Here is a 44,123-nt window from a genome sequence, read left to right on the forward strand (position 1 = left end):
TTTGATGAATTGATAGGTGCTTCCGTCGGTGAGTTTAATAAAATAAGTACCTGCAGACAGTGATTGTACGTCTACTGATTGTGTGCCTGATACGATGGTGAACTGCACTCTTGTGCGGCCATCAATGTCTATGATCATGGCAGTTGTATTGTTCAGCGCATCTCCGTTTACCTGCAGATTTACCAGATTGTGTGCCGGTGATGGATATACGTTTACGTAGTTATTTCCGTTAGCGCCCATCTTTACCGTTCTGATGGCAGAATAGCTTGAAGTACCGTCAATATCCACTTGTTTGATACGGTAGAAATTGTTGCCTGCGACTGGTGCAGCGTCAATCGTGTTATAAGTTGAGGTAACGTCTGAATTTACTTCGCCTTTTACAGTTGCGATTTCAGTGAAATCTGCACCGTCGTTACTGCGTTCTACTACGAAATGGTCGTTGTTTACTTCTTTCGCGGTTACCCATTGCAGCTGTACCTGTCCGTTTTTCGGTGTAGCATTAAAGCTCATCCATGTTACAGGAAGCGGATTGGTAGTCGTTACAAACTGTGCAGGAGGGAATGTTCCTGTTCCTGTTACAGAAGTTTTATCTGCACGAACACGGAAGTAATAACCGGTATTTTTTGTGAGACCTGTTACGTTAAATGAATTTCCCGTGCCAGCGCTCTTGCCATTATAGCCAGTTACATAAGTGCTGAAGTCGCTTGCTGTAGAGACATCCAGCAGGTAGTTGGTTACGGTGCCTGAAACCGGCGTGTTCCAGTTGGCCATGAAATTCCAGCCGCCGATGTTTGTAGCTGTAGTTGCAATCGGCGCAACCAGCGCATAGCTTTCTACCCAGTTTGAAACGTTGTTGGCCAGTGCAAAATTGGTCAAAGTACCGTTTAAGCTGTTGCCGGAATAATCGTAAGCAGTTGGGAACAATGAGTTGTTTGCGCCAGCTGTACCCTGATCTAATTTATAATAAGCGAACAAACCTGTTTGTGGTACTGTAAGATCAGTGTACATATTGCTTTGCAGATCTGTTTGCGAACGAGTGACGTTCCAGAGGCGAACTTCATCAATCGTACCGTTAAAGTATCTGTCAGTACCGACTGTCGACCAGTTACCAATTTTGAAAGGATAAGCAGGTGTGGTAATCACCGGATTGGCCGTGTTAATGTTCAGCAGATCTACGCGGTTAGCAGCGCCATAAGCTTTGCCATTTACGTAAAGCGTCATCGACTCTTTAGTGGCACCGTCCCATGTAGCGGCAATATGATACCAGACACCTGTTTTCAGCAAAGAGGTAGAAATACTTACGTTACTGCCGGCACCTGTACTTCCGTTCATACAGAAGAACGCAAGTTTGTTGGAATAAACCAGGAGTTCAATACCGTTGCCCGTTATAGAGTGGCTCAGGATTTCCTGATCGGTAGCGAATGAGTTAAACTTAACCCATGCTTCCATTGTTTTGATATTAGTAGCATTGAAAGATGCATTAGATCCGAGGTCTACGTAATCATTCGTGCCGTCAAAACTCAGTGCGTTGCCCGGCTGCGCCAGTGGCGGATTTGCAGTGATCGTGAATGCCGCAGAAGTATCCACACAAGTGTTGGTTACAGCCACGCGATAATCGCCGGAAGCAGTTGCAATATAGTTGCGGTTGGTAGCACCAGAGATTTGTGAACCATCTTTCAGCCACTGATAAGCGGTGCCGGTTACTGACGCAGTAAGCGTTGCAGCGCCTGGCTGGTTAAATGTAGTAGGTCCTGTTGCCGTGATACTTACTGTAGAGAAAGTAACACCATACTTTGTACTGAGGTAGCGGTTTACTGTTTGAATTTCGCAGGCAGTCAACTTGCGGTTGTAAACAATCATCTCGGCAATATCACCGTTAAATGCGTTGTCATCACCGTCCCAACCGATGCGAAGATCTGTCTGAGCGGCAGTTGCATCAGTATTGTCCGTAAATGATGAGCCTACTTGCGTACCGTTAAAATAAATGCTGGAGCCGTTTGCAGTGCCGTGATCATAGACAGCGGTCATGAGGCGGAGTACACCAACAATACCTGCATTCGGCATAATCGCTGCACTGTTCGTTGGGCCGAGCGAAGCGCCACCGTTGTTTGCGTTATTTGCATTTCCCGAAGGCCATGAAGAAAAATAGAAGCGATCCCAGTTACCGTTATCATCGCCCCATACACCCTGGTCGCCAGATTGTGCGCCTTGTTTGTAAACGGTGAAGATGGTGACAGCAGGCATGGTGACAGAACGGATGTCGACATTCGGTACTTCGTAAACGGAGCCTGATGTCTGGGAAACGCGTGTGAAGCGTATTACAGATTTGCCATTGATTTGATTGGCATAAACTTTACCGCCAACTTGTCCTCCAAAGACAGTTGCGTTGTTGTTCCCGCCAGATTTGTCTTTCCATGTTGCAATGGTTGTCCCATCTGCAGGATTGCCCGTGCCAGGATTCACATCCGATGCGTCGAGCCAAAGTTTAAGGTTTGAAATGGTGGAAGGATCATTTTGGGCAATAGCTCTCCCCGCAGTGAGCAGCATCACTGCATGGAAAGCGAATAATAGCTTTCTCATGTTTGGTTGTATATGCGTTTTAAATCTTTAGATAAACACCCATACGGACAGGCACACAGCAATACTTACGAGCATACAAACAAACTCCCCCGAGTTTGGTTTGCGCTGTTAAAGTTTATTTGAATACTGGTAAAATGTTGTGTAAAGTAAATGCAGCTCCCCAGCCAGACATTTACACTACCCATAATTGGTGGTTGCAAAGTTGAGAAGAATAATGGAAACACAGTATTATCTAAATCATATATGTCCACAAACGACATTAATTTGTCCTTAAACAGCATTGAAGCGCTGCATTACCTCGGCCTGGTAGGCTCTGCCGATGGGTAATTTACTTTCCTGCACCGTTATTTCTTTACCGGTGATTGATGTTACATACGAGGCGTTTACAAAAAAAGATTTGTGAATACGCACCCAATTTATTTGCGGATAAGCTGCGGCAAACGACGTCAGCGGCATGCGCATCAGATATTTTGCGTAAGGCAGGTGTATTTCCGTATACTTTCCTTTGGCTTGCAGATACAGGATATGCTTTATTTCTACTTTTTCATAGCGCCCGCCAATTTTTATAAACAACGGCTCTTCACGGGTTTCTGGCTGTATTGTTGGTTTCGGAGCCGGTGCAGGCTCTTCTGTATGTTCCGGTAATGCAAGTTCAATGGCTGCAAATAAGGTTTCTTTGACAAAAGGTTTAGTGAGATATGCTGCAGGGCGAAACCGTTTTACTTCCTGGATAGTGGCTTTATCGCTGTGTGCGGTGAGTACAATGAAGGGTAATTTGGAATAGTGCGTATTAATGTAGTCCGCAACCTCAAGTCCGGAGCGACCTTTACCAAGTCTTATATCCATAATAACCAGGCCGGGATGCTCTTCATTGAGCAGGGCTATCGCTTCATCTGGTGTAGCCACGGCATCCATTGGTTGGTAATTCATGGATTCCAGTAACTGAAACAGGCTCTCTGCTATTATGGCTTCGTCTTCGAGAATGAGGATTTTCATGTAATCGCCTATAAAAATAAAAAATAGTCTTCCACTGAGTCGATTCCCAATACATTTTTGTTTCTTTGCTGTCTCTCTCCAGCCCACCTGATACAGGAAAATTTCATCACAAGTAAAAAGTAAAAAAAATGTGCCGTCAGGTACTGTTTCTGTTTTTGACCATTCCGGTCTTCATCTTTTTATTTTCGGGCACTGCAAAAGCCGAAACGCTCAGCCGTTTGCCTGACTCTGTTCAAGTGGCGTTAAAAGCTGTTCCAAAGCAAGATTGGGACAGCGCATTATATGATATCGGCGAGGCGTATTATGCGATGCAGTCAGATGAGGGATACAGGCTGGCAATGGAATGTTACACCGTTTCGTTGAGCATGGCTGTAGAGCGCAAGCATGATCTCTGGATTCATCGCAGTCATCTGGGGCTTGGTACCGTTTATGATGTTTCCAATAATATTGAAAAGGCAATTAAGTACTACAAAATCTATTATGATGAATGCCTGCAAATGAAAGACGAGCCAATGGCTCAGTTTCGCGCTGCCTATAATCTGGCGGTTGTATACCGGAAAATTCACAATGCCGATAGTACTTATAAATACGCCATGCAGATGGATGAGCTGAGTCAGAAAAGTCTGCCGTTGGACAGGCATCCAGGTGCTAATTTGCTGATTGCTGATCTGATGTGGTACACGGAAAATACAAAAGAGTTCATCCGTTTTTTTGAAAAGATACCGGCCAATCCGGGATTTAAAAATGGGAGATTGCCGATGGCACGGATGTACGCTGCTGCTTTCAGCAATTATCTGATGATTACCGGGCATAAAAAAGATGTAGTGAAACCATTGCTTGAAGAATTGAAAACAACGAACGATTCTTCTGCGATTCTTCATATTATTTACACGAACCTCTGCGCCACTGGTCAATATAAAGAAGCATGTTTTTATCAGGATATTATTAATGATTTTGGAGAGCGTTCTTCCAGAAAGGTGTTCAGCGAAATGCAGTATCGCTTGCTGAATGCGGAGAATGAACTGAAGGATAAAAAGGAAAAATTATTGCTCGGTGACCTGACGCATCTGCAGCAGAAGAATAAAGAAATGTATCTCGCTATTTCTCTCCTTGTTGTTGGCGTGGGCATCAGCTTTCTGGTGGCTCGTAAATTCAGAACGAAGAATAAATTGCTGGGTGCGCAAAACGAAAAGATTCTGCAGCAAAAAGATGAAATGGGTTTAATGATGAAGGAAATTCATCATCGGGTAAAAAATAACTTACAGATAATCTGTAGCCTCATCGATCTGCAGCAGATGAAGCAAAGCGATTTGAAGGGGTTGGATGAAATTCAGTCGAAGATGAAGACAATTGCACTCGCGCATGAACTGGCTTATGAGGAAACGCAGATGCAGGGAGTCCGGGTAAGTGATTATTTGCGAAGGATGGTGGAGAGCAGTCTGCAGACTTTTACCACAGTAGATAACAGGCCAGACTTTACGGTTAACGATTGCGACGTAACGATGGATATTTCTAAACTGATTCCATTTGCACTGATTGTAAACGAACTTTTGTTTAATACCATCAAATATGTATTGCCGGTGCGCAATAATTGTTTTATCAGTATGCACTGTATCAGTGAAAATGGGAAAATACGTTTCTGTTATGAAGATAATGGTCCGGGTTTGCCGGAAGACTTTGATGTTGCAAAGGCAAAAACATTGGGTATGCGTCTGATCAAAGGTTTTGCACGCCAGATGGATGCATCGATGGAAGTCACGAATCGCCCGGGTCAGGCACTTAAATTCTGCTTTATATGGGCTAACCAATAAATAGGAAGAATACCAGTTTCGATATTATATGTGAAATAAACCTCGCGTTGGGAGCATAGCAGGTTTACAAAGCGTCTCACATTGTGGGACGCTTTTATTTTTTTCCTGTATTTACCTTTTACCCATTTAACTCTTTAACAGAAAACTAAGCCTTGTGCGCAGCCGCCAGCGGATCAAACAACATTGCGGTACAGAGACAGTTTGTTTTTCCTTTGCTCATCAATGTCGGGTAATTGATACAGCTTTTACAACCCTCCCAAAAATGTTCATCGCGGGTAAGTTCTGAATAGGTAACCGGTTCGAAGCCCAGACGTGTATTCATTTTCATTACTGCCAGACCGCTCGTCAGACTGAATATTTTGGAGTAAGGATATTTTTCGCGGCTCAGTTCAAAGATCCGTTGTTTGATGCGCGCTGCAACACCACTTTTCCTGTAAGCATGAGCCACAATTAATCCCGAGTTAGAGACATAGCGATCATTGTCCCAGGCAGAGATATACGAGAAGCCTGCCCATTCGCCACTTGCCGTAAACGCAATCACGGCTTGACCGCTTTTCATTTTTGCTTGTATTGATTCCGGCGTTCTCCGTGCAATGCCTGATCCGCGTTCAATAGCGGAGACATACATTTCTTCACAGATCATTTCTGCCAGACGAAAATGTTCCTCGCCGGCAATTTGTATTATAAACCGGATTTCTGCTGCTGCGCCGATGGCGACGGCTCCGGGAGGTTCTGCTTTTGGTTCAATTCTGGTAAATAACATTTGGCAGAAGTTGAATGGTTGTTTGAAATAAGTTTTTTATTCAACTGTGTTTTGCGCGCGCATAATGGATTTCACGATTGCTGATTTAATGTCAAAGTCCATTGCGTTGACTGCTTTGAAAGAGACTTTGTGGTCTTTATAACAAACGATAAAATAGCGCGGCGTATAATTATTCAAGTAGTTGTCAAATAATTCAATCAGGAAGATGCCGTTTTGCTTGTCAGCTTCTGTGAAGTATTTAAACTCGTAGTGTTTGTCGTTAAAGTCAAATCCTTGTTTCATTTCAGTTCGTTTTTGGTTGTTTGTATAAATGGTCTTAATCATAATGTGATTCGTCCTAAATGCTGTCTACCAGATTCTTTTGGAGAAATCTGATTTATAACAAGTAGTCCAAATTTGATGCCATTTAATGTGATCAAACCGTTAAACGAGCCGGTATCAAGTAGTCAATCTGTTAAAAAAATTTTTCGCTTTAATCTGAAAAACACCTTCTCATAACGATAGATATTGTTTCTCAATTTGATAAAACGTATTTAGATCAACATTGTTCCCTAATTTAGAGGAAGCAGATTAGCGGATTGTTACCGCAATAAGAGCTTATTTTTAACAAAACAACCATGAACAGCAAAGAACGTTTCAGCAACCGGGTAGCAGATTATATCAAGTACCGGCCGCATTATCCCGAAGCGATTATTGATTTTTTGCAGGCGCAATATGAACTGTCCGCCGGAAAGCTGATCGCCGATATCGGCGCAGGAACGGGTATCTCATCTGAGTTGTTTTTGGAGGCTGGTTATCCGGTGATTGGGGTGGAACCCAATAAAGAAATGCGGGAAGCGTCCGAAGAGCTGTTACAGCAATACAAAACGTTTCGAGCCGTAGATGGTTCCGCAGAACATACAGGTCTTGACTCCGGAAGCGTACATGCTATTGTTTGCGGGCAGGCCTTTCATTGGTTTGATATTGCGAAAGCAAAAGAGGAATTTAAAAGAATTCTGAAAAAGAACGGGCTGGTCATATTAATATGGAACGAACGCAGGGTAGCCTCCGATTTTGAAAAGGAATATGATCTTCTGATTGAAAAACACGCCAGAGATTATATAAAAGTAGGACATCGCAACATTGACCTTGAAAATATACAGGCGTTTTTTGCACCGAATTCCTGTCAACTTGAAACCTTCGCCAACAGCCAGATTTTTGATTTCAACGGACTTGAAGGCAGATTAGTTTCTTCTTCCTACATGCCGCCGCGCAATGACGCCGGATACGTGCCAATGATTACAGATCTCAAACAACTTTTCGACCGCTATCAGAGCAATAATTCAATCACCATTCAATACGATACAAAAGTGTACGTAGGGCGGTTATAAAATCAAAATTTAAAAGTCAAAAGTCAGCCCGCTTAATTAGGTCAATACTCCCTGATCACTTTTATGAAATAAATTTTAGCCTGGCAGCACAGTAGCAATTCAGCTTCGTCGAGCGACCATCTGAACCCTGGCGAGATCGGATGAAGACTACTTTTTGTTCACTTTTTTAGCAGGCAAAAAAGTGGAAGAGTGATGATTTGAAGTTAAGTTAAAATACTATTGTCAAATCAGGTACCCGTAACTTACGACAGGGTATATTTTACAACGGAAAGTTTCTTTTTTTGAAAATCATTTTTACCATTTTTATAAACCTTCTGCCTTAAAATAATATTGTTTTGCACCGCAATAGAAAAGGCTGTGGTATGAAAATAACCGCAGCAGTCGCTCCCACCTTTTCTTGACACAGCAGTATTAATTTTCCTCCATATGAATTTATCATTACGACGCTTTATTGCAGCGACTGCAATGTTGTGCCCGGCCGTAACCCATGCCCAATGGACGGCAGTAGGCAGCAGCACAGGTATTTCTGCAGCAGCCAGCAGCTACCAAAACATTACACAAGACTCAACAGGTAATCTGTATCTCTCTTATTTCGACACTACCAACAATAAAGGTTCTGTGATGAAATACGATGGCAGTACCTGGTCTTATCTGGGCGGATCGGCAGGCATTACCTTGGGTACCGCATTTTACAACAGCACAGCGATCGCGCCTAACGGAGATCTGTATTATTCATTTCAGGATGGTTCCAATAGCGTGAAGCTTTCGGTAAAGAAATACAGTAATAATGCCTGGAACAGCCAGTGGCAGAATCTTTCAACAGGGGGTGCTTATTTCAGCTCCGTTAAAATTGCACCATCATCAGGACTCCCTTATGTGCTGATGCGTGATCTCGGCAATACCGGCAATCTTTCTGCAATACGCTACGACGGCACCGGCTGGACTGGTGTGGGGACGGCGGGGATTACGTCTCTGCTGCCTTACTACGGCGCATTTGTGATTGGGAAAAATGACAGCATGTACGTTGCTGCAATGACCGCTTTAGGTCAGGTAGAAGTGTATAAAAATCACGTTACCGCAAGTACAACAACTCCATGGCAGAGTGTTGGGAACACGTCTTCATTTACAGCACAACAGTCATTCAGTATTTTTCAGCAGGGATCTTCAATTGCGATTGATACTTCCGACAGATTATATCTCGTATACACTTCGTCAACAGCTGAAGGCAATAAGCTGAAAGTGAAAAAATATGAAAACGGTATCTGGTCTGCAGTCGGTGCAGATAATTTTACCGCGGGTGCCGCAAAATATGTGAGCATCGCTGTAACGCCAGATGGTACCCCTTATGTTGCTTATTCTGATGCAAGCATTGGTAATAAAACAACTGTTATGAAATACGACGGTACGCAGTGGATTATTGTTGGTAACGCCGGTATTTCTGCCGGCACCGCAATTTTCAATTCGTTGACGCTTGATGCTTCGGGTAATCCAATTGTTGCTTTTGCAGATCAGGGGAATTCAGGAAAGACAATAGTCATGCACTACACACCACCTTGTAATAATGTAGATCCGGCGGCAACAACGGGCAGCCTGGGTTGTGTTACGTTCAACTATGCCGGTAGTCCGGTGACTTATACAACGGTGCGTGCAGCGGATGGTAATGTCTGGTTGCAACAAAATCTGGGTAGCGCGAATATCGCAATTTCTTCCACCGACAGTAATGCTTATGGCGACGTGTATCAGTGGGGCAGATGGCAGGATGGCCATGAGAAAAGATTGGCTCCAACGAGTGCTGCGCCTGCGACAAATGATCCATCGGGTGTGCCTCCCGGAACAAATGCATTCTTTACCGGTACGCCTGCTTGGTGGACAGGTGGTGCTTTGACCGATACCTGGACCGCGCCAAATGCAACATCAGTGTCTGCAACTAATGGTTGTGATCCGTGTAAAGCAATAGGCGCGGGCTGGCGTTTACCAACGCAGACTGAATGGCAGACCATTATTACGAATGAATCGATCATTTCTCCGGCAACGGCATATAGTAGTAACCTGAAACTCACTACCGGCGGTAATCGTAACAGCTCCGGCAATTATGATTTTGTGGGAACACGTGGTTATTACTGGAGTAGTACTACATCCAGTACTGGTGCCAAATCCCTGTATTACAGCAGTGCTATCACCAATGCAAGCGCAGGCGGTCTACGTGCGCAGGGTATGTCTATTCGTTGTTTGAAAATGATAGTGCCTGTAATTGATAGCGTACGCGTTGGTGTGCAAAACAGTGCTACACCATCCATCAGTACGAATGCCGGTACGTTGCAAATGACGGCAACTGTCTATCCGGCAAACATGAGCCAGAGTGTAATCTGGAGTATTGTTCCGGGAAGCGGGACGGCGTCTGTCAGTTCAACCGGGCTTGTTACCGCTCAGTCAAATGGTACGGTCTGGGCAAAAGCTGTTTCCGTGCAGGACACAACAAAATCGGATTCTATGCAAGTGTTCATCTCCAATCAGATCATTCCGGTTGATAGCGTGGTGGTAACTACGCAAAACAATGTGCAGCCGGTTATTACCACAAACGCTGGGTTGCAACTGCTGGCAACTGTTTATCCCGCAGCTGCGAATCAGAACGTGATGTGGAGTACGGTACCAATTACCGGCGGTGCAACGGTTTCTGCTTCTGGATTGGTTTCTGGAACCGCGAATGGAACGGTTATGGTGAAAGCTGCTTCTGCTCAAGATATGACCAAACAAGATTCATTGATCGTTACCATTAATATTCAAGCGACCAGCATCAATGCCGTGAATGCGGAACAGGGCGTGTATGTTTTTCCAAATCCGGTGAAAAACGTGCTGAACATTTCGTTGATGAATGCACTTCCGTCGGAAACATTTACTGCAACGGTTTTCAATACAAATTGTGTAGCGGTAGTCTCGAATATTTACAACGGCAACAGTGCTGCCATTAATGTGGCCAATCTTCCGGCCGGTGCGTATTTGCTGCGCATTACCACAAACACGCAAACGCTGAATAAAACATTTATTAAAGAATAGGGAGTAGGACGCATATAAAAGGTAAAGGGAAATGATTCTTCATTTCCCTTTTTTATCGCTTTTCCGTAAAGGAGATGTCATTTAAAACTGATCGGCAACTTAAAATCATCAGATCAGCGTCGAGGTTTTGACTTTTATTTCGCCAGAGCAATCTGTCCCAGATGATAAGCCATATGACTGGTACGGTTCATGAGTACAGAAAGTTTATTGCGGCCCGGATCTTTTGCGAGGTCTTCATCTGTCATAGATGTATGTTTGGCAAACCATTCGTCCGGAGTTAATTTGGCAAAACCTTCATTCAATGCGGTTACAGATTTATCCCAGTCTTGCTTTAGTTGTTCTGCTGGTGGCATTTCCTGTCCTGCTTTGTCGGCAGTTCTAAGAAATGGTTCGTCAAAATGGGCATACATACGATCGCTCAGGCCAAACAGAGAAAGCATGCTGTCATTCGCGGCAATCAAATGTCCGAGTAGATAAATAACGCGGTTGCGGCCAGGTGCTATTTCTTTTTGCAAGTCTTCATTGCTAAAACTTCCGAAGAGTTTGTTGGCACGGTTGATCTCCACATTCCAGGATTTCAGCGCCATATCGGAAAATACTTTTTTGTCCATGGTTTTGTTTTTTTGAGATAAAAGCTGTTGATCAGCCGCTGCAAGTAACATCAATTAGTTGGACACGAGTATAAAGTTTGCTGATTGCAGGATCGCAGATTTGATGGTTATGCCATTGATAGGGACAAAGCTCAATAGTAGCTTTGACGATGAACGTATTGCGACGCAACGAAGCTTAATAGTAGCTAAGGCTCTTGTATCAAAGGATTTTTTAGAATTTTCCTTCCAGAAACTGCTGCAGGACCAGCGCATGCGTATGTTCCGTATCCTTGGCGCCATACACTAAAGTGATCTTTTTTCGATCCTTGTTGGCCTCCACAAATTCAGCAACGGCATCGTTCTTTTTCAATTCAGCAAGATATTTTTTTTGAAATTCAGTCCATACAGCAGGGTCATGACCAAACCATTTTCTCAGCTCTGTAGAAGGCGCCAGTTCTTTCTGCCAGTCGACGATAGCTGCCTCTTCTTTTTTGATACCGCGCGGCCAGAGTCTGTCTACCAGTATGCGATAGCCATCTTTCTTTTCTGGTTTTTCATAAGCCCGTTTGATTAATATTTCCGGTTTCATAAGGAATGAATTTCGGTCGATATAAAATTACGGGTTTTAATAGGGACAAATCACGCGCGACTTTTCACTGCAAAAAGCGTGCGCAGCAAAATTTTCATATCCAGCAGGAACGAGACTTTCCGTACATAAAAAAGGTCAAGGCGGGTCCGGTCAGAGATGCTTTGGAAATCTGGTGTTGCGCCGTGTCGGCCCGTAGCTTGTGCCAGGCCAGTGATGCCTGGTTTCAGAAGGTGGCGGTGGCGGTAGTCCGGAAGCATCGACGAAAAAAGCTCATCGTGGTATAACATATGGGGTCTTGGTCCTACAATGCTCATGTCATTCATCAGCACATTAAACAACTGCGGCAGCTCGTCGATATGCGTAATTCTAAGCCAGAGACCAAGGCGTGTAATCCGTTTGTCATCCGCCGAAGCCTGCCGTATGTCGCTGTGTTCATTGATCCGCATTGTTCTGAATTTTAGACAGGAAAACGTACGGCCGTTCAGTCCGATCCGTTGCTGTCTGAAAAATAGTGGTCCACGCGAAGACAGTTTAATCGCGATAAACAATAAAGGTGTAAGCCACGAAAGTATCGTCACCGTCAGCAGACTGGCTATTAATACATCTGTGCCTCTTTTTACCCGGCGGACAAAAAGCGTATCAGGAGTGTCGAAAATAATCCTGCGGACAGTTCTGGTATTCTTTATTGTTGGGTTATGGACGTAGTGCTTTGCTTGTACTAAAGTAGTATTCATCTTAAGGGAGCTTAGTTTTATTGACGGTTTAAAGGGTGTTGCCGACGTTCTCAACGCCGGTAAAAATTGAAGGTTGACAGTTTATCCTGACGGATATGTTTATCTCAGACTTGTTGTGACGAGAATAGTTTAGCGTAATAAATATGACTAGAAGGTCGTGCGTTCATATGTTTAAAGTGCGGGTTTTGGGCTTCGCACATTAGAATACAGTAAATCAGCAGAAAAGGTTGGGTAATTTTAATTCTTTAGACAAAAAAATGGCAAATGGAATTCATATTTAACATTTTTTGTAGGTAGCCAGGTGTCCGTAATGCTATTTTGCGGAGGTCCCGCTGTTCACTATTACTCCTCGCTCGTTGCCTCGCTGTGGGGTAACCGTTGCCATCGGGGCTATGATCCTGGCGTTCAGTTTTCTCATCTGACAATTTTCTGGCGTAGCGGATAAAACTTAAGATCGAATTACCAAAATCGGCAACCAAATAAATTATTTTTGGAAATTATACCGATCGGTATGTAAATTTGTGGTGTCAAAAAATGAACCGTGTATGAGCAAAGCAGAAAAGACCAGACAATTTATTGTAGAGAAAACCGCGCCTGTTTTCAATAAGAAGGGGTATGCGGGTACGTCGCTTACTGATTTGACAGAAGCTACTGGTCTGACGAAGGGAAGCATTTATGGCAATTTCACGAATAAGGATGAAGTGGCGCTCGCCGTTTTTGATTACAATCTGCAGAACCTCCAAAACATTATCAGCATAGAAATGAGTAAACGTACCGGCATCCGCGAAAAGCTGATGACCTATGTAGACGTGTACGAGCACTACCAGAATTATCCATTTCAGCAGGGCGGCTGTCCTATTTTAAACACGGCAACTGAGGCAGACGATACGCATCCCGAGCTGAAGAAAAAAGCATTGGGTGCCGTGATGAACTGGAAAAACACGATCATGCGCCTGATTGAAAAAGGGCAGGAGGAAGGCGAATTTTCGAAAGACACGGACGCGGAGCAGATGGCATTTACCATTGTGGCAACTATTGAAGGTTGTATTATGATCCATAAACTGACAGGCAAAGTGCAGCATCGCAATATGATTCTGCAAACAATCGAAAAAATGATTCAGGCACTCTGATATTTTTTAGCTCAAATAAAATACCGATCGGTATAAAAATGAAAGAAGTTTTTATTGTTGATTTTCAGCGAACACCAGTAGGGAAATACGGTGGATTGCTTTCCGGGATACGTCCGGATGACCTTGCTGCCGCGACCATTGCCGCATTAATGCAGCGAAATGAAACCTTACCCGCCACAGATGTTGACGAAGTAATTTTTGGTTGTGCCAATCAGTCTGGCGAAGACAACCGGAACGTGGCACGCTTTGCTTCGCTGCTCGGCGGATTGCCCATAACGGTTCCGGCCTATACGGTCAACCGTTTATGCGCCTCAGGGATGCAATCGGTGATGAATGGCTTTGCACAGATAATGACAGGCGCTGCGGAGGTGGTGATCGCCGGTGGTGTAGAAAGTATGAGTCGCGCGCCGTATGTGATTCCTAAAGCACAGAAACCTTTTGATCGTGGTTTAGAAATTGTGGATACCACATTGGGGTCGCGGTTTATGAATCCGAAGATGCATGAAAATTACGGACCGTATTCAATGGGTGAAACCGGCGAAAATGTTGCGGAGCGCTGGCAGGTAAACCGGGAGCGGCAAGATGCATTTGCGTTGCAATCGCACGAGAAATATTTCGCAGCCTGGAATGCAGGCAAGTTTAATGAGGAGCTAATCGCGGCGCCGGAATTTCTGAAAAAGGAAATGACGAACCCGATAGATGAAGGTGCAAGACCCGGTACTTCTTTGGAAAAGCTCGCTGCGCTAAAGCCCGTATTTCGCGAAGGTGGTTCGTTGACCGCAGGCAATTCTTCCGGTATCAACGATGGCGCATCCGCCATTTTACTGGCATCCGGCGAAGCTGTGAAACGGTACGGATTAAAGCCAATCGCAAAAATTATTGCATCGGCTTCCGCGGGCGTACATCCTGATATTATGGGCACAGGTCCGATTCCTGCTACGCAAAAATTATTAAAACAAACCGGGCTTTCTGTTGCAGACATCGATCTGTTTGAAATCAACGAAGCTTATGCTGTTCAGGTTTTGGTTTGTGCAGATGAACTGGGCATCGAACCGGAAAAATTAAATGTAAACGGCGGTGCCATAGCAATCGGCCATCCGTTGGGAACATCCGGCAATCGCATCACCGGACATCTGGCGCTGGAATTGCGCAGACGAAATGCGCGTTATGGTATTGCTACGATGTGTGTGGGCGTCGGGCAGGGTACCGCTATTCTGATAGAAAATCTAACGCAATCATAAATATCAATTCAAATTCCTTTCAAAAAACAGACAATGAGTAAACAACAAACCATCCTCATTACAGGAGGAAGCGCCGGTATTGGCTTTGAAATGGCCCGGCTTTTTTCAGAACAAGGTCATCGCGTTATTATTACCGGAAGAAATGAAGCAAGATTAAAAGAAGCTGCAGCAAAACTAAACAACGTTGTTCCTTTCGTTTGTGATGTAACGCTGGAGAATGATGTAGATAAACTGGTAAAGGCTATTCATAACGACTATGCTGATCTGAGCATGCTGATCAATAACGCGGGCAATGCATTTTATTATCGCCTTTATCCGGGTGCAAACGCTTTTGAAAAGGCCAGCCAGGAAATGATGACCAATTATTTGTCGATTGTCAGCCTTACAGAAAAGTTACTGCCATTGCTGGCGATGCAGCCGGAAGCGGCAGTCGTAAATGTAAGTTCTATCGTAGCATTTGTTCCGGGCATTAATATTCCTACATATTCTGCGAGCAAAGCTGCGTTACATTCTTACACACAATCGCTGCGCCTTACATTGGCACAGGCAACCAATATAAAGGTGTATGAGTTAATGCCACCATTGGTGAACACTGAATTCTCTAAAGAAATAGGTGGTGAAAATGGTATCCCGCCACAGGAAGTAGCGCAGGCTTTGGTTGATGCATTGGCACAACGGAATTATGAAATCCGGGTAGGTAACACTGCAGACATGTATGAATTTTCCCGTCAGTCTCCCGAAGAAGCGTTGATAGCAATGAATGCGGGACGCTGATTTTTTATACCATTAATATACCGAACGGTATATTAATGGCCTTCTTTTCTACAAATATTCAGTTACGATGCGCAGATCTATACTCATATTGACGGTCATTGCAGCCGCCATTATGGAACTTATTGACACATCTATAGTAAACGTTGCCCTGTCGCATATGAGCGGTAACCTGGGTGCCACGCTGGAGGATACTTCCTGGGTGATTACTTCTTATGCAATCGCCAATGTGATTATTATTCCGCTGACCAGTTTCCTGGCGGCAAAACTGGGTCGGCGTAATTATTATATAGGGTCTGTAATTGCGTTTACTTTTTTCTCCTTCATGTGCGGGCAGGCTTCCAATATCTGGATGTTGGTCGTATTTCGTTTTCTGCAGGGTATGGGTGGCGGTGCTTTGCTGTCCGTATCTCAGGCTATAGTGTTTGAGCAGTATCCGCGCGAAAAGCAAAATGTGGCGAGCGCTTTATTTGGCGTGGGCGTGTTCATTGGTCCTACTATCGGTCCTACCTTAGGCGGTTTTATCACTGAATACTATTCATGGCCCTGGATTTTTTATATCAACGTTCCTATTGGTATTACAGTGGCCTGCCTTTGTATTGCTTTGCTGAAAGAACCTGAAATAAAACCACAAACAGGGAAGATCGACTGGCTGGGTATTTTATTATTGGCGGTGGGTGTGAGTGCCTTGCAAACGGTACTGGAAAGAGGGGAAACGGAAGATTGGTTTGCAGCCAGCTATATTATCTGGTTGTCTGTCATCGCATTTTTCGGCATTCTGTTATTTATCTGGTGGGAGCTGCATACCGATCAGCCGGTGGTGAATTTGCGTGTGCTCAAAAGTCGCAACCTCAGTATTGCGGCGGCATTGACTTTTGTGGCTGGTGTCGGGATTTTTAGCTCCGTATTTCTGACACCAGTATTTGCCCAGCGTTTACTCAATTTTACACCTACACAAACAGGTTTGCTTTTGTTGCCGGGTGCTTTGCTGGCTATCGGCGGGTTGATTATGTCTGCCCGACTATTGCAGCGTGGCATTTCTCCGATAGTAATGATCATAACCGGAATGGGTTTCTTCGTTTTGTTCAGCTGGCAAATGTCGGTGCTCAATTTACAGGCAGGAAGCAGTGATATCACGGGTCCATTAGTTTGGCGCGGTTTAGGATTGGCGCTGGTGACTGTCCCACTTACAACGCTGGCCGTGTCTTCATTAGAGCCAAAAGATATTCCGCAGGGTGCAGCACTCAATAACATGATGCGGCAACTGGGCGGTTCTTTTGGTATCGCGATGGTTAATACTTTTCTGACGAATCGCAATGCTTTGCATCGTTCTGATCTTGTGTCCCATATCAATGCGTATAATCCATCCGCTATTTTCCGGCTCAATGCCTATACTCAATATTTTATAAATAAAGGGGTCAACAATTTTGACGCAAACAATAATGCGATTAAACTGATCGATAACGGTGTTACACGGCAGGCAAATCTGCTCAGTTTCAGCGATGCCTATCTTTTGGTGGGCATTATTTTTCTGCTTTCACTGCCATTGTTGTTGCTTAGTTCAAGGGGTAAAGGCAAAAAAACACAGGTAGTATTATCAGATCATTAACTCGGCGAAAATTGGCCCTGAAAGCAGGAATATAGCAATTGGTTCTTGTTGCAAATCTGCCTAACTTTCAACTATAAAATACTATTATGCTTTCAGTAGGTTCAAAGGCCCCCGAGTTTTCATTATATGCTACTCCCGACCAAAAAATCAGTTTATCAGAATTCAGAGGAAAACGGGTAATCCTCGCATTTTATCCCGCCGACTGGAGTCCTGTTTGCAGTGACCAGATGGCGCTATACAATGAAATGCTTAAATACTTTCATAAGCTTAACGCGGAACTTATTGGTGTTTCGGTAGACGGGAAGTGGTGCCATATGGCGTTTAGCCACGATCGCAATTTACATTTTCCATTGCTGGCCGATTTTGAACCTAAAGGTGAGGTGTCGGAAAAATATGGGGTGTATGATCATACAGTCGGTGAATGCAAACGTGCACTATATGTGATTGATGAAGAGGGCGTCGTACGTTGGGCTTATCTTTCGCCAACAGGTGTGAACCCCGGTGCAGATGGTATTTTAAATGCATTAGAGGAAATGGATCAAGTGGCTGAAAATGATTTAAACAACTAATCACTAAATCAACAAAACATGTCTTTACGTCCTCCTGTTTCTGCCGATGATCATAGCTCCGGTAAAAATGACGCGCCGATAGAACTCGTAGAATACGGCGATTACGAATGTCCGCATTGTGGTCGCGCTTATCCTATACTCCAAAAGTTGCAGCACAAAATGGGCGACGATCTGAGGTTTATCTTCAGAAATTTTCCTTTGGCGGAAATGCACCCGCACGCAATCATGGCTGCTACAGCCGCAGAAGCGGCGGCATTGCAAGGTAAGTTCTGGGAAATGCATGATATCATTTTCGAACACCAGCAAGAATTGAGTGGGCATGCACTAATAGATTTTGCCGAGCAACTGAAACTTGATGTGAACAAGTTCGCAAACGATATCAGATCGCAGGCGCTTGCTGATAAAGTAGAAGAAGATTTTGAAAGTGGCATGCGCAGCGGTGTTAATGGCACACCTACTTTTTTTATTAACGGCGTTAAATACGAAGGCAGTTGGGAAGATGAGGACTTGTATGAGTATTTGCAGGCAGTGCTGAAGGATATTTGATTGGGGTGAATGGACAATTGTGAATGATCATGTCCAAATAATCTTACTGTTGTTTTTTTAGTTATGTCGGCGAGCGTGATACCTCATGTAATGTGAGTGTTCCTCGCATTTATCGTTATGAGCAGAGTCGAAGGGCAGAAACCTAGGCTAGTTTAACAGTCCCATAGCTTTAATGAATCAGGGGATTTTTCCCCAGCAATAGATAAATATAATTCCACATTCACAGGTTGTTATCTGTTTCAATTACAGGAGATTCGATATTGTTCTAGCCGGAAAAGCGGATCGTTGGCATGGATTTTTTTGATCTAAACTGAAGTTCTTTAAAAATTGAATGATGCAACGCTTTCGGGCACATATCGGAGAGAGCAAAAGATTCATAACGCCGGGAACTGTCGGACACTTTCAGGCAATATCTTCTACACCCTGATACAAGATTACATCGATCGCGATGCCACCATCTGAAACAACGTTTTCAAGCGTGAAGGCCAAATCAATGAAGAATATTTTTTCAGATGCAGTAGCATATAGCAGTTTTTGGTCGGGAAGCGTGCTCATTTCAATTAAGTTGACAGCTTATAATGGACAATTGATAATTTCAATCATTTAGAAGGCGCTAATCGGGGCGGCCAACCACAGCAATCGCCATTCCATCAAATTCTTTTACGCCAACCGTAGACAAAATAGTTGCAGTTACATTTTTGTTGTCCGCAAGCAATTGATTAAAACGCCTCACACCTTGTACACGTTCGTCAGTACTTTCAGGATCTAATATCTTTCCTTCGCGCACTACATTGTCACAAATAATCAAAGTGCCAGGTCTGGAGAGTTGTAAGGCATAGTTGAAGTATTCCGCATAAGGCGGTTTGTCGGCATCAATGAAAATGAGGTCGAATGGCTTTTCTCCATCGGTTATCATTTTTGGCAGGATATCCAGAGCCTTTCCCAAACGCATATCTACTTTGGAAAGTACACCCGCATTCGCGAGATTTTTTCGTGCTATGGCAGCATGTTTTTCTTCCGCTTCCAGCGTTACAACAATTCCGTTTTCTGGTAATGCACGCGCCAGCCAGATGGTACTGTAACCCGCAAAAGTACCCAGTTCCAGAACACGGGTTGCATTGACAGTTATGGCCATCACTTGCAGAAATTTTCCCTGACTAGCCGAAACGCTCATTTGTGGCAGGGTTTCATCGTCTATAGATTGAATTGTTTGCCGTAACGCATCGTCTTCCGGTGCCAGCAGATCACTTATGTAACGGTCAGTTTGAGCGAAAATGTTTTCATTCATTGGTTATAGATTTAAATGGTAATTGTATATGTATATGTTCCTTTGAAGATACTTAATTTGGCCATTGCAAACACACGTTGGAATCGGGTTGCGGAATGATCAGCATTTCGATTTTGCAATTTTTTTCAACGATTCGACTCTTTAACCAATTAACGTTTTAACCAATTAACGAGGTAACTTTGGAAAATGAAGCGCTCGGGTTCTGCGGATTTACCTTTACACTACGGTCTTGTTCCAAAATGGCTGGCTGATCGCATGGCCAAACTCGGCCTGGCGATCACGGAGGCAATCCTTACAGAGTATGGAAAAGAGGAAATGCTGCGCCGCCTGGCGGATCCGTTCTGGTTTCAGAGCCTGGGTGCTGTGCTGGGTATGGACTGGCATTCTTCCGGCATTACGACCTCCGTTATGTGGGCGCTGAAACGTTCTGTCAATCCGCATTCTAAATCCCTGGGTCTTTATTTCTGCGGAGGAAAGGGCAAGTTCTCCAAAGAAACACCGAATGAATTATTGAGAATCGCAAATCTTACGGGCTTGAATGGAAACGAGCTCGTTCGTTGCAGCAAGCTTAGTGCTAAGGTTGATAACACTGCTGTGCAAGATGGTTTTCAATTGTACATGCACAATTTTGTGGTAAGTGATACTGGCCAGTGGACCGTAATTCAGCAAGGCATGCATGAAACCCAAAGTACGGCCCGGCGTTATCACTGGCATTCCGCCGACGTAAAATCATTTGTAGAGGAACCCCATACCGGTGTATGCGGCGAAAATATGGGTAAGATACTTAACCTTACCGCCGCCGATGCAAATACAGCAAGAGCGGGTATCTTACAACTCACGCACGAAAATCCAAATCACATCATAGCTGAATGTGCACATCTTGTAATGCCTGCGCATCATGACGTACGCCAGGAAAACGTAAATCTGAAACGACTTGGGACAGTGCTCTGGCTGGCGCAGGAACAACAACCACAAAATTTCGAAGAGCTGCTTTCTTTGCAAGGCGTTGGTCCGCGTACGTTGCAATCTTTGACCTTAGTCAGCGAAGTGATTCATGGTAGTCCATCGCGATTTGAAGATCCGGCGCGGTTTTCATTTGCACATGGCGGGAAGGACGGGCATCCGTTTCCTGTTCCTACAAAAGTGTATGATGAGTGTATTCAGGCATTGCAAACCGCCGTGCAACGCGCTAAAATCGGTGAGACGGATAAAGCGCAGGCGATTAAAAAACTGCATGAAATTGCTGCCAATGCAGAAAAGAATTTTACGCCGAATGAACGTTTCAATGATCTCATCGAAAAAGAACGTGCCGACTCCTGGAAGTATGGCGGTAAAACAGTTTTTGGTGACGCAAAACCTCCGGATACGCAACTCAAATTATTTTAACCCCATCCCCTAAAGGGGGGCACAGATCGTGGCGCCGCATGATTAGTCGGGGTGATAAACACGGGTTAAACTTTTAGGTTTTGATTTTTGACTTTTGACTTTTGAAGATGCCAGGTGTTATTCCACCGTCATTGCTGCGGCTTTCATTTCCCGCACACGTTCTTCACCGAGATATCTTTCAATAGCACCTTCAATCAGGTAAATAAGCGGCGTCAACACAATCGCCATCGTAGCCTTGTAAGAATAATTTACCAATCCTACTGCGAGTACTCGTTGATAAGACCAGCCACGGCCCAGTTTGAAGGCAATAAACAATACAACAAAACTGTCTATCAGCTGAGATACAAGTGTAGAGCCAGTGGCGCGTAGCCATACTTTTTTCTCTCCGGTGATTTTTTTGATGCGATGAAACACCCAAACGTCGAGAATTTGACTAACAAGAAATGCTATCAAACTACCGAAGATGATCCACATCCCCTGGCCGAAAATACTACTGAATGCCGCCTGCATATCGGGTACGCCTTCGTTAGCCTGGCTGCCGATCCAGAAAGATTTTTCTGCAGGTACTTTAATGGCCAGGAAAAACATAATGAAGGCATAGCTGATTAATCCGACAGCGATATAAGAAATACGACGCACCGCTTTAGGACCATAATATTCGTTCACTACATCCGTCATAATAAATTCCAGAGGCCAGAGCAATACACCTGCAGTCAGCGTGTAGGTAAGGCCATCTTCTCCCAATAGCGAAAAAGGATGTTGTACCATGCCCAATGCTGCTTCCAGAGAGAACAGTTTACCACCGATACATTCTGCAATCAGCGCATTTGCTACAAAAAAACAAGCCATGAGCAGGAATACTTTCGTAGGCTTGTCTGCAAGGATTTTATGGATCATGGTGTAAAACTATCGCATTAGCGGACTAATGTCAACAAAAAACGCCGGCATTTGCCGGCGCTAATAAAATGATAAAGTCAGCTATTTCTTCTTTTTCTTAGGTGTGATTGTTACGAGTGGTACCGGAACCGTAGGAAACACAGGCTGGGCCGGATAAAGCATTTCATAACGTTCAATATTATTTTCCGGATATACGAGCGTTTCATCTTTCAGTATCTGAATACGTACTTTGCTCTTGTCTATATCTTTGATCAACGACGGTGTAGATACGCTGGTCGCCCATTTCTCGCCGGTCCAGTAAACATAGCTTTTACGGTGCGGATCATAAAACATATAGTAGTCGGGGAAATAAACATTGTCAGGTCCGTTTTCCCAGTCGGGCACCGGTTTTGAAAGGTCTACTTTTTTGGGCAACGATTCGGTGCTGGTTGTAGCCGTTTTGCTTTTCGTCACTTTTTTAGTGTGCGTTTGCGCCAGCGCCGGAACGGCAAACAGTGACAGTAGTCCGTATAAAATGATTTTTCCTGACATAGGGCATCCATTTTAATCCACCCATAAGTTAGTCAAAAAAGTACAGATAGTCAAAAGTTGTACGTTAAAGGTTTTAGGTTATAGGTTATACGTTCTGAGTTGTCAGTTTTAGTTTGTAAGTCATAAAATAGATAACAGGTTACAGCCTAAAACTTAGAAGTTAAAACTTACAACATAGCACTTAAAACGTAGCACTTACAACCTAAAACTTAAAACTATCTCTTGTGAATGAAAATCTGCGTGAAATAATAAGTACCGTCGCGGCTAACTGCAATGCCAATGCCTGTCAGGTTGTAGTTGCCCATAATATTCTTGCGGTGCCCTTTGCTATGCAGCCACATGTCTACAACTTCCTGCGCAGTTTCCGCCCCATACGCCACATTCTCAGCTGCGGCATCGGCCGGACTCAGCTGTTTGATGAGTTTATTGGTGCGTTCGTCAAAGCCGTCATGACCAAAAGGAATGCTTCCGTTCGCCATGTCTTTGCTGTGTCTCCAGGCGGCGTCCGAAATAGTGTTGTTCATCTTCATCGCCTGTAATCCATATTTGGCGCGGTATCTGTTGATGAGTGTGAGAATGTCGCCTTCCATATTGCCCTTGCCGGCTTTCGCTTCGTGACATAAAACAGGGAACAAAATCAGTAAAAACAAAAACGATAAAAGTGTGGTTCGCATTTCGTGCAGTTGGTTAAAATAGTACTGTAAAGGTAAAAATCATGCCATTTCAAAAATCCATCATTTGTTGAAACCTGCCTGTTTGCTATTCTTAGCGTATTTTGCACCGCAATGGAAATGCTTTGCCTTTCCCTGAATATCAGATACATTTTATGCCATATACATCGCTCGAATCTTGTTTGCTGGACCTTGAAAAAAACGGACATCTTGTAAGGGTAAAGGAAGAAGTAGACCCTTATCTGGAGATGGCGTCCATTCATCTTCGGTTGTATGCTGCGAAAGGGCCGGCAGTTTTGTTCGAAAACGTAAAAGGTTCGAAGTATCGCGCGGCGTCCAATATTTTCGGAACGCTAGAGCGCAGCAAATTTATTTTCAGGGAGACATTGGCTAATGTGCAGAAGATTGTGGAGCTGAAAAATGACCCAATGAAAGCATTGCGCCAGCCGTTTAAAAATATCGGTACTGCAATGGCTGCAATGAAAGCACTGCCGAAAAAAAATCCTTCCTCAAAACCGGTTCTGGCCGATGAAATCAAAATCACAGACCTGCCTTTAATTCAGCACTGGCCCATGGATGGCGGCGCATTTGTGACTTTGCCGCAGGTGTATACTGAAGATCCTGATAAGCCAGGTATTATGAATTCGAATCTAGGTATGTATCGTATTCAGCTGACTGGAAATGAGTATAAACTGAATGAAGAAATTGGGCTGCATTATCAGTTGCATCGAGGTATTGGCGTACATCAGACCAAAGCGAATCGCAAAGGACAGCCGCTGAAAGTAAGTTGTTTTGTCGGTGGTCCGCCGTCGCATACCCTTTCAGCAGTAATGCCATTGCCGGAAGGTTTGAGTGAAATGACTTTTGCCGGTTTACTTGGTGGACGCCGTTTCCACTATACTTATCAGGATGGGTTTGGTATTAGCACCGATGCAGATTTTGTCATCACGGGTGAAGTTTATCCAGGTGAAAACAAGCCAGAAGGGCCATTCGGTGATCACTTAGGTTACTATAGCCTTACGCATCCGTTTCCGCTCATGCGCGTGCACAAAGTTTATGCACGTAAAAATGCTATCTGGCCGTTTACAGTTGTGGGCCGTCCGCCGCAGGAAGATACCAGCTTTGGTGCCTTGATTCACGAAATCACTGGCGATGCTATCCCACAGGAAATTCCGGGACTGAGAGAAGTGCATGCCGTAGATGCTGCAGGCGTGCATCCGTTGTTGCTGGCAGTGGGCAGTGAACGTTATACGCCTTATTTAAAAACACAACAGCCGGCGGAGATATTGACTATTGCTAATCACGTTTTGGGCACCGGTCAGTTGAGTCTCGCGAAGTTTCTCTTCATAGCGGCCGATGATACCAATCAGCTCACAGCACACCTTGCACAGCCGTTTATGGAATATCTGCTGGAGCGCATCGATCTTACCCGCGATGTTCATTTCTATACAAATACAACTATCGATACGCTCGATTATTCCGGCACTGGATTGAACGCAGGCAGTAAAGTGGTCTTTGCTGCTTACGGGCCTAAATTGCGTGATCTGAGCCGCGATGTTCCGCAACTGCTTAAAGAGTTACAGTCGTTTGAAAACCCACAATTGGCCATGCCGGGTGTTATAGCGCTTCAAACCAAGTCATTTGTAGATTATGATACTGCGGCGAAAGAAATGGAATCGCTTCAGGCACAATTAAAAGATAAAACACCATTGCTGAATGGCGTGCCATTTATTGTTATCTGCGATGACAGCAGCTTTACTGCCGCAACGCTTAATAACTATCTCTGGGTGACGTACACGCGTTGCAATCCGTCTCATGATATATACGGTGTCAGTAGTTTCACCCGTCACAAGCATTGGGGCTGCGAAGGTCCATTGGTGATTGATGCCCGCATCAAACCGCATCATGCACCGCCACTGGTGTTGGATCCGGCAGTGGAGAAAAGGGTAGACCGTTTGTTCGCAAAAGGCGGAAGCCTTCACGGAATCGCTTAGAGAGTCAAATTTCAAAAGCCAAAATTTAAAAGTTAGTGCGCGGTTGTTGTTCGTGGCCGGTGCGTCTTTTATAAGGCGCACGTAAACGTTAAATCTGCGTTTCCGCAGGCGAATTGTCAACTATGCATTGTCCATTGTCGATTGAATCTTCGTAACTTTTAGTTCCTTTTTAAACGTTTAAAAAACATCTTTCAAATGGGAACTCATCTTTCAGGTAAAGTAGCTCTGGTAACCGGAGCTGGTTCTGGCATCGGCGAATCTTGCGCCTTATTGTATGCAGCCAAAGGAGCCAAAGTAATTGTGTCGGACGTGAATGAAAAAGGCGGTGCGGAAACCGTACAAAAAATCAAGGACAAAGGCGGCGATGCTACATTTGTAAAAGCGGATGTGGGCAAGCCAGAAGAATGCGAACAACTGGTAAAAAAGACAATTGACATTTATGGCCGTCTTGATATGGCTTGCAACAATGCCGGTATCGGCGGCGAGTCGCATCCTGTCGGCGACATGAGCGTGGAAGGGTGGAATAAAGTAATCTTAATTAACCTCAGCAGCGTATTTTATTGTATGCACTATCAGATTCCGGCGATGCTGAAAAATGGTGGTGGTGCTATTGTGAATATGGCTTCTATTCTGGGAGCAGTAGGTTTTAATAATTCTGCCGGTTACGTAGCTGCGAAACATGGCGTTGTTGGATTAACTCAAAATGCAGCATTGGAATATTCATCGCAAGGTGTTCGTGTAAATGCTGTTGGACCTGGTTTCATCAATACACCATTACTTGATGTGATGGACGAAGCCGCTAAAAATATGTTGATCAGCCTGCATCCGATCGGCCGGCTCGGTAAACCTGAAGAAGTAGCAGAATTGGTGGTGTTCCTGAGTTCTGATAAAGCTTCTTTCATTACGGGTGGCTATTATCCGATTGACGGTGCTTATCTCGCACGCTAGTTTGATAGGTTTTGTATAACAGCAAAAAGCGCAGTGAAAATTTCACCGCGCTTTTTGCTGTTATGTTGGCTGCTGAACCTTTTAAGCAATTAACGATTAAAAGAAGACATGCGAAATACAAATTAATCTATTTACCGCTAGAATTTACGCAATGTTTCGGCCTCCGTTTCCTTAAGTCTTGAATTTTTGGTCACTTTTGCTTCAAGGCAAAAGTGACACGAAACACTTCCCTAAGCCACATTTTGATCTCAATTGGTATTAACTACTGAATCTCCGACACACTCAAAAATCCAACCAACTTCCCTTTCTTCCAGTACTTCAAATCCGACTGATAGTTCTTTTGATTACGTTCGGTAATCTTTTTTGGATCAAAATCATTGAGATTTGGTTTGCCTGCATTTACCCAGGCGGTATACCAGAAATCCGCTGTTGTTTTTACCGCTAAGCGAAGTTGTCGTTCAATCAATCTATGCAAACGGTCATGATACGCTTTCGCAAATTCATGTGAATGGATTTGTTGCCCGTAGCGGTTCTTAAGGATTTGCCCGTTGGCATCTTTAGCATAGATTTTATCTGCAGGAAACGAATGTTCTGCTTCTTTCTCTGCTGACAATACACTGTCGAGCAACGCGTGACTGTGCAAAATAACTGACCAGATTTCTTTATTTGGGTCGGCTATAATTTGTGCTTCACCCGAATTAAAATTATATGCGCTGCCGAATTGTTCCGGAAGTTGTGATTCGAAAAATGAATGCACTCCTTTTTGACCCGTTAACTGGCCGTCATAATTTTCAGTCGTATGCAGCGGCTGCGTAGCATCGCCTATATAGTGCGCGAGATCAGCGGCGATGTAGAGGATTTCACTTTTGTTCTTTTCTTTGAACGCATTCGTGAGTCGTGTCATCATATCATTGATCTGCCAGGGCAGTGTTCCCGTTTTTCGCAGCAAGCTGTCGCCAAACAGGGCCGCTGCTTCTTTGTATGTATAAGGCCAATTGCCGGAAACCGGTGGAAAAGGTTCCATGTCGATAAAATGTTTACCACCTTCGCCTTTGTCGCCGTTGATGTATTTCCGTAAATCTGGAACAACTGCTTCTTCTGTAATAAAATCAATGTGATTGTAGAAAAACGGAATCATTTCTTTCGGTAGGGTAAACACCGCACCGTTATTGATATGCTGATGCCCCCAGGAGCCCCATGCAGAAGCTTTGGGTGTGTAGAGTGTTGCCGCCAGAGCGAGGGCCAAAAACAGTTTTTTCATAAGGAGCTTTGTCAAGATTTCACGCGAGGCCGCGTTTGAAGCAAAGCTAAATTATTTGCGATGGAAGGTTCCCGAACTGCAATTATTTCAATGTGATGTTTGGTAAACAGGTAATTCAACTTTTTTGAGCGTGCGTTCCTGTCGACAAACACGCGCGTTTCTAACACGTTTTAGGTTTTGACTTTTCAATTTAATGAAACCGCACATATCCGACTTTAATTCCTACCGTCACACCCGGACTAACATTCATGTCTTTTTCCTGAAATGGAGTGCCTGGCATTACATTGGTATTGCTCGTCTGCCAGTAGTCTACGGTGCGCGTTCTGAATTTTATGTTCGCCTGCAATCCTGCATAAATGTCAACGCAGAAATTACCGAGCATTTTTTTCATGCCTGCAATTGCCTGAGGAATCAGCATAATTGCGTTACCATCCTGGATGCGGTAATCGTATGGATATTCCGGAGAGTCTGTCGAATTGTGGTGGTTGTAGACTTTGGCATCGTCGTACCATTGATATTTAAAGCCCATGCCTGGAGAAAAATACATGAGCACGTGTTTGTACTCAGTCATTTTTCCGAAGGTATAGCCAATACGCGCCACCGGTCCCTGATATACGCCGAGGCTCACATCGTCGCTATAACCGTCGTTTTCGTTGCCGTGTTTTTTTGTGATGCCAAACTGATGTTTGCCGGGTGCGCCAAATGAGTTGTTGAAATGAAACTGGTAACCTACACTAATTTGCAGGCTATGAATTGTTTTTCCTTTCGTATGCAGGAAGCGCTCGTAACTAATGGTAGGCATGCCGAGCGTAGCTTTGGTAAGATCAAAAGCGTAATATTCTTTCGGAACAACAATCTGAGAAAAGCTTTCCAATGAAAAAGAAAGCACCAGGATGGCCAAAAGCCATTTCATACACTTGAATTATAATGGGAAAGTTAAATAATTTATATAAGAATTGATAATTGACATGGAAAAATGACAATTATTTGGGGTATGTCCCCGCAGAAAGTTCTCCACCTTTGGAGGAGCTAGAGGAGGTCTCTACTCGTGTTTGTCACCCCGAGGCAACGAGGGGTCCCACGAAATAGGAGCGTACTCGCGCAGAAAGTTCTCCACCTTTGGAGGAGCTAGAGGAGGCCCTTACTCGTGTTTGTCACCCCGAGGCAACGACGGGTCCCACGAAATAGGAGCGTACTCGCACAGAAAGTTCTCCTCCTTTGGATGAGCTAGAGAAAGCCTAAGGGTTGAGTATCATGATATAACTGGATATGGAAATCCCGCCAGGATTGATACCCGGTTTTCCTTCGGGAATAGCTTCATTCAACTTTTTGTAATAATCAACCCAGACAGGAAAAAAATCTTTCGAACCAATTGGTTTAAAAGTCATTGGCTCTAGTTGAAAGACCGGTTTTCCGTTATTTGCATATTGAAATGCATCATAGATCAGTTCGGAGCAATAGTATTTCCCGTTGTCATAGAGGAAATCATCATCATAAGGGATCCCTATTGATTTTAGCGAAAAACTAATGGCGCTGTCCACCAGATGGTGGTATTGCGGTTTCATTCTGCCGATAAAAATCTTGTGTTTCGTACGGCCTGTAAATTGTGCCAGTGGCGTCATACGTACATTATTGCCGATTGCTTCAATGATGAATGTAGTATCATCTTTTACATACACCAGCCCGATATGCGAAAAATGATTGCCGCCATAACTTTGCGTTACTTGTTCAATTGCATCACAAAGCGGGCCACAGTCGAGATCTTCAAATAGAAAATCTCCGTTTTGCAATTTTATGTTTGCGGGAATGGTCTGTGCCTTCGAGCCTATTTGTAATAGTAATGCGCAGGCAAGCGTCAATAAATATTTCATCAGTTTTTTAATAAAAAAGTCCTGCAAATTACTGCAGGACTTTCGTTGTATAAGGTAAAATCTCTCGCAACGTTCGCGACGACACAAAGGTTATTTAAATGGAGGCTTTGCGCCTTTGTAGTGAGACACTTCGACTACGCTCAGTGTGACAAGTTTTGCGTCTTGGCCTCTTATGCGTCTTTGCGGGAAATCTCTATTCTTGCATCATTGATTCAATGACTGCAGCAATGCTTTCTGCATTTGGTTTCGAAAAATAATCACCATCGGTTGCATAAGCAGGACGGTGAGCTTGCGAAGTAATGGTACGCGGAGCCACATCTAACCAACGGTAGCCGCCTTGTTTTTCCATCACTTGCTGGAACATATAAGCGCTGGCACCACCTGGTACGTCTTCATCTACGAAAACAATACGGTTGGTTTTCTTCAGGCTTTCTACGATCATATGATTTACGTCGAACGGCAATAATGTACGCACATCAATCACTTCACAGCTGATGCCTTGAGGTTCCAGATAGTTTACAATTGCTTCCTCGATCACACGCAGGGTAGAACCGTAAGAAACAATAGTGATGTCAGCACCTTCGCGGATTACTTCAGGAATACCGAACGGAACGCTGAAGTCAAACAGGTTTGCCGGTACTTGTTCTTTCAGGCGGTAGCCATTCAGACATTCGATCACGATACCTGGTTCATCGCTGCGGAGCAACGTATTGTACATACCTGCAGCCTGCGTCATGTTACGCGGTACACAGAGATACATACCACGAATGCTATTGATGATCATGCCGATTGGAGAACCGCTGTGCCAGATACCTTCGAGGCGGTGCCCTCGAGTACGCACAATGATCGGACATTTCTGACCGCCGCGAGTACGGTATTGCAGCGTAGCCACATCATCGCTGAGTGGTTGCAGCCCGTAAAGCAGGTAATCGAGATATTGAATTTCTGTAATCGGACGAAGGCCACGCATCGCCATACCAAGACCTTGACCAATGATGGTTGCTTCGCGGATACCTACGTCGAAAATACGGGCTTCGCCATATTTTTCCTGCAGGCCTGCAAAACCCTGGTTTACGTCGCCGATCTTGCCGAGGTCCTCACCAAAAGCGAGTACGGCCGGATTTGTAGCGAATGTATGATCAAAGAACTTATTAAGGATTTCGTAACCATTCAGCATTTGCGGTTCCGCATCATACTGAGGAGCTACTTCGGCTATTTTCATAGCACATTGTTTGCTCTCGGAATGCAGGTGTGAGCTGAATTTGTCGAAGTTTTCCGCTGCAAGATTCTGATAGAAATTACGCAGATTACGAATTGCATCGCTGCTGCTGTTGCCTGCAAAGCTTAGCACTTTGCCGACACTTTGCATTACGTCTTTGCGAATTGGTTCTTTAATATTGTTTAGTTGCTGAATGAGCGCTGCGATCGTTTGTGCATGTTCACCACCTTCAAAAACAACCTGGTTGCACAGTGTTGTTGCTTGCGCAATCTGTTCTTTGATTGGTGCGATAAATGCATCCCAGGCGCGTTGTTTAGAAGCGCGTGCTTCTTCTTTCGCTGTTTCTTCCAGTGCGGTCAGTTCTTCTTCGTTGGCAATTGCATTTTCAACGATAAACTCACGCATTTTCTTAATACAGTCAAATTCTTTTTCCCATTCCAGGCGGTCCTTATCCTTGTAGCGTTCGTGTGAACCTGAAGTAGAGTGGCCTTGTGGCTGTGTTACTTCCTGTACGTGGAAGATCGCAGGGATATGCGTGGCGCGCGTACGGGCAATACCTTCCTGGAAGGTCTGTACCATACCGGCGTAATCCCAGCCTTTTACGGTGTAGATATTGATACCGCCATTTTTCTCGTCCCACTGCATACCTGCCAGTGCTTCGGAAATGGAGTTTTTAGTTGTCTGATATTTACGCGGTACGGAGATACCATAACCATCATCCCAGATGAAGATCGCGAGTGGTACCTGTGATACGCCTGCTGCATTCACTGTTTCCCAAAAATGACCTTCTGAAGTAGAAGCATCACCGATGGTACAGAATACAACTTCATTACCGTTGTTGGTAAATTTTTCGAAACCGGTTTTCAGTTCTGCCACATTGCGATAGCTTTTTGAAGCCTGCGCCAGACCGAAAGCACGCAGCATCTGCGCAGCTGTCGGAGAGATATCGCTGGATGACTGAGGTGTTTGCATCAGGTCTTTCCAATCGCCGTTATCATCGAGCCAACGGGTGCCATAGTGGCCGTTCATCATACGACCGGCTGTAGATGGCTCATTTTCAAGCGATGGATTGGCATATAACTGAGAGAAGAATTTTTCGATATCACTCATGCCGGTTGCAAACATCAAAGTCTGATCGCGGTAATAACCAGAGCGTATATCACCAGGCTGCATGCACTTGGCCGCCGCAATTTGCGCCAGCTCTTTACCATCGCCGAAAATGCCGAATTTGGCCTTCCCTGTCAGCACCTCGCGACGGCCTATCAGGCTGGCTTCGCGGCTGGCAATAGCTAAATGGTAGTCATGAAGTACTTCTTTTCTGAATTCTTCGAATGATAAACGGTCTCTGTCTGAGGTAGATACTTGCTGCAACATAATTATTTCGCTCGTATTCGATTAGACGCAAAGGTAACGCCTTCGGGGCACAAGACATAACACCGGCGGCAAAAAGTCAAAATGCAAAAAGCCTAAAGCGGGCCCGCGTTTCTTTTGGGATAGCTATTACTTCTTTAAGCCTTAAGCATTGGGCGTTAAGCTTTGAGCTTTTTAAGATGGAAAAGCCGGAGTAAAGACTCCGGCTCTGTTCTGACAAACCTCCAAAAACAAAAACAAGGTCTAATATTGCTCCACTAAATATTTAATAATGTCTGTTGTTGTGACGATTCCTTTCAATTCACCATTGTCGACCACTGGCAGTGCATGAAATTCTTTCTCTGTAAGCAATTGGGCTACGTCTCTGATCGTCATATCTGAGCGCACCGTCTCAGGGCGGCTGGCCATCACCTGTTCAATTCGCAACATGTCAAACATCGCTTCATCGGCATTTTCCTGATTTTCAAATAGACTACCAAAACTCAAACGCATGATATCTGTGCGACTGATAATGCCGATCAGTTTCTGATTTTCGATTACTGGAATATGACGGATCTTATGATCGGAAAGAATATGCTTGACGTCTCGGAGTGAATTTTCGCGGGTTACCGTTGTGAGGTCCGTAGTCATAATATGCGAAATCAGTTCTCTTTTTTTCATGTCATATTGGTTTTGCGATGAACGATACCGCAAATTGCCGCTTTACAGCAAGGGAAAACATGACAGAAAACAGGATTGCTTGTGATTTAAATCGTGAAAATCGCTGTGGATATTTGAACTATTAAGTTTTTTGGTTTTCGTTTTTTGACTTTACACTTTAGAATTTAGTTTTGCCGCATGTTCCGATCCTTATTACTGACTGCTTTGCTTCCTTTTTGTTTTTCTAAAAAAGCCCCGGATATCGCCGGTGTTTATCGCCTGGCAAAAGGCAACACAACATTTGATGACGGTTCGGGCTGGAAATATTTACGCGGAGCAGTAGTGATTGAAAAAATTGACGCGCATTCGTTCCGCTATTTCGGAGCTGTAACGCCCAAAGGTTCCAGGACGGTTACCAGAAAAGGTATTTATGAATACATAGATGGCGCTTACGTTTCGGAGTCGCCGGCGGGTGAGCAATTGGCGCCAGGTATCGAAATGACGGTTACAGCGGATACTTTATTCCTGATCGATAAAGCCGATAACGCAGTAGATTCGCTTGTTTGGGTAAGAATTCCGGATGGAAAGATTACCAACGAATGGTTGCAGAAGGGCGTGGATCAGAGTCGTGAGGAATATCGGACGTTGGGTGGCCGATAAGGACGCTGTATGACAAACCAGCAGAGAATATCAAGAAGTCAGCGATCAGGAAATCAGATATTAGGCGTCATTCTGGTTTCTTCAATGGCCTCTTCCCAGGCTTCATAGTCTAGCACAGAAAAGCGTACTTCCTGGTATTGAAGATAAGTAACAGACAAAACACTGTTATCGACCAACTGCGATTTACGCTCTATTTTATTGATGGTGTCGAGATCTATATTGATGGCAGGATCGTGGGCCGTATCATTTCCCCAAAGCAGACGCAGGGTAGTAAGCACTAATTTTCCAGAATACTGTTCGCCATTATCATCAAGGCGTGTGGCTGGTTCATTTTTTACGATTCTTTCATCTTGCTGCAGAGGTAGCTGGAATATTTTTTTCATGACAGTGAGGTTTAAAAAAATTAGTCCGCTTTAGTGAATACTAAGTTACGGAAAATCGATCATAACACTCAAAGCCTGGCGCCGGGAGCTTTTGCTTCTGCAGGTGTGATTTCCTGTGCGCGTATGTTCTCGGTTTTACACTTTCAGATTTTAGATTTTAGATTTTGAATTAGTCCAGCCCTCCTTTCTCCTTTACAAAGCCCGGAGACATCGATGGTTTAATGAGACGGAACATCTGTAATACTACTGAGAGGCAGATTAATCCCATTCCTATAAAGAAGCCCGGATGCAGTTGGTTGTTTTCATGGAAGAAAATAAACGCCAGAATGATGCCATACACCGGTTCCAGATTTACAGACAACGTTACCGTAAATGAACTCAGTTTTTTCAACGCGCTCAATGCTAATGATTGCGCCCACACGGTACAACAAAGACTTAAAAGGACTAGCCAGATCCAGTCTCCGTTCGTTGGTAATAGCTGAAGACTCATTCCTACGCGGTCCGGTGATACCAGATATTTTTCCAAACCCATTGCCAGCATTACGCCGATTGCAATTGAAATAAGTCCCCAGCCGCTGAGCATTTCCCAAAATACCATGGTGCGCGAAGGATATTTGCTTGCAATGCCTTTATTGAGCACGGTAAAAACCGAACTAAGAATCGCGGCGATTACGCCCAGCACAATGCCTGTAGCATAAAATACCTGAAACGAATAGATCAGATAGACGCCGACAAGTGCCAGTGTGCCCAGCGCCATTTCCTTAAGATCATACTTGCCTTTGTTGACCAGCGGATCGAGAAGGGATGTGAATACGCTCGCGGTAGACAAGCACACCAACGCTATCGATACATTGGCAAACTTAATCGCTGCATAAAATGCTACCCAGTGTAAACCGATCAGGCAACCCACAACTATTAGCTGCAGCATATCGCGTGTTGAAATCTTCACCCATTGCTTTCTGTAAAAAAGAATAACCGCCATGAAAACGGCTGTGAGCAACATTCTATACCAAACCAAAACAGGAGCATCCAGTGTGATCTGCCGTCCGAGCACTCCGGTAAATCCCCAGAGCAGCACCGCAGCGTGCATTTGTAGCAGTGATTTCTTCATTTCAAAAGCAAAATTAATCAAAAGCTGACAGCGCAAAGCCCAAAGCTGAAAGCTTGTTCGCATTGTACGGTACTACACAGATTGCACGGAAGCTGAAAATGCAAAAAAGCCGGACAATGTCCGGCTTGTATTTATTAACCAAATAAGAATCTTATAACGCTTAAAGCGGAGGGCTCAAAGCAAAAGCTTGCTCGTGTTGGGAGTTCTCCTCGTTTGGAGGAGCTAGAGTAGGCCCCTAGTCTCTCAGTACGCTGCGGCTGATAACGATTTTTTGTACTTCGCTGGTACCTTCGTAGATCTGAGTGATTTTCGCATCGCGCATCAGACGTTCTACGTGGAATTCTTTTACGTAACCGTAACCGCCGTGTACCTGCACCGCTTCGTTCGTAACCCACTGAGCGATTTCTGAAGCGTACAGTTTAGCCATTGCAGCAGCACGCTCGAAATCTTCGTGCTGATCTTTCAGCCATGCAGCTTTCAGACACAACAGGCGTGCACCTTCGATAGCAGTAGCCATATCAGCCAGTTTGAAAGCAACAGCCTGGTGGTTCATGATTTCAGTACCAAAAGCTTTACGCTCTTTAGAATATTTCAGTGCCAGTTCGTAAGCACCGCTTGCAATACCCAGCGCCTGAGAAGCGATACCGATACGGCCGCCAGCCAGTGTTTTCATCGCAAATTTGAAACCGAAACCATCTTCACCGATACGGTTTGCTTTTGGAACTTTCACATCCTGGAACATGATGCTGTGTGTATCGCTACCGCGGATACCCATTTTATTTTCTTTAGCACCTACAGTTACACCAGGCCAGTCTTTATGAACGATCAGCGCATTAATGCCGCGGTGACCTTTTTCAGGGTAAGTCTGCGCAATTACCAGATAGTAAGAAGCAGAGCTACCGTTTGTGATCCAGTTTTTTGTACCGTTGAGCAGGTAGTAATCACCCATATCTTCGGCAGTAGTGCGTTGTGATGTAGCATCAGAACCAGCTTCTGGTTCACTCAGCAGAAACGCACCAATTGCCTGGCCAGAAGCGAGTTCTGTCAGGTATTTTTGTTTTTGTTCTTCGTTGCCGTAAGTTTCCAGACCCCAGCAAACCAGAGAGTTGTTTACGCTCATACATACTGAAACAGAAGCATCGATTTTAGAAATTTCTTCCATTGCCAGTACATAAGATACCGCGTCCATGCCGGAACCGCCATATTTAGGGTCTACCATCATACCCATGAAACCGAGTTCACCGAGTTTCTTGATTTGTTCTGCAGGAAACTTCTGATGTTCGTCGCGCTCGATAACGCCTGGCAATAATTCGTTTTTGGCAAAATCACGGGCAGCGGCCTGCACGGCTAACTGCTCTTCTGAAAGTTGGAAATTCATATTAATAATATGGAATTACGGTAAAAAATGACGGTGCAAACGTACGGCTTAAATTTTGAAAGCCAAAGCCCGTTTTAAGTTAATAGGTTAATATGTTAAAAGGTTGATACGTTGTCGTTTAGCTAGAAGCTGCCAGCTAATACTTAACGCTGTCCTGATTTCTATTGTTTTTGATTTTTGGTTTAGCGGGAAAAGCTTTGAGGTTTCAGCTTTTTCTTTCCTGTGTTTAAACCTTTTCGCCGGGCACCCGTCTTAGGTTCGCTTTTTGCTATAGTGGGTACATCAAGGATCGTACATAATTGTTATGAAAAACGGCAAGCCCATGCCGGTTAAAGAAATTTAAGGGCTGAGTTTTTATCTATCACCATGCGCTGCTAGTTAATTTAAAATAAGCCGGAGCAACTCTTTGCTGTACGGCTTTTTTATTTTTATCGCCCTGGCTTTATGGAATTCCTGAATTTTCACATCTTTACGGCAAGAATTGTCATTTGCCGCAATCAGCCAGATATACCGACCTTTCAGATGAAGAATTGCTGAATGTTTTCCGCCAGAGCGGGGACAATCAATTGCTCGGCATTTTACTGCAACGGTACACTTTACTATTGCTTGGCGTGGGCATGAAATATCTCAAGGATAAAGATGCCGCTCAGGATGCAGTACAACAGGTTTTTCTCAAAGCAATCACGCATCTGCCACAAGGGCCCATTCAGAATTTTAAAGGCTGGCTGTATATCCTAATGCGCAATCATTGTTTGCAGTTGCTGCGCGATAAATCTTACAAACTTCCGGAAGAGACACTGGCGAACATTCCTGCAAATGGCGATGGATTAGAAGAAGTAAAATGGCAGGAATATACTTTAGACCAGATGAACGCTGCTTTGGCTGAATTGCCCGAAGATCAGCAACAATGCGTAGTTTTATTTTACCTCAAAAAAATGAGTTACCAGCAGATAACGGATCATACCGGATTTAATTTTGCGCAGGTAAAAAGCTATATTCAAAACGGTAAACGAAACCTGAAAATTAATTTACTCAAGAAATTAGGGAAATCTTAAATGAGCGGCCTGCAGGACATATGGCAAAATAACGATCCGCACGGACTTTCACAGGAAAAGCTGATGGCTTACCTGGAAGGAAAATTGTCGGATGAAGAAAGGCATGAAGTGGAAGCATGGCTGGCCAACGAGGGTATGGAAGCAGATGCACTGGAAGGACTCATGGATATTCCTGCTGAAGAAACGCAGGAATCCGTCAATCGCCTTAATTTTCAGTTAAGACAACAGCTAATCCAAAAACGGGAACGTCGCAAACGTTATATCCGTGAAACGCCGTGGAGCTGGGTTGCCATTGGTGTTATTCTGATCCTTGCTGCGCTTGCATTCTGGATAATTCATCTCAGCTTAAAGCACAAAACCTAAGGCATAAAGCTGCGTTCTTTGATAGTCATAGTTTTGAGCTTTCGGCGTTAGGCTTTAAGCGTTTCGAGGTCCCAGCTCAATCACCTCACAATTTTTCATGTCTTTTCCGTCGATTACAAAACGGATCAATGTGCGTACTTTATGCCAGCCTTGTTTTCCCGCAGCACCCGGATTCATATGGAGGCATTTCAGTTTTTCATCGTACATCACTTTGAGAATATGCGAATGGCCACAAATAAATAGCTGCGGCGGATTAGCAATCAATTGCGGACGAATGGCTGGTGCATATTTTCCGGGATAACCGCCAATATGCGTCATCATCACATTGACTTCCTCGCATTTAAAACGGATCGTTTCCGGATAAACCGCTCTGATTTCCGGGCCGTCTATATTTCCGTACACACCTTTAAATGGTTTGAATGCCGCGAGCTGTTCTGCAATTTCAAGGGTGCCGAAATCTCCCGCATGCCAGATCTCATCGCAGTTTTCAAAGTGTTTAAAAACCGCATCGTCGAGATAGCTGTGCGTGTCGGAGATTAATCCAATTTTAGTCATAAACCCCTAACCCCTAAAGGGGAATTTTTGTGTTTTATAAATATTGTGAAACGTCCCCTTCGACTACGCTCAAAGGGTGACATGAATAGTCAATATGGAGAAACCTTAAGAAGGTAACGACGATTTACCCCTTTGACCAATTAACTATTTAACCGGCGCTAGCCTGAATTTTCATCACCACTTTCTTCACCAATTCCGGTTCGTTCACACAAATCTCAGGCATATGAATATCGGTCGGGTAGAAGATGATAAACATACCTGCGGAAAGATTGAGGAAGTTTAGATTTTCTGGTTGGTAAAGTAGTAAATCCTGCTCATCGCTGTAGGGCATTAATGGCTTTTGCTCGAGTAACGGAGCCCAGCCGAAACGTTCTTTTCCCGAAACCATAAATTGTATGTCGATGTATTTACGGTGCGTTTCGGGTTCACAGGCGTCATATGGTTTTGTCGTGAATTCATTTACAATCGCAAAAATATTATCACCGTCCACATCGTATTTGCCGGGAGTCATTGCGGTAAAATCCGTTTGTTGTAAATATTCCATAGCCTGTGCCAGACGATCGCCCAAACCGGCGTAGCGCATAATATCCTGCAAATGACCCGTAACCATAAATTGATACCTTTTTAGATCGTAAAAGTAATAAAAACGCGCTTTGGTTGTCAGTGTTAACTAATTGAGAATAGCCGCAATGTGTTGGTAGTAGCGGTTTTTTTACCTAATTTAAGGAATAGAAATTTTCACCGTTATGAATACTATACTAGTGGCCACCAATTTTTCCGCCACTTCCCGCAACGCGCTCCACTATATTTCTGAATTAATGAAGGACCAGGAGGATGTTTCCATTACACTGCTGCACACGTATTTGATTCCGATCACTTATACTGGAGAAGGTGTGGCGCTGACAGCCGTTAAGGATGCACTCGTAGATGTGGAAGAGAAGATGAATGATGAAGCGGAATGGTTGCAGGAAAATTATCCGCAATTTAAAGCCAATACTAAAATATTGGTAGGCGATCTGCAGGATGGCATTGAAACCATTCTTGATGACAACGATAATATCACCCTGATAGTAATGGGTGCTCCGGGCGAATATTCAGAACTAACCGGCTGGGACAAAGATGTGCTGAATGTACTCATTGAATTGCCTGTGCCGGTACTTACAGTTCCTGCGCATATTTCTTATCAGCCGATCAGGAATATTGCGTTCGCTGCCGACTTCCGTTCTAAGATTGAACATGTGCCGCAAAACGGCGTAGCACGTATGAAAGAAGTGACGGGCGCACATCTGCATATTGTGAATGTTGTTGCAGATCCGACTCAGGAAAATGAACATTGGCGTGCCGGTAAAATCCGATTACAGGAAATTTTCGGAGAAAATGATGTGACTTATCATGTAATGCGCGAGCCGAAGATTGTGGATTGTATCATTCACTTTGTGGAAGAAAATAAAATTGACTGTTTGTTTGTAATGCCTGGTCGTCATGGGTTCTGGTATAATCTTTTCCATAAAAGCCATACCAAACAACTGGCCAAACTGAATAAGCTGCCAATTATTGCATTGCACGGACTTTAAATTAAAAAGGCAAAAGGCAAAACCTCAAAGCTGAACGCCTAAAGCTGAAAGCATCTCGTGTGTTGTCATGGTGAGCGGAGTCGAACCATGCATAGCTGATTTTCTGATGGCGGATTTCTGATTTGTGAGTTGTGAATGCCCCCGCAAACTGCCATTTCTCGTTAAAGAAATGGCAGTTTTTAGTTCGCCAATTTTTATTTTATAAAAATGCCATAAGCAGCGGCTTCTTTTGTTCCGTTTGTCAGGGGAAATGGTACTGCGTTTTTCCAGTATTTTGCGATGTTGCCTTCAATTCCGGCAACATAAACATCTCCGTTCCACAATGCGATGCCATAGGCACCTGCATTCTGTGAACCGTCTGTAAGTTCAATAGCGGCACCGTTTTTCCAGTATTTTGCAATGTTATTTAGGTCCTTTTTTTCGAAGCCTGTTACATATACATCTTTGCCAGATGCCAGGATAGATGTAGTGTAGGCATTGTTTGTACTGTCTGTAAGTATCACGGGAACGCCGTTTTTCCAATATCTGGCTATCTCATGACCATTGTACCGCTCTGAGCCGGAAATGTACACGTCATTGCCCGATACATAAATTGATTCTGCTGCGGTATGATTTGTCCCATCTGAGAGTTCAAAAGGAATTCCGTTTTTCCAATACTTCGCAATCCATACTCCCGCAGCATTTGCTTCAAATCCAGACACATATACGTCGCCATTTGAAACATAGACATTGTATGCATTTGACATCTTTGAACCGTCGGTTATTTTGGCCGGTATGCCATTTTTATAGCAGGTGACGATCATCGTTTTGTCCCCGTATTCAGTCACCAGTGCATAAACATCATGTCCGGATACGAACATAGAAATGACTGCAGCATCTTTTGTATCGTCGGAAAGTGTTACCGCCGTTCCGTTTTTCCAATATTTCGCAACGTAATAAGGGCCATCCAGCTGAGAGCCGCCTATATAAACATCGGTGTCTGCAACGTACATGCAATTTGCGCTGGCAAATTTTCCACTAGTTGAAACATGCGTGGGTGCGCCGTTTTTCCAATAAGTAGCCGCTTCCAGTACATTGACATTATTTGTGCTGATATCCTCATATCCTACGACATAGATTGTGGGTGGCTGGGCCGGTTGTTTATCACCTTTTTTGCAGGCAGAAAACAGGATGGTGGCAAGGACGGCAAATTGCAGCAACCGGAGCGTTTTTTTCATTTGTAAGGTTTAAGGAATAATAGAAATTATAGACTCGAATCTAAATAATTAGTCGGGAAAACACACAGTTATCGAGCGGGAATGTCTTGGTTTAAGCGTTTGTGGACAAACTTAAATATGCAAAGAAAATCAGACAAAAAACTGACAATAAAATCCAACGATTTTCACTTTCCTGAATGTCTATTATTAACCACTCCTAAAACCCGTATTCCTAACCGGACCCACACTCCTCCTGTCACTTTTCGGAAGCAAGCTTAAAATGTCACACGATATGCGTATTACTTTTTTGGCTTGAACGGCTATTGGCCCTTCACCATTTTTAATTTGAGATTGAATATTTGTGATTTGCGATCATGCCCTGTCCCGGAACTAATTGCCAATTAAAGATGTTGACCAGCGGATCCTATCAAAAGAAGCCGTCCCTACAATGCTGTGGGGACGGCTTTGTTATATATGGGACGCCACCGAAGGCGGCTTGGAAAGTGGCTTTCCGGGCATCAATACGGTAAATACCAGTATAACTGGCCGCAGCTAGTATAATATGCGCATTACTCGTAACTTTGCGACACTTAAAATCAATAAAAAACAAAATTCAACTTCATAAAAATGCATAACGGATATTTCTCTTTCGCAGAGCCGAAGAATGAACCGGTACTGAATTATGCACCAGGTAGTGCTGAACGTAAAGCATTGCAGGCTGCCATCGCTGAGGCAAAAAGCCAACAACGCGATATTCCGATGTATATCAACAATCAGGAAGTACGCAGTGGTGAAAAAATGGAAATCCGTCCGCCGCATGAGACTGCTCATTTGCTCGGACATTTCCACGTAGGTACTGAAACTCATGTGAAAGACGCGATTAAAGCAGCGTTGGAAGCTCGTGAAGCATGGGCTGCAACCAGCTGGGAACACCGTGCCAATGTATTCCTGAAAGCAGCAGAATTGCTGGCGGGTAAATACCGTTGGAAAATGAACGCGGCAACAATGCTGGGTCAAAGTAAAAACGCTTACCAGGCTGAGATTGACAGTGCTTGTGAACTGATCGACTTCCTGCGTTTTAATGTTCATTACCTCACTGAAATCTACAAACAACAACCTTTGTCCTCACCGGGCGTTCATAACCGCCTCGAATACCGTCCGCTGGAAGGTTTCGTACTGGCAATCACTCCATTTAACTTTACAGCAATCGGCGGTAACCTGCCTACAGCACCGGCAATGTGCGGTAACGTTGTGGTTTGGAAACCAGCCAATACACAGGTTTATTCTGCAAGTGTATTTATGGAAATCCTGATTGAAGCAGGTTTGCCGGCTGGTGTTATCAACCTGGTTTATCCTCCGGGAGCTGTGATCGGTGATGTTTCTATGGCGCACCCTGATTTTGCAGGTGTACACTTCACAGGTTCTACAGGCGTATTCCAGACAATCTGGAAAACAATTGGTACTAATCTGCCGACTTACAAATCTTTCCCTCGTATTGTAGGTGAAACAGGCGGTAAAGACTTCGTATTCGTTCACCCGACTGCTCAGGTTGATGCTGTAGTAGCTGGTCTGGCGCGTGGTGCGTTCGAATATCAAGGTCAGAAATGTTCTGCTGCAAGCCGCGCTTATCTGCCTTCAAATATCGCTGCAGAAATCAAAGACAAACTGATTGCTGAACTGAAAACCATGAAAATGGGTATCGTGGATGATTTCACCAATTTCATCAACGCGGTGATCGACGAACGTTCTTTCGATAAACTGGCGAAATATATTGACAACGTTGCGAACAGTAATGGTAAAGCAAAAATCATCACCGGTGGTAAATACGATAAATCAAAAGGCTGGTATATTGAGCCTACGATCATCGAAACAAACGATCCTTCTTACGTAACAATGTGTGAAGAACTGTTTGGCCCGGTATTGACTATCTATACTTACGAAGCAGACAAATGGGAAGAAACACTGACTGTTGTTGATCAGACTTCTCCATATGCGCTGACTGGTGCGATCTTCTCTCAAGACCGTCATACAATTGAAACTATGACCAAGAAACTGGTAAATGCTGCCGGTAACTTCTACATCAATGATAAGCCAACTGGTGCTGTTGTTGGTCAACAGCCATTTGGTGGCGCGCGTGCTTCTGGTACCAATGATAAAGCAGGTTCTGCATTGAACCTCTACCGTTGGTTGAGCGCTCGTACTATTAAGGAAACACAGGTTCCGGTTACAAACTACCGTTACCCGTTCCATCAGGCGGATTAATTTCTGTTAAAAGGTTAACTGGTTAAAAAAGTTAACTCTTCCATATTTGAAAAGCACGTCTTTAAAAGGCGTGCTTTTTATTTCGACTTATAATAGAGGAAGCTACCGGTGAATGCTTGAGTATATAACAATATCAATTGAAGCTCAAAAAACGGCATTAAAAATTTCGGCTAAATCAATTTTACAGTAGTGTTTTCTGTCACTTTTGCCTTGAAGCAAAAGTAACCAAAAGTTCAAGGCTTAAGGAAACTACGGCTAAAATGAAAAGGCATTTCGCTGCAATTATTAAAGCTTACTATGCTGCTTTATACCCCTTCTTGGCCAATCTATAACTGATCTGTGTTGCTCCCTTCACCATCATAATTGCGGACGCTGTATGCATTTCATTTTTTAACGCCTACGTTTCCTTAGGCCGGAGGTGTTCCGTAAATCCATCTTTACACAATTAACCGTGCCGTTTTTTGATCGTTAATTGGGATTAACATGTCATTCCGAATGAGAGCGCTCACGAGATCGGAGTGAGGAGCGCCGGGAGTTCTTCTTCCTTTGGGGAGCCAGCGTAGGTAAATAAATAAAGAGCGGTTTCTAAACAGAAGCCGCTCTATTCATTTTTCAATGAACCATTTAACCAAAAACCATGAAAACCAATCGCAGCTGCGATCACCAAAAACTTAAAGATTCTTTCTCCTTTGTTTGAATCTCTGATACAAAATTCCGTCGAATAGCGTTTTTTTTATAGGCCAATCAGGCGGAAAAATGATCCAAAAGGACATTTCGATCGTTGATTTCTGATTTTTTGATCGCTGATTTTTGATCGATGTAACGGGTAATATTTGAAGGGGATTAATAGGTTGATATTTAATTGTTTGGAGAAATCGCATAACTAGTACGTACTATTTGATGAACTCGACCGTATTTGTTGGGCAAATAGTACGTACTATTTGCCCAACAAATACGGTCGAGTTTGGGGGAAGGTTTATAAGGTTGTTGTGCTAGTCTTAGAAAGTCTTTTCAGGAATAATCTGGCGAGATTTATTTCTATCTTTTAATCATGAAATTTACCCTGTATTTCCTGGCAGCATTTTTCCTTTCCTTTTCGGCGAATGCCCAGATTGAAACCCATCATTTGTCGCTAATGGATTCAATGAAGAACATTT

At 44.0% G+C, this 44,123-nt stretch carries 40 protein-coding genes (1 of these 40 only partly in view); 17 read left to right on the forward strand and 23 right to left on the reverse strand.

Features of this window, described 5'->3' with window-relative positions; all coding sequences use genetic code 11:
- Positions 1–2,580, reverse strand: the 5' portion of a protein-coding gene (locus DN068_RS01610) for a LamG-like jellyroll fold domain-containing protein (protein ID WP_110997126.1). Its footprint begins 6 nt before the window's first position; 2,580 of the gene's 2,586 nt are visible here — the first part of the coding sequence; its start codon is at positions 2,578–2,580; its stop codon lies off the left edge, out of view.
- Between the two features lie 270 nt (positions 2,581–2,850).
- Positions 2,851–3,576 carry a LytR/AlgR family response regulator transcription factor gene (locus tag DN068_RS01615; RefSeq protein ID WP_110997127.1) on the reverse strand — a complete coding sequence of 242 codons (726 nt, stop codon included), beginning with the start codon at positions 3,574–3,576 and terminating at the stop codon, positions 2,851–2,853.
- 128 nt (positions 3,577–3,704) lie between these two features.
- Here DN068_RS01615 and DN068_RS01620 point away from each other — a divergent pair, with 128 nt between their 5' ends.
- On the forward strand, positions 3,705–5,387 hold the full coding sequence (locus DN068_RS01620; RefSeq protein ID WP_110997128.1) for a histidine kinase dimerization/phosphoacceptor domain -containing protein: 1,683 nt from the start codon (positions 3,705–3,707) through the stop codon (positions 5,385–5,387).
- Positions 5,388–5,532: 145 nt separating this feature from the next.
- On the opposite strand, the gene DN068_RS01625 is transcribed toward DN068_RS01620, so the two are convergent.
- Both DN068_RS01625 and DN068_RS01630 read right to left on the reverse strand, forming a co-directional pair.
- The gene (locus DN068_RS01625; RefSeq protein ID WP_110997129.1) at positions 5,533–6,150 is read right to left on the reverse strand and encodes a GNAT family N-acetyltransferase; all 618 of its coding nucleotides are present in this window, start codon (positions 6,148–6,150) and stop codon (positions 5,533–5,535) included.
- Between the two features lie 36 nt (positions 6,151–6,186).
- On the reverse strand, positions 6,187–6,432 hold the full coding sequence (locus tag DN068_RS01630) for a hypothetical protein (protein WP_123985198.1): 246 nt from the start codon (positions 6,430–6,432) through the stop codon (positions 6,187–6,189).
- Positions 6,433–6,767: 335 nt separating this feature from the next.
- On the opposite strand from DN068_RS01630, the gene DN068_RS01635 reads away from it, so the two are divergent.
- Complete coding sequence (locus tag DN068_RS01635; protein ID WP_110997131.1) at positions 6,768–7,520, forward strand: class I SAM-dependent methyltransferase; 753 nt, start codon at positions 6,768–6,770, stop codon at positions 7,518–7,520.
- Between the two features lie 426 nt (positions 7,521–7,946).
- Complete coding sequence (locus DN068_RS01640; RefSeq protein WP_110997132.1) at positions 7,947–10,574, forward strand: T9SS type A sorting domain-containing protein; 2,628 nt, start codon at positions 7,947–7,949, stop codon at positions 10,572–10,574.
- A 134-nt stretch (positions 10,575–10,708) separates the two neighbouring features.
- Here DN068_RS01640 and DN068_RS01645 read toward each other — a convergent pair whose 3' ends face one another.
- From DN068_RS01645 to DN068_RS01655, 3 genes are all read right to left on the reverse strand, one after another.
- A complete protein-coding gene (locus DN068_RS01645) occupies positions 10,709–11,185 on the reverse strand; it encodes a DinB family protein (protein WP_110997177.1) in 477 nt (158 codons plus the stop codon).
- 211 nt (positions 11,186–11,396) lie between these two features.
- A complete protein-coding gene (locus DN068_RS01650; RefSeq protein WP_110997133.1) occupies positions 11,397–11,753 on the reverse strand; it encodes a DUF488 domain-containing protein in 357 nt (118 codons plus the stop codon).
- Positions 11,754–11,803: 50 nt separating this feature from the next.
- Positions 11,804–12,487 carry a sugar transferase gene (locus DN068_RS01655; RefSeq protein ID WP_110997134.1) on the reverse strand — a complete coding sequence of 228 codons (684 nt, stop codon included), beginning with the start codon at positions 12,485–12,487 and terminating at the stop codon, positions 11,804–11,806.
- A gap of 545 nt (positions 12,488–13,032) precedes the next feature.
- On the opposite strand from DN068_RS01655, the gene DN068_RS01660 reads away from it, so the two are divergent.
- The 6 genes from DN068_RS01660 (at position 13,033) to DN068_RS01685 (ending at position 18,353) form a co-directional block, all read left to right on the forward strand.
- Entirely contained in the window at positions 13,033–13,617 is a 585-nt protein-coding gene (locus DN068_RS01660; protein WP_110997135.1) for a TetR/AcrR family transcriptional regulator, read from the forward strand.
- 38 nt (positions 13,618–13,655) lie between these two features.
- Positions 13,656–14,858: a thiolase family protein gene (locus tag DN068_RS01665; RefSeq protein WP_110997136.1), complete on the forward strand. Its 1,203-nt coding sequence runs from the start codon at positions 13,656–13,658 to the stop codon at positions 14,856–14,858.
- Positions 14,859–14,891: 33 nt separating this feature from the next.
- A complete protein-coding gene (locus DN068_RS01670; RefSeq protein ID WP_110997137.1) occupies positions 14,892–15,632 on the forward strand; it encodes an SDR family oxidoreductase in 741 nt (246 codons plus the stop codon).
- Positions 15,633–15,699: 67 nt separating this feature from the next.
- Positions 15,700–17,238, forward strand: coding sequence for a DHA2 family efflux MFS transporter permease subunit (locus DN068_RS01675; RefSeq protein WP_110997138.1), 1,539 nt, complete (start codon positions 15,700–15,702; stop codon positions 17,236–17,238).
- Positions 17,239–17,324: 86 nt separating this feature from the next.
- Entirely contained in the window at positions 17,325–17,807 is a 483-nt protein-coding gene (locus tag DN068_RS01680; protein ID WP_110997139.1) for a redoxin domain-containing protein, read from the forward strand.
- A gap of 18 nt (positions 17,808–17,825) precedes the next feature.
- Positions 17,826–18,353 (forward strand): DsbA family protein, encoded by a 528-nt coding sequence (locus DN068_RS01685; RefSeq protein ID WP_110997140.1) that lies wholly within the window; start codon positions 17,826–17,828, stop codon positions 18,351–18,353.
- A gap of 402 nt (positions 18,354–18,755) precedes the next feature.
- Here the strand turns inward: DN068_RS01685 and DN068_RS22020 are convergent, their stop codons facing one another.
- Positions 18,756–18,908, reverse strand: coding sequence for a hypothetical protein (locus DN068_RS22020; protein WP_165836250.1), 153 nt, complete (start codon positions 18,906–18,908; stop codon positions 18,756–18,758).
- A 58-nt stretch (positions 18,909–18,966) separates the two neighbouring features.
- Positions 18,967–19,641 (reverse strand): O-methyltransferase, encoded by a 675-nt coding sequence (locus DN068_RS01690; protein ID WP_110997141.1) that lies wholly within the window; start codon positions 19,639–19,641, stop codon positions 18,967–18,969.
- Between the two features lie 186 nt (positions 19,642–19,827).
- Between DN068_RS01690 and DN068_RS01695 the strand changes: the two genes are divergently transcribed.
- Complete coding sequence (locus DN068_RS01695; protein ID WP_110997142.1) at positions 19,828–21,027, forward strand: DUF763 domain-containing protein; 1,200 nt, start codon at positions 19,828–19,830, stop codon at positions 21,025–21,027.
- 117 nt (positions 21,028–21,144) lie between these two features.
- Here DN068_RS01695 and DN068_RS01700 read toward each other — a convergent pair whose 3' ends face one another.
- From DN068_RS01700 to DN068_RS01710, 3 genes are all read right to left on the reverse strand, one after another.
- Positions 21,145–21,924 (reverse strand): queuosine precursor transporter, encoded by a 780-nt coding sequence (locus DN068_RS01700; RefSeq protein WP_110997143.1) that lies wholly within the window; start codon positions 21,922–21,924, stop codon positions 21,145–21,147.
- Positions 21,925–22,005: 81 nt separating this feature from the next.
- Positions 22,006–22,455, reverse strand: coding sequence for a hypothetical protein (locus tag DN068_RS01705; RefSeq protein WP_110997144.1), 450 nt, complete (start codon positions 22,453–22,455; stop codon positions 22,006–22,008).
- Positions 22,456–22,670: 215 nt separating this feature from the next.
- Positions 22,671–23,129, reverse strand: a complete 459-nt coding sequence (locus tag DN068_RS01710) for a CAP domain-containing protein (protein WP_110997145.1) — start codon at positions 23,127–23,129, stop codon at positions 22,671–22,673.
- A 152-nt stretch (positions 23,130–23,281) separates the two neighbouring features.
- Here DN068_RS01710 and DN068_RS01715 point away from each other — a divergent pair, with 152 nt between their 5' ends.
- Both DN068_RS01715 and fabG read left to right on the forward strand, forming a co-directional pair.
- On the forward strand, positions 23,282–25,120 hold the full coding sequence (locus DN068_RS01715) for a UbiD family decarboxylase (RefSeq protein WP_110997146.1): 1,839 nt from the start codon (positions 23,282–23,284) through the stop codon (positions 25,118–25,120).
- A gap of 195 nt (positions 25,121–25,315) precedes the next feature.
- Positions 25,316–26,068 carry a 3-oxoacyl-ACP reductase FabG gene (gene fabG / locus DN068_RS01720; protein WP_110997147.1) on the forward strand — a complete coding sequence of 251 codons (753 nt, stop codon included), beginning with the start codon at positions 25,316–25,318 and terminating at the stop codon, positions 26,066–26,068.
- A gap of 262 nt (positions 26,069–26,330) precedes the next feature.
- On the opposite strand, the gene DN068_RS01725 is transcribed toward fabG, so the two are convergent.
- The 5 genes from DN068_RS01725 to DN068_RS01745 all read right to left on the reverse strand — a co-directional run bounded on the left by DN068_RS01725 (position 26,331) and on the right by DN068_RS01745 (position 32,450).
- The gene (locus DN068_RS01725) at positions 26,331–27,329 is read right to left on the reverse strand and encodes a zinc dependent phospholipase C family protein (RefSeq protein WP_123985199.1); all 999 of its coding nucleotides are present in this window, start codon (positions 27,327–27,329) and stop codon (positions 26,331–26,333) included.
- A 190-nt stretch (positions 27,330–27,519) separates the two neighbouring features.
- Positions 27,520–28,242 (reverse strand): hypothetical protein, encoded by a 723-nt coding sequence (locus DN068_RS01730; protein ID WP_110997149.1) that lies wholly within the window; start codon positions 28,240–28,242, stop codon positions 27,520–27,522.
- 325 nt (positions 28,243–28,567) lie between these two features.
- Positions 28,568–29,200: a YiiX/YebB-like N1pC/P60 family cysteine hydrolase gene (locus DN068_RS01735; RefSeq protein WP_110997150.1), complete on the reverse strand. Its 633-nt coding sequence runs from the start codon at positions 29,198–29,200 to the stop codon at positions 28,568–28,570.
- 193 nt (positions 29,201–29,393) lie between these two features.
- Positions 29,394–31,793: an alpha-ketoacid dehydrogenase subunit alpha/beta gene (locus DN068_RS01740; RefSeq protein WP_110997151.1), complete on the reverse strand. Its 2,400-nt coding sequence runs from the start codon at positions 31,791–31,793 to the stop codon at positions 29,394–29,396.
- Between the two features lie 240 nt (positions 31,794–32,033).
- Entirely contained in the window at positions 32,034–32,450 is a 417-nt protein-coding gene (locus tag DN068_RS01745) for a CBS domain-containing protein (RefSeq protein ID WP_110997152.1), read from the reverse strand.
- 177 nt (positions 32,451–32,627) lie between these two features.
- Between DN068_RS01745 and DN068_RS01750 the strand changes: the two genes are divergently transcribed.
- Positions 32,628–33,089 carry a hypothetical protein gene (locus DN068_RS01750; RefSeq protein WP_110997153.1) on the forward strand — a complete coding sequence of 154 codons (462 nt, stop codon included), beginning with the start codon at positions 32,628–32,630 and terminating at the stop codon, positions 33,087–33,089.
- A 53-nt stretch (positions 33,090–33,142) separates the two neighbouring features.
- On the opposite strand, the gene DN068_RS01755 is transcribed toward DN068_RS01750, so the two are convergent.
- The 3 genes from DN068_RS01755 to DN068_RS01765 all read right to left on the reverse strand — a co-directional run bounded on the left by DN068_RS01755 (position 33,143) and on the right by DN068_RS01765 (position 35,961).
- Positions 33,143–33,472: a PH domain-containing protein gene (locus DN068_RS01755; protein WP_110997154.1), complete on the reverse strand. Its 330-nt coding sequence runs from the start codon at positions 33,470–33,472 to the stop codon at positions 33,143–33,145.
- A gap of 169 nt (positions 33,473–33,641) precedes the next feature.
- Entirely contained in the window at positions 33,642–34,583 is a 942-nt protein-coding gene (locus DN068_RS01760; RefSeq protein ID WP_165836251.1) for a DMT family transporter, read from the reverse strand.
- 235 nt (positions 34,584–34,818) lie between these two features.
- The gene (locus DN068_RS01765; RefSeq protein WP_110997156.1) at positions 34,819–35,961 is read right to left on the reverse strand and encodes an acyl-CoA dehydrogenase; all 1,143 of its coding nucleotides are present in this window, start codon (positions 35,959–35,961) and stop codon (positions 34,819–34,821) included.
- Between the two features lie 488 nt (positions 35,962–36,449).
- On the opposite strand from DN068_RS01765, the gene DN068_RS01770 reads away from it, so the two are divergent.
- Positions 36,450–37,016, forward strand: a complete 567-nt coding sequence (locus DN068_RS01770) for an RNA polymerase sigma factor (protein WP_110997157.1) — start codon at positions 36,450–36,452, stop codon at positions 37,014–37,016.
- On the forward strand, positions 37,017–37,379 hold the full coding sequence (locus DN068_RS01775) for a zf-HC2 domain-containing protein (RefSeq protein ID WP_110997158.1): 363 nt from the start codon (positions 37,017–37,019) through the stop codon (positions 37,377–37,379). It begins immediately after the preceding gene.
- 54 nt (positions 37,380–37,433) lie between these two features.
- Here the strand turns inward: DN068_RS01775 and DN068_RS01780 are convergent, their stop codons facing one another.
- Complete coding sequence (locus DN068_RS01780; RefSeq protein ID WP_110997159.1) at positions 37,434–37,934, reverse strand: metallophosphoesterase family protein; 501 nt, start codon at positions 37,932–37,934, stop codon at positions 37,434–37,436.
- Positions 37,935–38,082: 148 nt separating this feature from the next.
- Positions 38,083–38,544, reverse strand: coding sequence for a YhcH/YjgK/YiaL family protein (locus DN068_RS01785; protein ID WP_110997160.1), 462 nt, complete (start codon positions 38,542–38,544; stop codon positions 38,083–38,085).
- Between the two features lie 136 nt (positions 38,545–38,680).
- Here DN068_RS01785 and DN068_RS01790 point away from each other — a divergent pair, with 136 nt between their 5' ends.
- The gene (locus tag DN068_RS01790) at positions 38,681–39,508 is read left to right on the forward strand and encodes a universal stress protein (RefSeq protein WP_110997161.1); all 828 of its coding nucleotides are present in this window, start codon (positions 38,681–38,683) and stop codon (positions 39,506–39,508) included.
- Positions 39,509–39,702: 194 nt separating this feature from the next.
- Here the strand turns inward: DN068_RS01790 and DN068_RS01795 are convergent, their stop codons facing one another.
- The gene (locus DN068_RS01795) at positions 39,703–40,725 is read right to left on the reverse strand and encodes a hypothetical protein (protein WP_110997162.1); all 1,023 of its coding nucleotides are present in this window, start codon (positions 40,723–40,725) and stop codon (positions 39,703–39,705) included.
- Positions 40,726–41,331: 606 nt separating this feature from the next.
- Between DN068_RS01795 and pruA the strand changes: the two genes are divergently transcribed.
- Positions 41,332–42,966 (forward strand): L-glutamate gamma-semialdehyde dehydrogenase, encoded by a 1,635-nt coding sequence (gene pruA / locus DN068_RS01800; protein WP_110997163.1) that lies wholly within the window; start codon positions 41,332–41,334, stop codon positions 42,964–42,966.
- Positions 42,967–44,123: the final 1,157 nt, after the last annotated feature.

This window comes from Taibaiella soli, from assembly GCF_003236175.1.
Classification (GTDB): Bacteria; Bacteroidota; Bacteroidia; order Chitinophagales; family Chitinophagaceae; genus QKTW01.

Excerpts from the sequence above, each read along its gene's own strand:
- DN068_RS01615 (WP_110997127.1), bottom strand. The coding sequence starts at position 3,576 with ATGAAAATCCTCATTCTCGAAGACGAAGCCATAATAGCAGAGAGCCTG.
- DN068_RS01620 (WP_110997128.1), top strand. The coding sequence starts at position 3,705 with ATGTGCCGTCAGGTACTGTTTCTGTTTTTGACCATTCCGGTCTTCATC.
- DN068_RS01625 (WP_110997129.1), bottom strand. The coding sequence starts at position 6,150 with ATGTTATTTACCAGAATTGAACCAAAAGCAGAACCTCCCGGAGCCGTC.
- DN068_RS01630 (WP_123985198.1), bottom strand. The coding sequence starts at position 6,432 with ATGAAACAAGGATTTGACTTTAACGACAAACACTACGAGTTTAAATAC.
- DN068_RS01635 (WP_110997131.1), top strand. The coding sequence starts at position 6,768 with ATGAACAGCAAAGAACGTTTCAGCAACCGGGTAGCAGATTATATCAAG.
- DN068_RS01640 (WP_110997132.1), top strand. The coding sequence starts at position 7,947 with ATGAATTTATCATTACGACGCTTTATTGCAGCGACTGCAATGTTGTGC.
- DN068_RS01645 (WP_110997177.1), bottom strand. The coding sequence starts at position 11,185 with ATGGACAAAAAAGTATTTTCCGATATGGCGCTGAAATCCTGGAATGTG.
- DN068_RS01650 (WP_110997133.1), bottom strand. The coding sequence starts at position 11,753 with ATGAAACCGGAAATATTAATCAAACGGGCTTATGAAAAACCAGAAAAG.
- DN068_RS01655 (WP_110997134.1), bottom strand. The coding sequence starts at position 12,487 with ATGAATACTACTTTAGTACAAGCAAAGCACTACGTCCATAACCCAACA.
- DN068_RS01660 (WP_110997135.1), top strand. The coding sequence starts at position 13,033 with ATGAGCAAAGCAGAAAAGACCAGACAATTTATTGTAGAGAAAACCGCG.
- DN068_RS01665 (WP_110997136.1), top strand. The coding sequence starts at position 13,656 with ATGAAAGAAGTTTTTATTGTTGATTTTCAGCGAACACCAGTAGGGAAA.
- DN068_RS01670 (WP_110997137.1), top strand. The coding sequence starts at position 14,892 with ATGAGTAAACAACAAACCATCCTCATTACAGGAGGAAGCGCCGGTATT.
- DN068_RS01675 (WP_110997138.1), top strand. The coding sequence starts at position 15,700 with ATGCGCAGATCTATACTCATATTGACGGTCATTGCAGCCGCCATTATG.
- DN068_RS01680 (WP_110997139.1), top strand. The coding sequence starts at position 17,325 with ATGCTTTCAGTAGGTTCAAAGGCCCCCGAGTTTTCATTATATGCTACT.
- DN068_RS01685 (WP_110997140.1), top strand. The coding sequence starts at position 17,826 with ATGTCTTTACGTCCTCCTGTTTCTGCCGATGATCATAGCTCCGGTAAA.
- DN068_RS22020 (WP_165836250.1), bottom strand. The coding sequence starts at position 18,908 with ATGAGCACGCTTCCCGACCAAAAACTGCTATATGCTACTGCATCTGAA.
- DN068_RS01690 (WP_110997141.1), bottom strand. The coding sequence starts at position 19,641 with ATGAATGAAAACATTTTCGCTCAAACTGACCGTTACATAAGTGATCTG.
- DN068_RS01695 (WP_110997142.1), top strand. The coding sequence starts at position 19,828 with ATGAAGCGCTCGGGTTCTGCGGATTTACCTTTACACTACGGTCTTGTT.
- DN068_RS01700 (WP_110997143.1), bottom strand. The coding sequence starts at position 21,924 with ATGATCCATAAAATCCTTGCAGACAAGCCTACGAAAGTATTCCTGCTC.
- DN068_RS01705 (WP_110997144.1), bottom strand. The coding sequence starts at position 22,455 with ATGTCAGGAAAAATCATTTTATACGGACTACTGTCACTGTTTGCCGTT.
- DN068_RS01710 (WP_110997145.1), bottom strand. The coding sequence starts at position 23,129 with ATGCGAACCACACTTTTATCGTTTTTGTTTTTACTGATTTTGTTCCCT.
- DN068_RS01715 (WP_110997146.1), top strand. The coding sequence starts at position 23,282 with ATGCCATATACATCGCTCGAATCTTGTTTGCTGGACCTTGAAAAAAAC.
- fabG (WP_110997147.1), top strand. The coding sequence starts at position 25,316 with ATGGGAACTCATCTTTCAGGTAAAGTAGCTCTGGTAACCGGAGCTGGT.
- DN068_RS01725 (WP_123985199.1), bottom strand. The coding sequence starts at position 27,329 with ATGAAAAAACTGTTTTTGGCCCTCGCTCTGGCGGCAACACTCTACACA.
- DN068_RS01730 (WP_110997149.1), bottom strand. The coding sequence starts at position 28,242 with ATGAAATGGCTTTTGGCCATCCTGGTGCTTTCTTTTTCATTGGAAAGC.
- DN068_RS01735 (WP_110997150.1), bottom strand. The coding sequence starts at position 29,200 with ATGAAATATTTATTGACGCTTGCCTGCGCATTACTATTACAAATAGGC.
- DN068_RS01740 (WP_110997151.1), bottom strand. The coding sequence starts at position 31,793 with ATGTTGCAGCAAGTATCTACCTCAGACAGAGACCGTTTATCATTCGAA.
- DN068_RS01745 (WP_110997152.1), bottom strand. The coding sequence starts at position 32,450 with ATGAAAAAAAGAGAACTGATTTCGCATATTATGACTACGGACCTCACA.
- DN068_RS01750 (WP_110997153.1), top strand. The coding sequence starts at position 32,628 with ATGTTCCGATCCTTATTACTGACTGCTTTGCTTCCTTTTTGTTTTTCT.
- DN068_RS01755 (WP_110997154.1), bottom strand. The coding sequence starts at position 33,472 with ATGAAAAAAATATTCCAGCTACCTCTGCAGCAAGATGAAAGAATCGTA.
- DN068_RS01760 (WP_165836251.1), bottom strand. The coding sequence starts at position 34,583 with ATGAAGAAATCACTGCTACAAATGCACGCTGCGGTGCTGCTCTGGGGA.
- DN068_RS01765 (WP_110997156.1), bottom strand. The coding sequence starts at position 35,961 with ATGAATTTCCAACTTTCAGAAGAGCAGTTAGCCGTGCAGGCCGCTGCC.
- DN068_RS01775 (WP_110997158.1), top strand. The coding sequence starts at position 37,017 with ATGAGCGGCCTGCAGGACATATGGCAAAATAACGATCCGCACGGACTT.
- DN068_RS01780 (WP_110997159.1), bottom strand. The coding sequence starts at position 37,934 with ATGACTAAAATTGGATTAATCTCCGACACGCACAGCTATCTCGACGAT.
- DN068_RS01785 (WP_110997160.1), bottom strand. The coding sequence starts at position 38,544 with ATGGTTACGGGTCATTTGCAGGATATTATGCGCTACGCCGGTTTGGGC.
- DN068_RS01790 (WP_110997161.1), top strand. The coding sequence starts at position 38,681 with ATGAATACTATACTAGTGGCCACCAATTTTTCCGCCACTTCCCGCAAC.
- DN068_RS01795 (WP_110997162.1), bottom strand. The coding sequence starts at position 40,725 with ATGAAAAAAACGCTCCGGTTGCTGCAATTTGCCGTCCTTGCCACCATC.
- pruA (WP_110997163.1), top strand. The coding sequence starts at position 41,332 with ATGCATAACGGATATTTCTCTTTCGCAGAGCCGAAGAATGAACCGGTA.